Source organism: Limosilactobacillus rudii, from assembly GCF_014145455.1.
Taxonomy (GTDB): domain Bacteria; phylum Bacillota; class Bacilli; order Lactobacillales; family Lactobacillaceae; genus Limosilactobacillus; species Limosilactobacillus rudii.
This window is the reverse complement of record NZ_JACIVB010000057.1, coordinates 57,672-115,342: the sequence shown is the minus strand read 5'-3', so window position 1 is coordinate 115,342 and position 57,671 is coordinate 57,672. Positions and strand designations below refer to the sequence as shown.

57 protein-coding genes and 1 tRNA gene (1 of these 58 only partly in view) are annotated in these 57,671 nt (G+C 37.9%); 10 read left to right on the top strand and 48 right to left on the bottom strand.

Translation table 11 applies throughout. The features are described from left to right. Positions 1 to 616, bottom strand: partial view of a YihY/virulence factor BrkB family protein gene (locus tag H5S39_RS07930; RefSeq protein ID WP_182596491.1) — the 5' portion only. Its footprint begins 266 nt before the window's first position; the window shows 616 of its 882 coding nt (coding positions 1–616); the start codon lies at positions 614 to 616; the stop codon falls past the left edge of the window. 121 nt (positions 617 to 737) lie between these two features. Next, positions 738 to 2,243 carry a glutamate/gamma-aminobutyrate family transporter YjeM gene (gene yjeM / locus H5S39_RS07925; protein WP_182596492.1) on the bottom strand — a complete coding sequence of 502 codons (1,506 nt, stop codon included), beginning with the start codon at positions 2,241 to 2,243 and terminating at the stop codon, positions 738 to 740. A gap of 468 nt (positions 2,244 to 2,711) precedes the next feature. Here yjeM and H5S39_RS07920 point away from each other — a divergent pair, with 468 nt between their 5' ends. Beyond that, entirely contained in the window at positions 2,712 to 4,133 is a 1,422-nt protein-coding gene (locus H5S39_RS07920; RefSeq protein WP_182596493.1) for a basic amino acid/polyamine antiporter, read from the top strand. 11 nt (positions 4,134 to 4,144) lie between these two features. Beyond that, positions 4,145 to 5,266 (top strand): aminotransferase, encoded by a 1,122-nt coding sequence (locus tag H5S39_RS07915; RefSeq protein WP_182596494.1) that lies wholly within the window; start codon positions 4,145 to 4,147, stop codon positions 5,264 to 5,266. Positions 5,267 to 5,383: 117 nt separating this feature from the next. Here the strand turns inward: H5S39_RS07915 and H5S39_RS07910 are convergent, their stop codons facing one another. The 3 genes from H5S39_RS07910 to map form a co-directional block, all read right to left on the bottom strand. After that, positions 5,384 to 5,824 carry an Rrf2 family transcriptional regulator gene (locus H5S39_RS07910; protein ID WP_182596495.1) on the bottom strand — a complete coding sequence of 147 codons (441 nt, stop codon included), beginning with the start codon at positions 5,822 to 5,824 and terminating at the stop codon, positions 5,384 to 5,386. Between the two features lie 71 nt (positions 5,825 to 5,895). Next, positions 5,896 to 6,747, bottom strand: a complete 852-nt coding sequence (locus tag H5S39_RS07905; RefSeq protein ID WP_182596496.1) for an NAD(P)H-binding protein — start codon at positions 6,745 to 6,747, stop codon at positions 5,896 to 5,898. Positions 6,748 to 6,871: 124 nt separating this feature from the next. Further along, positions 6,872 to 7,726 carry a type I methionyl aminopeptidase gene (map, locus tag H5S39_RS07900; protein ID WP_182596497.1) on the bottom strand — a complete coding sequence of 285 codons (855 nt, stop codon included), beginning with the start codon at positions 7,724 to 7,726 and terminating at the stop codon, positions 6,872 to 6,874. 112 nt (positions 7,727 to 7,838) lie between these two features. Between map and H5S39_RS07895 the strand changes: the two genes are divergently transcribed. Together H5S39_RS07895 and H5S39_RS07890 are read left to right on the top strand one after the other, a co-directional pair. Continuing rightward, positions 7,839 to 8,297: a flavodoxin gene (locus H5S39_RS07895; RefSeq protein WP_182596498.1), complete on the top strand. Its 459-nt coding sequence runs from the start codon at positions 7,839 to 7,841 to the stop codon at positions 8,295 to 8,297. After that, positions 8,290 to 8,727, top strand: coding sequence for a GtrA family protein (locus H5S39_RS07890; protein ID WP_182596499.1), 438 nt, complete (start codon positions 8,290 to 8,292; stop codon positions 8,725 to 8,727). Before H5S39_RS07895 ends, H5S39_RS07890 begins: the two co-directional genes overlap by 8 nt. A gap of 33 nt (positions 8,728 to 8,760) precedes the next feature. On the opposite strand, the gene wecB is transcribed toward H5S39_RS07890, so the two are convergent. From wecB to H5S39_RS07870, 4 genes are all read right to left on the bottom strand, one after another. Continuing rightward, on the bottom strand, positions 8,761 to 9,894 hold the full coding sequence (gene wecB, locus H5S39_RS07885) for a non-hydrolyzing UDP-N-acetylglucosamine 2-epimerase (RefSeq protein WP_182596500.1): 1,134 nt from the start codon (positions 9,892 to 9,894) through the stop codon (positions 8,761 to 8,763). 112 nt (positions 9,895 to 10,006) lie between these two features. Next, a tRNA-Arg gene (locus tag H5S39_RS07880) sits at positions 10,007 to 10,079 on the bottom strand. A 60-nt stretch (positions 10,080 to 10,139) separates the two neighbouring features. After that, a complete protein-coding gene (locus tag H5S39_RS07875) occupies positions 10,140 to 11,447 on the bottom strand; it encodes a DEAD/DEAH box helicase (protein ID WP_182596501.1) in 1,308 nt (435 codons plus the stop codon). Between the two features lie 11 nt (positions 11,448 to 11,458). Next, positions 11,459 to 12,478: a Gfo/Idh/MocA family protein gene (locus H5S39_RS07870; RefSeq protein ID WP_182596502.1), complete on the bottom strand. Its 1,020-nt coding sequence runs from the start codon at positions 12,476 to 12,478 to the stop codon at positions 11,459 to 11,461. Between the two features lie 158 nt (positions 12,479 to 12,636). Between H5S39_RS07870 and H5S39_RS07865 the strand changes: the two genes are divergently transcribed. After that, positions 12,637 to 12,999, top strand: a complete 363-nt coding sequence (locus H5S39_RS07865; protein WP_182596503.1) for a DUF4828 domain-containing protein — start codon at positions 12,637 to 12,639, stop codon at positions 12,997 to 12,999. Between the two features lie 36 nt (positions 13,000 to 13,035). Here H5S39_RS07865 and H5S39_RS07860 read toward each other — a convergent pair whose 3' ends face one another. The 6 genes from H5S39_RS07860 to H5S39_RS07835 form a co-directional block, all read right to left on the bottom strand. After that, on the bottom strand, positions 13,036 to 13,608 hold the full coding sequence (locus tag H5S39_RS07860) for an LOG family protein (RefSeq protein WP_182596504.1): 573 nt from the start codon (positions 13,606 to 13,608) through the stop codon (positions 13,036 to 13,038). Then, positions 13,609 to 14,535, bottom strand: a complete 927-nt coding sequence (locus H5S39_RS07855; protein WP_182596505.1) for a lactate/malate family dehydrogenase — start codon at positions 14,533 to 14,535, stop codon at positions 13,609 to 13,611. 139 nt (positions 14,536 to 14,674) lie between these two features. After that, complete coding sequence (locus H5S39_RS07850; protein ID WP_182596506.1) at positions 14,675 to 16,210, bottom strand: glutamate--cysteine ligase; 1,536 nt, start codon at positions 16,208 to 16,210, stop codon at positions 14,675 to 14,677. Positions 16,211 to 16,332: 122 nt separating this feature from the next. Further along, positions 16,333 to 17,523 (bottom strand): amidohydrolase, encoded by a 1,191-nt coding sequence (locus tag H5S39_RS07845; protein ID WP_182596507.1) that lies wholly within the window; start codon positions 17,521 to 17,523, stop codon positions 16,333 to 16,335. Positions 17,524 to 17,548: 25 nt separating this feature from the next. After that, positions 17,549 to 18,577, bottom strand: coding sequence for a DUF3114 domain-containing protein (locus H5S39_RS07840; RefSeq protein WP_259407327.1), 1,029 nt, complete (start codon positions 18,575 to 18,577; stop codon positions 17,549 to 17,551). Positions 18,578 to 18,588: 11 nt separating this feature from the next. Continuing rightward, positions 18,589 to 18,897 carry an MGMT family protein gene (locus H5S39_RS07835; RefSeq protein WP_182596509.1) on the bottom strand — a complete coding sequence of 103 codons (309 nt, stop codon included), beginning with the start codon at positions 18,895 to 18,897 and terminating at the stop codon, positions 18,589 to 18,591. 208 nt (positions 18,898 to 19,105) lie between these two features. On the opposite strand from H5S39_RS07835, the gene H5S39_RS07830 reads away from it, so the two are divergent. Then, entirely contained in the window at positions 19,106 to 19,813 is a 708-nt protein-coding gene (locus tag H5S39_RS07830; protein WP_182596510.1) for a Bax inhibitor-1/YccA family protein, read from the top strand. Positions 19,814 to 19,873: 60 nt separating this feature from the next. Here the strand turns inward: H5S39_RS07830 and H5S39_RS07825 are convergent, their stop codons facing one another. From H5S39_RS07825 to H5S39_RS07775, 11 genes are all read right to left on the bottom strand, one after another. Continuing rightward, positions 19,874 to 20,425, bottom strand: coding sequence for a hydrophobic protein (locus H5S39_RS07825; RefSeq protein WP_182596511.1), 552 nt, complete (start codon positions 20,423 to 20,425; stop codon positions 19,874 to 19,876). An 85-nt stretch (positions 20,426 to 20,510) separates the two neighbouring features. Then, on the bottom strand, positions 20,511 to 21,317 hold the full coding sequence (locus H5S39_RS07820) for an N-acetylmuramoyl-L-alanine amidase (protein WP_231832872.1): 807 nt from the start codon (positions 21,315 to 21,317) through the stop codon (positions 20,511 to 20,513). Between the two features lie 218 nt (positions 21,318 to 21,535). After that, a complete protein-coding gene (locus H5S39_RS07815) occupies positions 21,536 to 22,039 on the bottom strand; it encodes a helix-turn-helix domain-containing protein (RefSeq protein WP_182596513.1) in 504 nt (167 codons plus the stop codon). 127 nt (positions 22,040 to 22,166) lie between these two features. Then, on the bottom strand, positions 22,167 to 22,667 hold the full coding sequence (locus tag H5S39_RS07810; RefSeq protein ID WP_182596514.1) for a GNAT family N-acetyltransferase: 501 nt from the start codon (positions 22,665 to 22,667) through the stop codon (positions 22,167 to 22,169). Positions 22,668 to 22,682: 15 nt separating this feature from the next. Continuing rightward, on the bottom strand, positions 22,683 to 24,080 hold the full coding sequence (locus H5S39_RS07805) for an MFS transporter (RefSeq protein WP_182596515.1): 1,398 nt from the start codon (positions 24,078 to 24,080) through the stop codon (positions 22,683 to 22,685). A 263-nt stretch (positions 24,081 to 24,343) separates the two neighbouring features. Further along, on the bottom strand, positions 24,344 to 24,997 hold the full coding sequence (locus H5S39_RS07800; protein WP_182596516.1) for a nitroreductase: 654 nt from the start codon (positions 24,995 to 24,997) through the stop codon (positions 24,344 to 24,346). Positions 24,998 to 25,086: 89 nt separating this feature from the next. Next, entirely contained in the window at positions 25,087 to 26,412 is a 1,326-nt protein-coding gene (locus H5S39_RS07795) for a dihydrolipoyl dehydrogenase family protein (RefSeq protein ID WP_182596517.1), read from the bottom strand. Positions 26,413 to 26,667: 255 nt separating this feature from the next. Beyond that, on the bottom strand, positions 26,668 to 27,384 hold the full coding sequence (locus H5S39_RS07790) for a glutamine amidotransferase-related protein (RefSeq protein WP_182596518.1): 717 nt from the start codon (positions 27,382 to 27,384) through the stop codon (positions 26,668 to 26,670). 186 nt (positions 27,385 to 27,570) lie between these two features. Further along, positions 27,571 to 28,101 carry a DUF3278 domain-containing protein gene (locus H5S39_RS07785; RefSeq protein ID WP_182596519.1) on the bottom strand — a complete coding sequence of 177 codons (531 nt, stop codon included), beginning with the start codon at positions 28,099 to 28,101 and terminating at the stop codon, positions 27,571 to 27,573. A 32-nt stretch (positions 28,102 to 28,133) separates the two neighbouring features. Then, positions 28,134 to 28,418, bottom strand: coding sequence for a hypothetical protein (locus tag H5S39_RS07780; protein ID WP_182596520.1), 285 nt, complete (start codon positions 28,416 to 28,418; stop codon positions 28,134 to 28,136). 5 nt (positions 28,419 to 28,423) lie between these two features. Beyond that, positions 28,424 to 28,711 (bottom strand): hypothetical protein, encoded by a 288-nt coding sequence (locus H5S39_RS07775; RefSeq protein WP_182596521.1) that lies wholly within the window; start codon positions 28,709 to 28,711, stop codon positions 28,424 to 28,426. Between the two features lie 217 nt (positions 28,712 to 28,928). Here H5S39_RS07775 and H5S39_RS07770 point away from each other — a divergent pair, with 217 nt between their 5' ends. Further along, on the top strand, positions 28,929 to 29,816 hold the full coding sequence (locus tag H5S39_RS07770) for an XRE family transcriptional regulator (RefSeq protein ID WP_182596522.1): 888 nt from the start codon (positions 28,929 to 28,931) through the stop codon (positions 29,814 to 29,816). Position 29,817: 1 nt separating this feature from the next. Continuing rightward, positions 29,818 to 30,549, top strand: coding sequence for an ABC transporter permease (locus tag H5S39_RS07765; RefSeq protein ID WP_182596523.1), 732 nt, complete (start codon positions 29,818 to 29,820; stop codon positions 30,547 to 30,549). 62 nt (positions 30,550 to 30,611) lie between these two features. Here H5S39_RS07765 and H5S39_RS07760 read toward each other — a convergent pair whose 3' ends face one another. From H5S39_RS07760 to H5S39_RS07740, 5 genes are all read right to left on the bottom strand, one after another. Beyond that, complete coding sequence (locus H5S39_RS07760; RefSeq protein ID WP_182596524.1) at positions 30,612 to 30,818, bottom strand: hypothetical protein; 207 nt, start codon at positions 30,816 to 30,818, stop codon at positions 30,612 to 30,614. Positions 30,819 to 31,073: 255 nt separating this feature from the next. Next, a complete protein-coding gene (locus H5S39_RS07755; RefSeq protein ID WP_182596525.1) occupies positions 31,074 to 33,833 on the bottom strand; it encodes a TOTE conflict system archaeo-eukaryotic primase domain-containing protein in 2,760 nt (919 codons plus the stop codon). Positions 33,834 to 33,971: 138 nt separating this feature from the next. After that, a complete protein-coding gene (locus H5S39_RS07750; RefSeq protein ID WP_182596526.1) occupies positions 33,972 to 34,742 on the bottom strand; it encodes a CPBP family intramembrane glutamic endopeptidase in 771 nt (256 codons plus the stop codon). A 116-nt stretch (positions 34,743 to 34,858) separates the two neighbouring features. Beyond that, positions 34,859 to 35,386, bottom strand: coding sequence for a DUF7010 family protein (locus tag H5S39_RS07745; protein ID WP_182596527.1), 528 nt, complete (start codon positions 35,384 to 35,386; stop codon positions 34,859 to 34,861). A gap of 185 nt (positions 35,387 to 35,571) precedes the next feature. Next, positions 35,572 to 36,090 (bottom strand): PadR family transcriptional regulator, encoded by a 519-nt coding sequence (locus tag H5S39_RS07740; protein WP_182596528.1) that lies wholly within the window; start codon positions 36,088 to 36,090, stop codon positions 35,572 to 35,574. A gap of 125 nt (positions 36,091 to 36,215) precedes the next feature. Between H5S39_RS07740 and H5S39_RS07735 the strand changes: the two genes are divergently transcribed. Continuing rightward, positions 36,216 to 37,898 (top strand): MFS transporter, encoded by a 1,683-nt coding sequence (locus tag H5S39_RS07735; RefSeq protein WP_182596529.1) that lies wholly within the window; start codon positions 36,216 to 36,218, stop codon positions 37,896 to 37,898. Between the two features lie 39 nt (positions 37,899 to 37,937). On the opposite strand, the gene H5S39_RS07730 is transcribed toward H5S39_RS07735, so the two are convergent. Then, on the bottom strand, positions 37,938 to 38,474 hold the full coding sequence (locus H5S39_RS07730; RefSeq protein ID WP_182596530.1) for a TetR/AcrR family transcriptional regulator: 537 nt from the start codon (positions 38,472 to 38,474) through the stop codon (positions 37,938 to 37,940). 184 nt (positions 38,475 to 38,658) lie between these two features. On the opposite strand from H5S39_RS07730, the gene H5S39_RS07725 reads away from it, so the two are divergent. Continuing rightward, positions 38,659 to 40,431 (top strand): DHA2 family efflux MFS transporter permease subunit, encoded by a 1,773-nt coding sequence (locus H5S39_RS07725; protein WP_182596531.1) that lies wholly within the window; start codon positions 38,659 to 38,661, stop codon positions 40,429 to 40,431. Between the two features lie 555 nt (positions 40,432 to 40,986). Here the strand turns inward: H5S39_RS07725 and rlmD are convergent. The 16 genes from rlmD to rplM all read right to left on the bottom strand — a co-directional run bounded on the left by rlmD (position 40,987) and on the right by rplM (position 57,618). Further along, entirely contained in the window at positions 40,987 to 42,357 is a 1,371-nt protein-coding gene (rlmD, locus tag H5S39_RS07720; RefSeq protein ID WP_182596532.1) for a 23S rRNA (uracil(1939)-C(5))-methyltransferase RlmD, read from the bottom strand. Between the two features lie 87 nt (positions 42,358 to 42,444). After that, positions 42,445 to 42,840 (bottom strand): type II toxin-antitoxin system death-on-curing family toxin, encoded by a 396-nt coding sequence (locus H5S39_RS07715; RefSeq protein WP_182596533.1) that lies wholly within the window; start codon positions 42,838 to 42,840, stop codon positions 42,445 to 42,447. Continuing rightward, a complete protein-coding gene (locus H5S39_RS07710; protein WP_182596534.1) occupies positions 42,837 to 43,082 on the bottom strand; it encodes an AbrB/MazE/SpoVT family DNA-binding domain-containing protein in 246 nt (81 codons plus the stop codon). The genes H5S39_RS07715 and H5S39_RS07710 overlap by 4 nt, the downstream gene beginning before the upstream one ends. A 102-nt stretch (positions 43,083 to 43,184) precedes the next feature. Further along, positions 43,185 to 44,198: a diacylglycerol kinase gene (locus tag H5S39_RS07705; protein ID WP_182596535.1), complete on the bottom strand. Its 1,014-nt coding sequence runs from the start codon at positions 44,196 to 44,198 to the stop codon at positions 43,185 to 43,187. Positions 44,199 to 44,207: 9 nt separating this feature from the next. After that, positions 44,208 to 45,632: an Asp-tRNA(Asn)/Glu-tRNA(Gln) amidotransferase subunit GatB gene (gatB, locus tag H5S39_RS07700; protein ID WP_182596536.1), complete on the bottom strand. Its 1,425-nt coding sequence runs from the start codon at positions 45,630 to 45,632 to the stop codon at positions 44,208 to 44,210. A gap of 1 nt (position 45,633) precedes the next feature. Further along, complete coding sequence (gene gatA / locus H5S39_RS07695) at positions 45,634 to 47,106, bottom strand: Asp-tRNA(Asn)/Glu-tRNA(Gln) amidotransferase subunit GatA (RefSeq protein ID WP_182596537.1); 1,473 nt, start codon at positions 47,104 to 47,106, stop codon at positions 45,634 to 45,636. Beyond that, on the bottom strand, positions 47,106 to 47,423 hold the full coding sequence (gene gatC, locus H5S39_RS07690) for an Asp-tRNA(Asn)/Glu-tRNA(Gln) amidotransferase subunit GatC (protein ID WP_153930166.1): 318 nt from the start codon (positions 47,421 to 47,423) through the stop codon (positions 47,106 to 47,108). Before gatC ends, gatA begins: the two co-directional genes overlap by 1 nt. Positions 47,424 to 47,576: 153 nt before the next feature. Further along, positions 47,577 to 48,692, bottom strand: a complete 1,116-nt coding sequence (locus tag H5S39_RS07685; RefSeq protein WP_182596538.1) for a CamS family sex pheromone protein — start codon at positions 48,690 to 48,692, stop codon at positions 47,577 to 47,579. A 3-nt stretch (positions 48,693 to 48,695) separates the two neighbouring features. Beyond that, positions 48,696 to 50,738, bottom strand: a complete 2,043-nt coding sequence (gene ligA / locus H5S39_RS07680; RefSeq protein WP_182596539.1) for an NAD-dependent DNA ligase LigA — start codon at positions 50,736 to 50,738, stop codon at positions 48,696 to 48,698. Between the two features lie 20 nt (positions 50,739 to 50,758). Next, positions 50,759 to 53,035, bottom strand: coding sequence for a DNA helicase PcrA (pcrA, locus tag H5S39_RS07675; protein WP_182596540.1), 2,277 nt, complete (start codon positions 53,033 to 53,035; stop codon positions 50,759 to 50,761). 152 nt (positions 53,036 to 53,187) lie between these two features. After that, positions 53,188 to 54,321 (bottom strand): ATP-grasp domain-containing protein, encoded by a 1,134-nt coding sequence (locus H5S39_RS07670; protein WP_182596541.1) that lies wholly within the window; start codon positions 54,319 to 54,321, stop codon positions 53,188 to 53,190. Between the two features lie 18 nt (positions 54,322 to 54,339). Continuing rightward, on the bottom strand, positions 54,340 to 54,915 hold the full coding sequence (locus H5S39_RS07665) for a xanthine phosphoribosyltransferase (RefSeq protein ID WP_182596542.1): 576 nt from the start codon (positions 54,913 to 54,915) through the stop codon (positions 54,340 to 54,342). A 16-nt stretch (positions 54,916 to 54,931) separates the two neighbouring features. Further along, positions 54,932 to 55,552, bottom strand: a complete 621-nt coding sequence (locus tag H5S39_RS07660; protein WP_445666896.1) for a glycoside hydrolase family 73 protein — start codon at positions 55,550 to 55,552, stop codon at positions 54,932 to 54,934. 148 nt (positions 55,553 to 55,700) lie between these two features. Then, complete coding sequence (locus H5S39_RS07655) at positions 55,701 to 56,474, bottom strand: (S)-acetoin forming diacetyl reductase (RefSeq protein ID WP_182596544.1); 774 nt, start codon at positions 56,472 to 56,474, stop codon at positions 55,701 to 55,703. A gap of 291 nt (positions 56,475 to 56,765) precedes the next feature. Further along, complete coding sequence (gene rpsI / locus H5S39_RS07650; protein WP_153709939.1) at positions 56,766 to 57,167, bottom strand: 30S ribosomal protein S9; 402 nt, start codon at positions 57,165 to 57,167, stop codon at positions 56,766 to 56,768. A 7-nt stretch (positions 57,168 to 57,174) separates the two neighbouring features. Further along, positions 57,175 to 57,618, bottom strand: a complete 444-nt coding sequence (gene rplM, locus H5S39_RS07645; RefSeq protein ID WP_163704323.1) for a 50S ribosomal protein L13 — start codon at positions 57,616 to 57,618, stop codon at positions 57,175 to 57,177. Positions 57,619 to 57,671 lie beyond the last annotated feature (53 nt).

Sequence of the window (57,671 nt, the reverse complement as noted above, 5' to 3'; positions counted from 1 at the left end):
GTAAACGAACCTTTGCATTTGGAACAAAGTAATATAACAAGGTCAATGCAATAAAAAGGACGGCAAAAGTCACCGGCCACCTCAAAGAACTAAATAATGAAATATAATCACGCTGAAAATTAAAAATTGGCTGAATACTCTTTAAGACTTGTTCACCAAAACCATACAAGATAATAATCGTGAAAATAATTACCAGCAGGACAATCATCCATACAAATGAAACAATCCGATTCATTACCGGATTTTGATTTTCTGCAATCCCATATGCATGATTGACGCTTCGCTGAAAAGCAGCAATTCCTTGACTAGTGGACCATAGTGCAATCAAGGCCCCGGTCGTTAAAACACCACCGCTCCCTCGTCGTAAGAAATCGTAAATTAGCGGTTGAATAAAATCATAAACAGATTCAGGAATCGCTGTCGATAGGTATGCAAGAATTGTCTTAGCATCAATTCCAATCATTGGTAATAAGTTTCCGACGACCATCACTGCTGGAAAAATTGATAGCAGCGTGTAATAAGCAAGTACGGCAGCAGAATTTGAAATCTGGGCCATCGAAATATGTCGAATTAGTAATGAAATAAAAATCTTACCTTTGCCCGGTTCCTTATCCATAATAGCCTCCGAAATCATTTTATAAGGACAATTATAACAAAATGAACACCAGACAAATATTACAGAATGAATAAAAATACTCTCAACTACCAAATTAATGGCCGATGAGAGTATTTATTAACTAACCTTCAACATGGTGACGTTTTGCAGAAACTTGGTAAAAGATCAATGCAACAACAGCAAAGAAAATCGGTCCAGCTAACGTCCAGAAGGCGGTCTGATAATCCTTGTCCATTAATGGTTGAACAAATGTAAAGACGATTCCGACAATCAAAATCAATTCAACAAAGCATACCAAAACATCTGTCCAAAAACGGTTCTTAAAGACAACAAATGGTCGAGTCAAGTCCTTCTTTGCTTTGAAGAATGGGAAAGCACCAATTAAGAAGATGTATGGGAAACAAGTAGAAACGTTGGCCATGTCAGTCAAAATCAAGTAGAACTGTTGAGCCGCATTGCCCCCAAAGGCAACAAGAAAGACAATCACACATACAATAATTGCTTGAAGCCACATTGCATTAGCTGGCATCCCTGCTTTATTGAGCTTTGTCAACTTCTTTGGCCATAAATCAGGATTTGATCCTAAAATAAAGGCCTTAATTGGGGAGTAAAGAAGGATAAATAGTGCTCCTAAGAACCCTAATGTCTGTGCAAAAGCAACAACCCGGGTCATAATGAGTCCAAATGTTAGTGCTGCACTATGCGACCAGCCAAGCGACTGTCCCATCGTAACCCCTAGTTGATTGAAGACAACATAAGTAACGTTTCCCAGGTTAACACTACTCTTCGTTAAAGTTTGCTGATAGTTAACCGACCATCCTAGCATAAAGATCATCAATACGTATGTACCAATGGTAAAGATACTTGCGATAATTAAGCCACGCGGGAAGGTCCGTTCAGGATTACGCATACTATCAGTCACTGACCCTAGTGATTCCATACCACCATAAGCAAAAATAGCATAAACAACAAATGAAATAATAGCAATCGGTGTCTGGAATTGTGGGTTAGGCGACGTGATAAAAGTCGATGCACCATGGATCGGTTGCTTTAAAATTCCCTTATCAGCAATTAAAACAATGATACTTACGATAACAAAAATGATGTTAACGACAATCGTAAAAATACCACCAAGAGAACCAACTTTAGCAATGGCAGTCATCCCACGGGAACTACACCAAGTAGCACCAAGAATAAGCAGGATTCCCAGAACCCCGATTAGCTGGGTCGATGTCAAACCAAATGCATGCCACTGTTGAGTTGTATCCTTTCCAAAAATTAAAGCAGAGAAAGTAATCCAAATCCGGGAAGCGGTCGAAACCATCCAAACAATCCAGGATGCTAACCACACGAAAGTTCCGACAAAGGCAATCCGTTCGCCGACAGAACCGGCAAGCCAAGAGTAGATCCCACCCTTTGCATCCTTAAACGTTGAGCCGTATTCAGCCATCATCAGGCCACACGGGAAGAAGAAACAAATCCCCGCTAATGCATACCAAATGATACTACCATAACCCATTTGTAAATAAGCGTTCGATACATTACCAAAACCAAAAATGGCGGTAATAATCATCGTCACTAATCCAAAGGTAGTAATCATCTTTTTATTACCACTTTGTTCGTCCAAAATAATGCCTCCAAATTATTAAGATTCTTAAATAAAGCTAAGAAATTATTTAATAATTTAAGTATAACCATCTTTTTAAAAAATGAAAGTCTTTCAGGAAAGTTTATTTACATTTTTATGCATAAATAGCTATATAAAGCGCATAAAAGTTATTACATGTGCATAAATAGTAATTTTAAAGCATAAAAATTATTTTCAATATTTCAACTCATTTTGATTATTATGAAAAAATTAATGAGAAAAAGGCTAAAATACTTAATTTTATTTAGTATTACGCTATGATTACTTAACTTTTTTAAGTTAATCAAATTACCGGTACCGTTAACTATCCTAAAATAAATTATTTTTATATTTTACTTGTCGTTCGCTGATCTCCCTATCATTGAAAGCGATTCCTAGCATTGCTATAATAAGACGTCAAATAATTTATGACATTCTTACTCAGACGACGATCGTGAGGTGAAGAAAATGAGTGAGAAAAAAGGAATTAATACACTAGAACTAACCTTATTAATTGTTGGTTCTACCATTGGCTCAGGAGTTTTTGGAATTACCAGCGACTTAGCTACTGCCGCTGCTCCCGGTCCCGCAATGATTGCCTGGCTAATTGTTGGTATCGGGGTATTAACGTTAGTATTATCGCTTACTAACTTATCACAAAAGCGCCCGGACCTTGATGCCGGAATTTTTAGCTATGCCGCTGCTGCTTTCGGTCCACTTGGCGAATTTATCTCTGGGTGGGCATACTGGCTTTCTGCTTGGTTGGGAAACATTGCCTTTGCCACCATTACGATGAGTGCTTTAGGTACATTTTTCCCTCAATTATTTCAGAATGGGCAAAATCTTTTTTCCATTATTGTCGCCATTATTTTAACTTGGATTTTGACATTCTTAGTAAACCGCGGTATTGAGTCAGCCGCATTTATCAACGCAATTGGCACAATCTGTAAAATTATTCCGCTTGTTATCTTTGTTATCTGCGTTATTCTTGGCTTTCAAGCACGGATCTTTACTGCCGATTTCTGGGGAAACGTCAGTCAAAATCTCAGTTCTAAGGTCGAAACTGGTTCAATCTACAATCAAATTAAGGCTTCCATTATGGTAATGATGTGGCTCTTTGTCGGAGTTGAGGGAGCCTCCGTTTTATCTAGCCGGGCTAAAACACGGTCAGATGCAGAACGGGCCTCTATTTTCGGTTTAATTAGTTTGCTAACTATTTATATCATCGTTTCTATCTTGCCATACGGGGTCATGAGCCGGGCAGAACTAGCAGCTGGTGGTCAACCAGCCCTCGGTGCAATCATGCAACACCTCGTCGGTACATGGGGAGCAGCATTGATCAGTATCGGATTAATCATTTCAGTCCTCGTTTCATGGTTATCATGGACGATGCTACCAGCAGAATCATTAATGTTGATGGCTGATGATCAGACACTGCCACCATCTTGGGGAGCGTTAAATGAAAAGAAGGCCCCAACTCGTGCATTAGTAATCACTGGTATCCTGCAATCAATTTTCTTATTCTCTCTTCTTTTTACTTCGTATGCGTATAATTTTGCTTATACCTTATGTACAGCAGCTATCTTGATTTGTTACCTTCTCGTCGGCATTTATCAAATGATATATAGTTGGCAGCATCAAGAATGGGGACAATTTACAATTGGCTTAATTGCTACCCTCTTTGAACTAATGGCAATGGTCCTAGCTGGGTGGAAAGAAGTAATGATTGTTTCTGTAGGTTTCATCCCTGGCTTTTTCTTTTATGTTCAGGCATGTAAAATCTTTCAGCACCGGATCAACAGCAAAGAAAAATGGACGATGGGAATTATCGCAGTCTTTGCTATTATTTCATTAGTGTTAATAGCTAACGGGACTATCTCAATTAATTAGGAGGTTTTATTATGGTAGAAATTGCACACTTTGGCGTTGAAGCCTGGCTTAATAAATGGGAAAAGAGTGCTACTTATGATATTTCACAAAGTACAATTGCTTCTTTAAGCATGCACGACTTATTAAACCTTGATGGACATAACGGGCAAGAATTTTACGAAATGCTTGACAAGCAAAAGATGAATTATGGCTGGATTGAAGGATCGCCGGCATTTAAGGAAGAGGTTGCTAAACTCTACCAGCATGTTGATCCAGAAAATATTTTACAAACAAATGGAGCAACCGGGGCAAATATTTTAGCATTATATGCACTAATCAACCCTGGCGACCACGTGATTGCTGAATATCCATCATATCAACAACTATACGATATTCCAAAATCATTGGGTGCTGATGTTGACTACTGGCATATTCATGAAGAAGATGATTGGTACCCAGATATTAATGAACTTAAAAAGCTCGTTCGCCCAGATACTAAAATGATCTGCCTCAACAACGCTAATAACCCCACCGGAACCGTCTTAGATAAACAATTTTTAGAAGAAGTCGTTGAAATTGCTAAATCGGTCGATGCCTATGTACTCGTCGATGAGGTATACTTACCACTTGATCATCCGGAACAATTTACCCCAATTATCGACTTATATGATAAAGGTATCTCTACTAACTCCCTTTCCAAAACTTACTCTGTTCCTGGCGTGCGGATTGGCTGGACCGCAACAAATGCTCAAGTTGCTGATATTTTCCGTAAATTTCGCGACTATACAATGATTTGCGGCGGAGTATTTAATGATCAACTAGCAACTTATGTCTTGAAGCACCGTGATGAAGTTCTAGACCGCAATCGTAAATTAGTGTTAGGCAACCTAGCAATCTATAAAGACTGGATTGAACATGAAGAACGAGCAAGTGTGATTATGCCCCAAGCAGTTTCCACTTCTTTCCCAAAGCTTGATGTTCCTGTTGATATCCATACCTTTTGTGAAAACCTCCTTAAAGATGAAGGGGTCTTACTAGTGCCAGGAGACGCGTTTGATACTCCCGGACATGTACGTCTCGGTTATTGCGCTCCTGAAGCCACTTTACGGGAAGGACTAAAGCGCCTTTCTAAATACATGCATCAATATGATTAAAATATCCGGTAAGCTCAAAGGCGACAATCAGTCATCGAGCTTACCGGATTTTTAGTTTAGTAGTCAAATTTGATCCAGCAAAATAATTTTATAGGTTTAGAAATGGGCAAGTTGCTACTAAGGGGTCACTGGATTTCTTTTTTCATCATCTAACACCCCGTCAATTATCTGCTGAAGCGTAATATTACCCATTTCTACCTCTGCAGCACTTTGAACCTGTTGATATGCCTCAGTTAACGTTCCTTGGATGTGAGCACCCACAATGCATTTCGGATTTGTTTGGGGATCAATGTGAATTAACTTTTCATCATTATCGACAGCTTTATATACATCTAACAAAGTAATTTGGGTTGCTGGTCGACTTAACGCTGCTTTGGCTACTCCTGGATGGCTGATTAACAAGCCAGCCCGCTTTAAAGTCGCCATTAAGTTACGAACCACGCTTGCATTCGCCTCAATACTATCGGCGATTGCTTTACTGCTTAAATCACTATTTTTACAAATTTCAATATAAGTCAATATGTGAATTGCATCGCTTAGTTTATGTGAATGACGCATTCTATCCCTCCGTAAATTAAAAGACTTATTTTCTTAATTATAACGAAATTAAAAAAATAAGTCTTTTATTATTATTTGTTTAACACCTCAATAATTGCCTTATTAAGCGAGGTAAGGCCACCTAAGATATCAGCTAAATCATTAGTTTCTTCAGTTAACGAACCATCATCAATCGGTGCCTGAAAACTAGCAACCATGGCAGCAACTTCCGGATTAAGGCCATTACTTTCAAGGTATTTAATGTATTGTGCTTCACTGACCTGCTTGATATTAAAATCTTTACCAGTTGCTTGTTGAACTGTCGCAAAGAACTGTTCATAAGTCCGACTTGGTCCAGCAAATTCATAAACTTCTTTTGGCTGGTCAGTTAATAATACTTTAACGGCTCCTTCAGCGTACTCACGTTCAAGCGCCCAACCAGCACGATTGTTTGCCCAATAATAAACTGGAAGACCTGCCGCACCAGTCTTAATTGCATCAAGGTCATTTTCAATATACCAATTATTACGTAAGAATGAATGGGCAATTCCGCTATCTCGAATAAGTTTTTCAGTAATCTTATGGTCTGAGGCAAGTTCATTCTCCGCTGTATTAGCATGGGGAAAACTTGTATATGCAATGAACTTAACTTTATTTTGAATTGCCGCGGTTACAATATTGCGATGTTGCGTCTCACGACTAACAGGGCCACCCGGTAAAGAAGAGATGAATAGCAATTTATCAATTCCCTTCAAAGCTGCTGATAATGAATTTTCATCACCATAATCAGCTTGACGGATCTCAATTCCGGCTGGAAGTACTTTTCGAGCTTTTTCTGCATTTCTAACGATTACAACCACATTATTTGGAGCAACTACTTTCACTAATTCCTTAACCGCAGTCCGACCAAATTTACCTGTTGCTACTGTAACACCATATTTCATAATATCCATCTCCAGTTGTTGTTTTATTTTCAACAACTATTTTAACACGTGTTGTTTTAAAATCAACATCTTTTTAAAATAAATTAAAAGCCTGCTAGAATCATCTCCTAACAAGCCATTTTACTTATTCAAATTGTTTTGCTACCTTTTCTGCAATCTCACGGTAGTGGTCAAGATACTTAGCATAGTTGTCATCATACATATAATCAGCGTCAGCTACCGGATCTTGAGAGGTCAAAATCTTTGGTCCATCATTAGTGATTACTAATGTATGTTCATACTGGCAACTCCAGCCACCATCGGCAGTTTTAGCAAGCCAGCCACTTGGATCGCTGGTATCAGCTTCCCATGTTCCAGTATTAATCATTGGCTCAACCGTAATTGTCATCCCATTGCGAAGACGAATTCCTTGTCCATGTTCACCATAGTGTGGAACCATTGGATCTTCATGCATCGTTGGTTGAATTCCGTGACCAACAAACTCACGAACATCCCCATAACCATTCTCGTCTTCGGTGTAGTGTTGAATAACTGCACCAATATCACCAATCCGGTTACCAGGAATACATTGATCAATCCCCATAAACAGTGACTTCTTGGTCACATCCATTAACTTTTGAATTTCAGGCTTGACTTCACCGACCGCATAAGACCAGCAGGAATCACTGAAAGCACCATCAACACTGACAACCGTATCGACCTTTACCAAGTCACCCTTTTTTAAAATTAGCTTTTTACGTGGAAAGCCATGGCAAATTTCATCATTAACACTAACACAGGTTGCATATTCATAGCCTTCAAAGCCAATTTGTTCTGCCTTTGCACCAGCAGCCTTAAAGTATTTGCGGGCAAATTCTTCAATCTTCCAACTGGAAATACCCGGCTTAATAATCTTGCGTAATCCAAGGTGCATTGCCGCTAAGGCTGCTCCTGCTTTTTCCATTGCATCGATTTCTCGAGGTGATTTTAAACTAATCATTATGAATCTCCTTCTTTACAATCTAACATGAATAGTATACCACTTGTCTGCTAAGATATTGAAACCATGCTATACTATATAAACGTTATGAATTAAATGGAGGTTAAATAAAATGGCAAAAGCACTTGTAGTATACGCAACTATCACAGGAAATAATGAAGACGTTGCGGATATTATCACCGATGCTCTTGAAGACTTAGGAGTTGAAGTTGATGAAGTTGAAATGACAATGGCTGACCCGGCAGACTTTCAAGACGCTGATATTTGTGTTATCTGTCCTTATACTTACGATGAAGGCGCTCTTCCAGAAGAAGGTCTTGACTTTTATGAAGACTTACAAGAAGAACAATTAACTGGTAAGGTTTACGGTGTTGCTGGTTCAGGTGATACCTTCTACGGCGATGATTTCTGTGTCGCTGTTGATAAATTCGGTGAAGCATTAGCTCAAGCCGGAGCCACACAAGGAGCAACAAACGTAAAAGTCAACCTTGCTCCCGACGAAGAAGATATTAAAAAATTAGATGAGTTTGCTAAAAAGTTAGTAGAAAAGGCGGACAACCTCAATGATTAAGGATTTGTGGATGAAATATAAGTCAATCATTGCCTACCTCTTCTGGGGTGTTGTGACAACGATTGTCAACTTAGCAGTCTTCCAAATTTTAAGTCCAGGGCTTCATTGGAACGTTGCCCTTTCAACAGTAATTGCTTGGTTTGCTTCGGTTTTAGTGGCTTATTTTACTAATAAGGTTTGGGTATTTGGTTCCCATTACACGACCGTTAGCGATTTTGTTGTTGAAATTTTTCGTTTCTTTTTTTACCGTGGGCTGACGCTAGTAATTGATTTGATCATTACCTATGTCGGGATCAAAGTTCTTAAATTTGATACCCCCCTTCAACAATTTATTGTTAAATTCGTTGATAACGTCGTCGTTGTGATTGCTAATTATATTTTTTCAAAGTGGCTTATTTTCAAGGATAACCGTGATATTGCCGATAAATAAAAGGATTGAAAGTTTCTCTCCCATGAGATGCTCTCAATCCTTTTTATTTTCTAGAAATTTTTTAATTATTTGCAAAATTCGTTTGCTGGCATTACCATCCCCAAATGGTGAATCTGCCTGTACCATTTGTCGATATGCCTTCTCATCATTTAACAATTCAAAAACTGCCTGTTGGATTGTCGTAGGATTGGTGCCGACGACTTTCACACACCCTAAATCAACTGCTTCCTGACGTTCTGTCTCATCACGCAAAAGAAGAACCGGCTTATGAAGGGCCGGCGCTTCTTCTTGAAGTCCCCCAGAATCAGTCAATAAGATTGAGCTACGAGCCGCAATATTCAAAAAATCATGATGATTTAACGGGTGCGTAAGGTGAATCCGTTCATGACCATCAAGTATCTCATCAGCCAATGCGACCTCTTCTGGATGGGGATAAACGGGAAAAATCAGCTCAACGTCTTTATTTGTCTCGATAATATCACGAACCGTATGGAACACCCGCTTCATCGGTGAACCAAGGTTATCTTTACGCCGCATTGTCATTAATAAAATCCGATGATCAGCTGCAATCGATTGTAGTAATGGATGTTTAAAATCTGCCTGAAGATTACATTCAACACTATCAATTGATGTATTACCAGTAACGTAAACTCGCTCAGCTGGATGATGTTCTTGTAATAAATTATCACGAGCACCAGTCGTTGGTGCAAAATAAAGAGTTGCTAAATCATCTGTAAGGCGGCGGTGCATCTCATCTGGAAACGGCGAGTATTGATTATAAGTCCGCAAGCCAGCTTCAACATGACCCAACGGAATACGATGGTAAAAACTAATCAGACTAGCAGCAAGACTAGTTGTTGCATCACCTGCAATTAAAACCATATCTGGCTGTCCTGCATTTACGACATTATTCAGGTTATGCAAAAGCTGACTAAGCTGATCAACTTCATTAGTATTGGCAATACCTGATGAATCAACACTGAAATCGACATGAAACCTTAAGTATTCTAAGGTATCATTCAGTAAACGCGAGTCGCTCTGTGCCGTAGCGACAAGAACTGCTTGCCATTTGTCGGGATCACGGTGCATCAATCGAATTATCGGTGCTAACTTTAATACTTCTGCCCGCGTGCCAAATAAAAACATTACCTTATATGGTGGCTGCATTTTTCACTCTCCCTTCATCATCTCACAGTTCAGTTTAAAAAACTTTTTATCTATCTGCAAATTAAAAAAGACGCAATCACTACCTTAGAGCAATCACGTCGAAAAATCATAATGGTCCCATCCGGATTTGAACCGGAATCGACCGCTTAGGAGGCGGATGTACTATCCAATTATACTATAGGACCAAACTAAAGAATATTATCGCATTTACAGTCCGCTACGTAAAGACGATAATATTCTTTTTTTCAATTTTCTCCGTTTTGGCGACGATGCTTTAAGCGGATTCCCTTATTCTTGCGATTCTTTTTCTTGCGTCGCTTCTTAGGTTTAGAAAAGCCACTTAAGGTTTTATCAATTTTCTTTTGTAAGCGCGGTTCACCCGTTAACTGTTCCTTTTGGAGGTGACGACTGGCTTGCTTACTAATTGAGATAACCTGCTTACCCGCTTCTGGCTTTTTGTTTGCTAGTTGATTATCACCAACATATAACTTTTTCAACTCATAATCAGTATCATGAAGCAATTTTTTTAGGTCACGAATATCATGATCATCACCAAGGCTAAGAGCTAGTCCTGGCTCACCTTGTCGTCCTGTTCGCCCAACCCGGTGAATATACGTATTTAAGCTTGTTGGCAAATCAAAGTTAATTACTGCGGGTAACTTAGGAATATCAATTCCTCGCGCAGCAAGGTCCGTTGTTAGTAATAATTTAATTTGCCGTTTGCGAAACATCCGCATTGCTTTTTCACGTTGGGTCTGTTTTTGACGCCCGCCAAGGGTTGCTACTGCGATATGTTCATGACGTAACCGACTAGCCGCGTAGTTAAGCGTACGGGTACTATTAAAAAATACTAACGCCCGAAAATCCTTGATACTTGTTAACCGTCGTAAAGTGGCCGTTTTCTGGGCATTCGTTCGGGCACTCAAATAGCCATGTTCGACTGGTCCGCGCGAATTATCCTGATCGCGTACATCGATAACCTCAATATCACGACCAAACATTACATTTAATTGATCAAGGACTGGGGATTTGGTAGCAGAGAAAAAAGCTAACTGTGCCGATAATGGCGTTGCTCGTTCAATATCTTCTACTACTGCTAATGTATCATCTTGTAGCATATCATCAGCTTCATCAACAACCATCGTCATTAGGTGACCTAATTTTAAGTGGTGGTTATCAAGCATATGGAGTACTCGTCCCGGCGTTCCTACCACAACGTCAGGATGCTGGTGTAGCTTGATAACTTGGCGTCGTAAATTTGCCCCACCAGTTAATGATTGCACACTAACACCGATAAGGGTTGCCCATTCACGAATAACACGGGTTGTCTGGATTGCTAGTTCCTGAGATGGCGCAAGGACTAATAATTGTGTACCTTCACCAGGCATAATTTTAGGTAATAACGGCAAGGTGAATGCCAATGTTTTTCCTGAACCAGTAGGCGCAATCCCCAGGACCGATTGATCAGTTTGGAGTGCCGGGGCTACGGCTGTTTGAATAGCAGTAGGTTGTTTATATTTCTCATCAAAATGTTTTTGGAATTGTTCGATCAAATTAAATCATCCTATTCTTGATCGTTATCTGCTGGGAAAACTAACTGTGCGGATTGCCGTAATGAGTACATTACCGAGTTAACAGTCTTCGATAATGCTAGCCAATGCTTGTACTTCTTCATTTCTGCCTCATCATCGGGATTATTAAAGAGATCTGCAAAGTCATTCATTTCATCGGTCATTGAATTCTTTTCAACAGGTGCTTCAATAGGGTGTGCTTGTTGTTCAGCATCATAATAGGTGACCTTAGTAGTATCAAAAATACTGTCAAAGACCAGCGTATCCTTTAAGCCATATACTTCAGAGGCAAGGTGTGAATTGGCCGTCTTTCCAAAATTCAAAGTTACCGTAAACTTATCGTAATTAAGAATAGCAACGCCCTTTGCATCAACGCCAGTCTTAGCAAGTGTTGGGAAGTAAACAACCGATTCTGGCTCACCATAAATTGTAACCGCGCCATAAACAGCATAAACACCTAAATCCATTAATGCCCCTCCAGCATACTTAAGGGTAAAAATATTCGGATAAGGTTCTTCTCCAGCCAAGACTTTATCGTACCGCGATGAGTACTTCATAACCGTTAAAGTAGCACCCTGAACATGGTGATGCTTCATCTCGTCAACCTTTTCCATTGCGGCTTGGTAAATCTTAGTATGAATATGACGAGCAGCCTCAACTAACCGTGCTTTGGGATGAGCAGCTAGCAACGATTCAATCGCACTATATTCACTAGGGTTAACAAATGCCGGCTTTTCGACAATAATAAACTTATCGTTCTCAATCGCCTGCCGAACTTGCCGATAATGTAGACTGTTAGGAGATGCAATGTAAACAACATCAAAATCACCGTCTTCAAAGAAACGATCCAGACTATCGTAAAATTCCGTGGCTCCATAAGGCTTACCGAATTCTTCTGCCCGCTGCAAGGTCCGGGAATACACAGCAGTTAATTTGTACTTACCAGTTGTCTTCGCTGCATCTAGCATTTGATCAGTAATAATATGTGTTCCAATAACTCCAAGTTTAAGCATAAAAAACTCTTCCTTTTCAAATATTTCTTTAGTTACATCTAATTTTAACAATTATTGCGTGTTTTTAACAGAAATGAAATCTTCTGATAATAGAAATGTGTGTATAATTAGTTATGTTATGAAATGACTTATCACTTAATTGAGGAGACTGATAAAATATGAGAAAAAAGGGAATGTTACTTTTCGGCGCGGGATTAATGGCTGGACTCACTAGTACTTTAGGGTTCAGTCGAGCAAAGAAAAGCAACAATACGGTCGCATTACCTATCTTTTATTCTGGCACTTGGCAATACTATGATAAGGAACGAGATCGCTCCCATAAAATAACTATATCTCCTGAATTAAAACTCGGTATTGACAACCAAATTATTCCGGCAACGGTTCAACAAATCAAGCCTGATAAGTTAGTTTTCCTTGATCGATTTGGCTACCATATTACAATCCGAGCAAATGAACAACGGCCGGTTTCATTGACTGATGAAGCTGACGACCAAGTTTACACCATTCAACCAGTAAAATAATGTTGGCGCTGTAATTCAGCGTTTTTTATTTTTAAATTATTTTCCGTAGTGGCGGTGTGCAGGCGCATGGTAGTTTTGCATAAACGTCAAAATCTGGTCAAAGTTGTCACTAAAAAGGACACTATTTAGATATGGTTCTTCTACAAATCCAGCCTTATTCATCCGGTGGAATAAATCATTAAGCGGATCATAAAAACCAGCGAAATTATAGAAAGCAACCGGCTTATGATTATCACCAACAGTTGTCCACGAGGCCGCTTCACTAATTTCTTCAAGGGTTCCAAATCCACCAGGAAAAGCTAACAGACCGTCAGCAAGGTTCATCATTGTTTGCTTCCGAATATCCATGTTAGGAACAATTTTGACATCTGGCAGTTCCTTATAGATTGCACCACGCTGCGCTAACTCAGTAGTTATTACCCCATGGACCTGTCCACCATTTTTAAGAACAGTTCTTGCTAATGTTCCCATAAGGCCAAACGCACCGGCACCATAAACTAATTCAATATCATGTGCGACTAGCCATTTACCAAAACGTTCAGCTTCATGATCAAAAGCTGGATCATTCCCATCGCGTGCACCACAATAGACTGCAATTCTCTTAATCATTTATGACTCTCCCTTAATATTTTTTAACGATTCGATTTGGTGTTTAATCGTTTCTGCAGCACTCTTAATCTCTTCACGCTCTAGTGGATAGAGATTTAATAGCAGCAAGTTACCAATCCCTTGCCGACCAATCAATGCTGGAAAGCTAATATAAGTTGCATACTGCGGCTGATAGATAGCAACTGGTAATGCTAACTGCTCATCGGCAAAAATTGCTGTCATGATCCGCAAAGTCCATGCAGTAACCGCACTAACATTATAGCCAAGCCCACTAAGCGTATACCAGTTACTAAGGTTCGCTTTTACTTTTAACTGACTCTGGTCCAAATGGTGGCCGTTAATTGCGGCGGTTAGTGGTTGACCATTTACATGAACCGTTGACCATGCAAATACTTGATGACCATCGTGTTGTCCATAAACAAAGCCAGTGACATTTGCCGTGGCAACCTGCGCCCCTTCTGCAATTGCGCGATGAAGGCGTGCCGTCTCGATAACTGTCCCGATTCCAATAACCTGTTTCTGTGGTAACCCCACCGCTTGTTGAAGGACTGCAGTAATTGCTTCATTAGGATTAGTAAGATTAATTAAAATCCCACTAAAGTCACTCTTAAAAATCTGCTGCCCTACTTGCTTTGCTTGTCGGTAACTGGTTTCCAGTTCTGCCATCGGCTGTTGCCTTAATAACTCACTCTTACCAAAGGCGGTTACTAATATATCAGCATCTGCCAAGACCGCATAATCTTGGATAATAATTTTAGTATAAGTATCTAAAACGGTTTGCGCATCGTTTAAATCAGCTTGCACCGCGACAGCTAACTGATCATTTTTATCTATTAGCACTAATTCATCAGCTTTTCCATTCATTACCAATTGGTTAGCTAACATTCGACCAACATGGCCTAAGCCAATAATTCCAATTTTTCGCATGTTTATTCTTCTTTCTATTTCCTAGAAATTAAAGATTCATTTATCTAATGAGGGGGCCGGGAGAAAGACAGATTTTCTCACCAGTCCCGCATTATTTTACGAATATTACTATGACAACTACCAAAAGATTATGTCATACTTAGTCAATTTTTTCTTGAAATTGTTTTGCTTCTGGAAAATCAGCAAGGACAAGATCACGCGCTCCTTTTGAAAAATCAAGTTGCGCCTGAGCATCATAGCTTTCTATGTGATCTCCTACATATAGTATTACTTGCGTTGGCTGAAGCTTAACTTGTATTCCTAATTCAATTGCCGCTCTAACTAAACGCTGAATATCATCTGAATAAACATCGCTAATCGCCTGAAGTGGATGTTGAAAATTAATATTTTTGGTATAGCGGTCATTAGCAATCTTTAAACCAAATGATAGCAAATCGCCATTTTCTAATTGATCCGTTAATTGGCCACTAAGCGTTAGTGAAGGATCATCTACGCGGCGCTGAACAAACTTTAATGCAAGCTGATATTCCCGCGGAGCATTAAATTCAACAATAAAGTTTTGTAATTCAGCAATTAATTCCATTGCGGCATCGTGCATCCACGGCAACTGATCCTTAGGCTTTTGCAAGGCAACTTCATTATTGCGTTGCTTTGCCTCAACTAATCTCGCGGGCAGGTCATCCGGTAATGGGGTGAGAATACTATTCAACAGCACTAATTCAAGAAAATTAATTGTATCATCGCTAATTCCCGTCCGTGATAATGGATCAAGGTCAAAAGTTCGAAATTCAAGGTAATTAATTCCCTGCTGCAAGGCACCGGTAATATCTCGCGTATCATGGTTATGACGACGTAACCGCACCGGGCCAAAGAATTCCTTCATACTATAATAAGTTCCGTTAGCCATAAAATTCTGAAGCTCAGTAAAATGCTGATCAAACGTTGCATATGTAACCTGTTCATTTGTCCAGTTATCATCCCCATAATCACTACACCGTAAGCTCCGTACAGGTAGTTGGAGATCATCAGGAATACTATGGGGCATATCCTTTGAGACCGGACTCGCACCATACAAATATGTAAACAGCCACTGGTAAAGGCAAAACCTCTGCGCAAGTTTAAAGTATAAGTGATTTTGGAAATCAACTCGATTAGCGTAACGATTACTATAAAAGCGCTGATAAAGCTCATTAATTAAGCTGCTATCAAGACTAAAGTTAACGTGAACGTCCCCTAAGATTTCCTGAACAATGCCATATTTCTTCCCAAGATAATCATGAGTTTCCTGATCCCACGACTTCGTAAAAGCAGTTTTCAAGTACTCTAAGTCATGCTGATAAGTTGGTCCGGGAGCCATGCTTAACGGCCATAAACGTTCATCACTGTGTAATTGTGATATGACAATTTGTTCTAACATTTTTAACTGCCGAACTGCATTTTTAGCTCCAACCACTGGTGATGTTTCAAAATCCATCATATCGTCTGTAAATCCAGAATTTAAATAAATATTATATTGCCGCGAACGCAGATTTTCAGGATATGGATAACGGCTAGCCCGTCCATTGGTCAAAATCCGGTGCTTCTTTGCCTCCAAACCAAACTGCGAAGAAAATAGTTTTGCATTCAATGCGGGCTCTTTTAAAGCTGCTTTTAGTTGGTCATAATCAGTTTCCATCCAAAAATCCCTCCAATCATTTTACTCAAAATCAACCATAACACTTTTAGAACATAATAGACAATAATTACATAATCATTTTATCCAGTGTACAAATCAGACACTATTTAATAATTAATGGGTTAAGAGACGAAATAATTTGTTACAACGGTTCCCATCGCTTTGGCACAAATTAAAAGTGAATCTTCATTTAACATAAATTCCGGACTATGGTGGGGATAATTGCCACCATCAGCTGGTTGACAGCCAACATAAAAGAAACAGCTTGGAACAACCTGTGCAAAATAGGAAAAGTCCTCGGATGCATTTACAAAGCCACTATCTTTGATTGCGGTCACTCGTGGCAGGTTGGCTTCCTTTAACCATTTTTCAATTTGAGTAGTTAATGAACGACTATTATCCAAAACCGGATAGTTATCATCGTACTTTAATTCACTACGAACGTCAAAAGAATCATCAATTCCCTTAATAACCTTTTGGATTGACGATTTTATTATTCCTCGTACCTTTTCATCCATAATTCGAACGTCGCCCTTTAATTTTACGCTTTCTTTAATGGCGTTATATGATCCAGCACCATCAAAAGAACCAATTGTCACACTACCAACGTCAAATGGATTAAGGCGCCGTGATACAACTGTCTGAACAGTAGTGACAAAATAGCTCCCTGCTACGATAGCGTCACGACTTAATTGGGGCATTGACGCATGACCACCCTTGCCGATAAAGGTTAAATCAAAATTAGCCCGCCCTGTTTGTGTCGGTCCGGGATGCAATTGGATTGTTCCAGTCGGCATCGTACTCATTACATGAATTCCGACAACATTATCAACGCCATTCAACGCGCCGTCTTGAATCATCGATAAGGCACCACCCGGCGAAACCTCTTCTGCTGGTTGATGGATAATCCGCACGGTTCCGCTAAACATATCTTTTAATTCAATCAAACACTTAGCTAAAACCATCATGTATGCGGTGTGTCCATCATGACCACAAGCATGCATTACTCCTGGATTTTGCGATTTAAATGGCAAATCATTTTCCTCCTGAATTGCCAAGGCGTCAAAATCAGCGCGTAAAGCTAAGCACTTACCAGGATGCGAACCGTGAATATCAACAAGAATCCCATAGCCATCCCCACAATCTTGCAAATCACAAGCTAGGTGACGATAAAATTCTTTAATATATCGTGCCGTGTTCTTTTCATGAAAGGAGGTCTCTGGGTGAGCGTGTAAGTAACGACGAATCTTGATAATCTCGTCTTCATGCTCATCTAGTTTTTTCATTAATGCTTTTTGAAACTCATTATCCATGTCATCGCTCTCCCTTTAGTTACCATTATAACAATCCCTCTTTCCAATGGGCACAGAATTGATGGTACTTTGGCATAACTGAAAAATAAGCATTAATTCCATTATTTTTTATTTGATGACATCTCAAATATTCAACATAATCCATATAGATTGAAAAACGTTGATTAACAGGAACTTTACGCCAGGCAATAACGTCACGGGGGCTTTTTATCAGATCAGCATAGTTCCCATTATGATCGTAATCCTGCGAAAAGCGCCAATAGTCCTTTGCGACACGCCGAATTTTACTATTAGGCGGTTGATTAATGTCTAGTTGCCGATGCATATGACGATACTTACCCACTACTAATCGTCCACCATAAGGAATCCCATAATTAAACGACTCTGTATTAGCAACCTGTTGCAGCTGATTAAGTGAATAGTGATCTGGATTACTATCTATTAAACCTGTAGCAGTATGATGATAAACATTCCATTGGCTAACAAAATCGCCACTATCAATATTAATAATAAATTCAATCATTCTTGCCGGATTTTTTGTATAACGAATAGAATTACGTGTCAACTGAACTTTCATATTATGAGGATAAAGGAATGAATCATGATACCGATTATGGAAACTAGCCCCCGTTTTAAAATCAGCTTTTAGGTGATTATCCTGTAAATAACAAAGCAAGCGTTGAAGATCAGTCGCATTAGGCGGTAAATGCGGGCTGTGATAATTACGGATAAAAGAAATATTCTGCCGATCAAGATAACTACGAAATAGGTGAATCTTTCGTCCCAATAAGTCATCTGCTAAGCCTTTAGAAGAGCTATAGGAATCTACCACCAAGTCACGAAAATAAGGATAAAAATAACTAGTTGGCGTTAATTGCGGCGCTAACTGGTACTTCTTACTCAATAATTGTAAAAAATTATTTTCATCAATTTCAGCATGGAGATGCCGATTCAGGATTAAACCTAATTGGGCATGGGCAGTCAGGCCACTTTCTTTTAGCATCTTCATATAAACTACCGATCCCACTTGGTAATTTTGCGTTTTATTTCCCAGGAAATTAAAAATTATATTCCCCTCCAATGGCACTTCTTAATATCCACATGATTTTCATCTTTAAATGGCACGTTTTCTGCTAACAGCATGGGGCGTTGATCAACCCATCCCGGTACTAGACGTCCTGTAACGGTAACAACCCGGTGACAAGGATGATGTCCACGCCCACCAGCTTTACCAAGTATTTTACCAACCAAGCGGGCATTACGAGGGCGACCAACTATCCTAGCAATTTGTCCATATGTAGCTACACGCCCGACCGGAATTATATCGACAATGTTCAAGACTGCTTGAATAAACTGTTCGTCTACCTTAGTCATGACTATTCACCCCTTCACTTTATCAATGGCTGTTCATAGCTTATAAATAACCATAAATCATTTATTATAATTATAATGAAAAATAACAACTACCGCTATAAGCTTCTTACACGAACACCAGCACTTATTGCAAAACATTTTTTATTATTAAATTTATGGAATACAATGAAGAAAGATAGTTATTTATTAGGTAAAGGAGTGATTAATTATGGATGAATTTCCATCTAACCGTCGAAATGTTGTCGATATTACTGGTCTAAACCACTTTTTAACAAAGATGTATGGACTAATGACACTGGCTGTCCTACTTTCTGCGTTAACTGCATGGCTTGTGATGGACGTTTTTGCTAAACAATTTACCGCCTTTATGATAAATAATCGTTGGGGAATTTGGTTAATTATCCTCTTACCGATTATCTTAACCTTAGGAATTAACTTTAACGCAACTCGGAGTCCTGGTCTTTGTTTTATCTTACTAATTATCACTGCTATCATCTATGGAATTACCTTTGCATTTATTGCCGGAGCTTATGCTGGGACTGATATTGCAACTGCATTTGTCTCATCTGCCGGTGTTTTCTTAACAATGGCAATAATTGGGACATTTTCTCATCGCGATTTCACCAGAATTGGTTCTTATGCCAGTGCTGCTTTGATTGGTTTGATTATTGCGCTGCTTGTTAACTTCTTTGTTCAAAGTCCGATGATTAATTATCTCTTATCAATTGTTGCTGTAATCATCTTCACTGCGCTAACAGCGTGGGATGCCCAACGAATGAAAAACATTTACCTTGAATGCGGCGATCAAGTATCTTCGAATGGGCTTGCTGTTCTCGGTGCACTGCAACTATATCTTGACTTTATTAATCTCTTCATTAGTTTCTTAGACATTTTTGGTTCAGACAATCAACGGTAAAACAAAAACGTTTAGTCACTGGTAAAAAGGCCATTTGCTGACTAAGCGTTTTTTTGCTTACTATTCTTTTTTATATTCTCTCCAAGATAACGCTTCTTTGATACACGGATAATGATGAACCAGAATCATCGTATAAACACTTGTTGTTACAGCAAGCAATAGCCAAATTACCCACCCATTATCAGGTAAGAATTTAAATCGTTCACGTAAAATTTCATTTAAAAGTTCAAATATAATACTTTTGAAAGTAACCTTTAACCCCAACATATAATTAGTAGCAATCTCAACCATAAAGACTAGTGCAAAGCCATATAAATAGGCCCATCCCCGGCAATACTTAAAAATGTGATTTCCATACTTATCTTTTTTGGCGGTCTTAACAACCCGCACGCTAAAAGTTTGAAACCACCCTAACATAATGCCGATTAAAATTAAAACGATTGTAACAGAGAGGTGCCATTCATTACTTTCAGTAAACATCGAAATAATCGTCATTATAACAGCATAAATAGGGATAATGATAAAGCTGGTCTTAGTTACCGGTTCAAGTTGAAAGGTTCCTTTAACAAAATTAAACATAATTAACAAACAAAAAATTAATAAGAGAGTCATATTCTATCCCTCCTAATGTAACTATACGATAGATTGTTATGACTCTCCAAGATTATACTTATTAAATTTTTTATATCTCAATTAACTACATCTGATTATAATATGCTTGCACTAACACAATAAAATCATTGATCGTATATGACGTACCGAAAAGTTTTTGAGCTGAGGCTGACCAATATGAAACCGGGTCTTGGTGATCAGTACCACCCAAATAATTTGAAACCATTGCGTGAGTCCAAACCGTCCCACCACCATCCTTGTTTCCCTTGATAACCGGCAGATTGTTTTGCTTTAAGTTGTAAGCCGTATAATAAGCGGCATTGGCAAGCTGATTAGCAAATGTTGTCGCTGTATATTCATGTGGCATTTCAAATTGAATAAAGGATGGATTAGCTCTGGGACCAGCTCCTTCAGCCATATATTTGGTATCAGCAATATTTAAAATTTGTCGCGCATCAATAAAAGTATGAACGAAAACCCTCGTAGCGGTATAATTTTTCTCCATATATGAAATCTCACTACTAATCGTTGAATTCTCATTTCCAGTATCGTGAATAATTACTCCCCGTGGTTTACCAGATGCCGTCTTGTATTTCTGTTGAGTAAAGCGTGGTGATATTTGCTGCTCAATTTTGGCATGTGGATAACCTGCTTGAGCAATATACTTGTTGATTGCATTCGTCATTGCAATACTAATATCAGTAGATTGAACGAAATAGTTGTGCCCATCATAATTAAATCGTGCATATACTTCATTTCCATCCTTACCTGTTAAGTAATAGCGATTAACTTTATATGTTACTTCAGGATTAAACTTAGTATTAGTTTTCTTCATTGCTGAAAGCGAATCATATACATTAGCGCCACTAGAAAGTTTTACAGTTTCATCCACTATATATGAATTGCTAACGGTTCTTGATTGATGGTTATAATACGTGCCAAGCACAAGACCACCTATTAGTAATAAACTTAGCAGAAGATAAGTCCGTGCTTGACGTTGTTTTTTATTTTTTCTCTTTCGCATACAGCTATTGTAACTGTTAAATTTGAAATTTCTTAGAAAGAAAGCAAAAAGTTAGTACATTGAACCGCATTTTTTGTAACAATCACTTAGTTTTCGTTTTTGTTTATCCGATTAATAGTTAATGGGTACTTGGCATCTAATCTAGGAGTAATCCTTTTTATTTCAATCCATTTCTTCAATGGACCAAATATCATCCACCCACCAATCCATAAGACACCCATAACTGAGGATATTGCCGTATTGTGAACTAATGGAAAAAGGCAACCCCAAAGCATCATCACAATAATATAACATACATTATAGATTCTCTTGAAATTCTTATATTCTTCATGTCGCTGTTGAAGTTGCGACTGCAATAACTCATCAGCAGACTGAATTTTCGCTTTTTGCTTTGCAGAGTCCGCGCGTGGGAATAAGTCGCCTACTTCAACCCCCAGGGCGCCGGCAACCAAATTTAACGTTGAAATGCTAGCATCTTCACCAGCCTCCAAACGCTGAATCGTTCTTACAGAAACCTTTGCTTTTTCAGCAAGCTGTTCTTGAGAAAAGTGCTTATCATTACGAAGCTTCTTTATTTTATTATCTACCATAATAATTCTCCCCTATTAGTTTTAATTCGATAATACACTTTTCGATTCTAATCAACCACGCCATTTAGCCGCCAGGAACCCGTCAATTACCCGTCAGAATTTTATTCCCCGGGAAATTAGCACTTAACTATTTCCTAAATTGCACTAATTTAACTTTTTTACCTAAAATCGTTTTAATTTGGACAATACCACTGTTATACCAACCATTATTATGGTAAAACCTCATGGCATAATGATTATCTTGTAAAACCCACAATAGATAGTGATTATAATTTAGCAATCGCAAACCTGCTTCTGCTTTTTCTAATAACTTTTTCCCCAGTTCTTGTCCTTGGTATTCAGGCAAGATATAAATAGCCATTAATTCACCCCAAGAACTATTTCTTTCCCGTGAACGACCATAACTAGCAACACCCACGACTTTATTATTAGGATCGACAGCAATAAGATTATGCCGGCCTGGTTGAAGAAGGTTTTTTTGCCATATTTGTTCATCTAAATTTTGTAGTTGTGCTTGCGGAAAAATAGTCCTATATGCTTGTTGCCACGTCGTTTTAAAGACACGACTTGCTTGTACCAATTGATCTCTCGTTGTTATTGAATTATAAATTTTAAAACTTTTTTCCATTTTATTGCCTCAAAATCAATTTTGATGAATTGTCTTCGGCCGGGGGACAAATACAATTGCAATAATGAGATTTAAAACAATTAATCCTAACAATACAATAAAGGTCCATCTTGCCCCAATAGCTGTAGTTTGCTGGCGTAAAAGCTGATGATTGTTTTGACTAATAGCAATCAGTGTTCCCGCTAAAGCCGTTCCCAGTGCACCAGAAAATTGTTGCAAGGTATTAAATATTGCGTTTCCTTGAGCATGATCTTTTGCTGGAAGTGAAGTCAACCCACTAGTCATTAAGCTACTAAAGCACATCCCATAACCACCATAATAAAGAGCATAGAGTAAAATAATTGCCAAATTAGATAAATGAATTCCCCACACGGTCATCATCGTCACACCGGCTAGACTAGCGATTATCCCCACCATGATTGGTAATCGGGCACCCTTTTTGTCGAGAATTTTACCTGCTGCTGCCGCCATCAGTGCATCACAGATAGCGCCTGGAAGCATAATCCAACCGGCAAGTGATACTGAACCATGATTAACAGTTTGAACATAGATTGGGAAAATGAAGCCTAATGCCAAAGTTGCAATTTTAGCAAAGCAGTAGCAAATTAACTGCATACTAAAGCGGAGATTTAAGAAAAGCTGCGGACTAATTAACGCATGATGATCATGCCATGCTAGTTTTAACCAAATCCCAAGACTAACTAACCCAATGGCCAAACATCCCGCAACTTGAAATGACCAAAAGTGATTTTTAGCGATACTAGTAAAGCCCAACATTAATAAAACTAAACTCACTGCAATTGCGAGCCATTGTCCATATTTGAACTTAACCTGCTGTAACTTATTTAACTGGGTGATGGAATATGAACCGGTGAACGTACTAATAACTGCTAAAAAGATAGAAATAATAAAAATCCACCGCCAAGTTAATAAGGCTGTTACAATTCCACCAAAGACCGGACCAAGGGCAACTGCCGCCGCTGTAATCATTGTCCCAATTCCCATCATAAAGCCTAATTTATCTTTAGGAACTTTGGCGAGAATAATATTATACATTAATGGTAAGCCAATTCCGGTCCCAATTCCTTGAAAAGCGCGCCCCACCAATAAAAGATCAAAACGCGGCGTGAAAATATCGATAACTAGTCCTAGCATAAAAAAGACAATTCCTGCAATAAAAATTTTCTTAGTAGCAAATCGCAAACTAATTTGCGAGCTAATTGGCACAATAGTCGCGATAACTAAAAGTACAAGGGTATTAACCCATTGAACCTGATCAGTTGTAATCGAAAATTCCTTAATTAATGTTGGAAAAGTAACAGTTGTCGCTGTTTCGTCCAAAATTCCCAAGAATGAAAGCATTCCTGCCGATAAAATTGCCATTACTAATTTTGGCGTCACTTTTTTAGTCATTATATACCTCCCTAATTCTAACCACTATTTTAAGATAAGTATAAACTTATTCATCCAGATTTAGTAATTAAGCGGTTCAACACTTATAAAAAGGATTGAGAGTGAGAAAAAACACCCAAAATCGGCTAACAAGCTGATTTTGAGTGAACCTCCGCAAGGATGGCTACGACGCACAGCTAGCCTATTGGGGGCAGCTACTGCGCCTGTTACATCCTTGCCTTTTAGAAGTCAGGTTATTTTCCAGCCTCAATCCTTTGCAATAATTAGTTAAAATGAAGAATTTCGTTTACTGGACGGCGCTTTGAACGATAAGTATTGATTGTTGTTTCGGTGGGATATCCCAATGAGATACCAACTATAAATCGCTCATTTTCTGGAACTTTTAATATTTGGTGAAGAATTGTTGGAAAACGAACACTATTATATGTTGGAATCGTACTTAAGCCACAATCTGTCGCTGCCAACATGAGGTTTTCCGCAAATAACCCTGCGTCAAAGATTGACCAGTCAGGAGACGCCTTAGGAATTGTAATATAGAGAATTACCGGCGAATGATACAAACTAGCACTAGCATTAGTCATCTCCTCATGAGCTTCATCAAAATTAGCGAAATGGTGAACAATTTCATGTCGCCATTCTTTCATATTAGCTTGTGTCTGCGCAGCCCATTTTTCCCGATTCATCACCGGCAAGTCTGGTTGTCCATGATTACCAACTGTATCTTGTTTATGATAAGCATCTTTAATTTTTTGAAGTGAATTATCCATTGCACAATAAACCTGCCACGGCTGCGAATTTACCCATGATGGGGCCCGTTGTGCTAGTTGAACAATCTTAGTAATGACTTCACGTTTAACCGGTTTGTCTTGAAATTTACGAACTGAATGCCGGTGATTGATTGCTTCTTGTAGTTCCATAATTAGTTACCTCCCATACTAAGAGCTCTTACTAAAGCTTAGCATAATTCAAGAAATAACTTTTATAATATACAACTGCTTTCCAATTATTAAGGCAATAATCCAGCAACCTTATCACCTAACGCTGGGTAAATTGCCATAACCTTTTGACGATACTCATTACTATCAATATGCAGCCCAATAATTGGAATAAAATTATTGATGTCATCAGCCGCATAGTCACCAATTTCACTAGCGCCTACTAATTGCCGTCCCTTAAACACTAATGTCAATGTACTGATTTGATCATTCTGTCCCGCATACAAGCTCCCGTATTTAAGAGGAATTTTCTTAACCTGGTATTGTGGATCATTAGCCACGTCATCAGGATTGACACCTACCTTGGCAACCTCAGGGAAGGTAAAAGCGGCTTGACCAATCGCAGGATAAGTAATCTGCTGGGTAGTTTTACCTATTAAGTAATCAAATAGATATTGGCCCTCAAACTCTGCAACTGGGGTTAACTTTGGCTGCTTTCGGCTAACCACATCCCCAATTGCATATATTCCCTCAACCGAAGTCATCATATGTCCATCAACTTTAATACCATGACGGTCGTACGCAATATTAGTATTATTTAAGGATAATTTTTCAATATTCGGCTGTCGTCCTGTTGCATTCAGAATATAATCAGTCTTAACCTCTCCCTGATCAGTTGTTATCGTCAACTCTTTGCCTTGTTGGCTAACTTTTTGGGGATTGGCATTAAAAATAAACTTGATTCCCCGCTTCTGCATCGCATCTACAAGTGCTTTATCTTCCGCACGCGTAAAGCCACGCAAGATACGGTCGGAGTGAATAATCATTGTTACTTCCGCACCGGCAGCTGCTACAAGCGTTGCTAACTCAAGTCCCACAAAACCCGCTCCAATAACGGCGATTCTTGGAGGCAGGTTCTTTAAGGATAGTAAATCATAATTTGTATGCAAATATTCTTTTCCCGGAATAGTTAAAGTATTCGGTGTCTGTCCCGTCGCAATAATAATATGATTTGCTTGATATTGATGACCATTAACACTCACCGTTTTGTCATCAATAAAGTGAGCATACCCATCCTCTACATCATGACTTTTCTTAATAATTTCACGTGTTTCACTCGGCCATGGATTGAAACGCTGAAGCTTTGTCTGCATCAGCGCATGCCAATCTAACTGTGCTGGTTGGCTAATCCCGTGCTTAAGTAATTGTTGGGATTGAAGAACCGTCCGCACTGCACCCTCAAGAAAAATTTTCGGCTCACAGCCATAATTAGGACAGGTTCCGCCATATTCAAACCCTTCGATCACCAAGACCTTATGATTCGTTTTCGCCAATAAATTAGACATCTTATAAGCTGCTGGACCAGAACCAATAAGAATTTCATCATACTTTTTCATGCTTATCCCTCCAGAATCACGAATCATTATAATGATAGCGCTTAAACTTCCTGCTTTACGTATATATTATCGAAGTTACGAAAACAATCAAGAAGTCCTAAAAAACTGAATAAAAAATTAATCCATGAGGTTAGTCTAAACGACTCATTCTATTATTTATATCTATTCATCCACACTTTATATTAAAAAATCACTATCTTGAATTTTATATAACATTCAAGATAGTGAAGTAAATACGAAATAATTAATATTTTTTTACGATTGGTAACGTTTAACTAGTAGATCTAGAAAGTTTGCTAGGTTCAAATTCATCGGCTGACAATCAATTTGCCGAATGTGTTTAGCTGATTGAACGTAGTGGTATTGCTGATGACAATTAATAATTGTTCCCATCTTTTCAAGTAATATCTCATAATCATGTGGCGTTAATTCCATATGACACTGCAATCCATACACAAGCGAACCATAACGAACAATTTGCCGGGGACATCCCGCACTCGCAGCTAACACAGGAGTGTGAGAATTAGTTCCCATCATATCGTTATGCCATTCGCCAAGCAAGGCCCCGTCTTGAAAATTTTGCAAAAGTGAGTCACGGTGACCCTCGTTCGTTAAGTGAACTGGGATAGCTCCATATTCCTTTTCCGGACTATGTTCATATGGGATTCCAAGTGTTTCCCCAATTAATTGCGCACCAAGACATACACCGACCACCATCCGTTGTTGGGCAATAAAAGCCTTAATAGTTGCTCGTTCTGCAGCCGCATCAAAATACGGGCATTCGCTTAACGTTGTGTGTGGATTTTGCGGCCCACCTAGGACAACTAACATATCAGCATCATTTGCTAGTTGCGGCGATGGTTTTTGTGTATGGCAATCTACTATTTGCAAATCATAGTGATGATCCTTAACCCAAGTGCGAAAATAACCAAGTGAAACATACGGCTCGTGCTGAATAAAACAAATCTTCATGTTTTTTCCTTTCAAACAACGGCAAATATTGTTTTAGGGATCGCCTGCAAATACCTATAATACAGGTAATCATAACGCAAATAGGGTTAACTTTCCAACATTGTATAAAAATTTAACCATCCGATTATTATCGACCAAAAATGGGATAAGTTTTTATTTTCCCCCCATGTGTTTAAACTGATACTATCATTTAACCCTTTTAATCCTTGCGAGGTAAACTATCCCCGTCGTTACCCCAAAAAGAATTCCACACATAATGCCATAAATGATACTGGTCTTATCTAAGAATAAACCAACAAGACTAGCATTCACACTCATGTATTCTTGAAGGCAATCCAATAAGTACATGCCGACCCCAAAATAGATTCCGTTACCAAGCCCTCTCTTCAGGGCAGCAATATATGCGTGACGAACTTCTTTTTCTTCGACCTCATTATCTGTTAGTCGATACCGATGTGCTTCATACATAACATAGCCACCAGCAATATAAACAGTAAAGATTAATATTGCCCCAATTAAAATATGTAATGCTAGTGTTGAATTATTAGTTGCTTCTTCAATTAAAAGAGCGATGAAAATAATCAGTACATTAAATAAAAATAGCATAATACCAAGATTATTTCCGATCCGATTAACCTCACTGCGCTTATACTCGTCAAGCGGACCAGAAATATTATAAAACCGCTTAATGATTTTCGTATTGAGAGTCTTTAGCATAGTATCCTCCAAATAATATTTAGTCATATATACTAGACATCATCATAACAAGTCTCTCCATTGCATGTCAAGTATACATGACACAAAGTACTACTTATAGTTAAACTTATTAGTTTAATAAGCGGACTCGCAATGGTACAAGCCAAGGCAAAACTAATAATCCATCCTAAATAATTCTGTGGCCGATTATAGGCAATGATTGGCATTAACTTCCAAAACTGATGTTTGATTATTGCAACTATAACTAACGCAATTGCTACTAACCATAAAATAATAGCAGCTAATTTAATAATTTTATGTAATTGAGCTAGTGACATTCCAATCATCTCCATTTCTTTCCATTAATCACACACCACAACTTAATACTAAGCCATAAAAGGCCAAGCGAATTGATTATTAATAAAACATAAAGGAATATTTGAACTGCTTGTCCGTGATCTCCATTCACTGAACAAATTAAAATTAATAATACCAACCCTAGACTAGAGATACTTTCTTTAATTTCCGTTGCCTTATCTTTCAAAAAGTAATTGTTCTGCTCGACTTCACTAGTATATAGATCATGTTCGTAATCATGTTTCACTTTATCGTGGAGCTTTCTAAAAAGCACGTATACCAACTCCTGTTTAATTTTTTACTATTATAACAAGAGGGCGATTTTTTTCATTAATTTTATTGGCTGATTTTTTGAGACATTATTTCCCAGGAAATTAGTTGGCAACATCTGGTTGCGACTTATGCAAACATTATTATCTAGGGATTTGGTTGATATAGCGAAAAAAACCAGTAGAATAAATTACATTATTTCCACAAGGGATGGTGTACCCATGAAAAATATTTTTGCTCATCAATTAGGAAGGCTCCGGACAGAACAGCAACTTTCCCAAAGTGATATTGCTAACCAATTATTCGTATCCCGTCAAGCAGTCTCTAAATGGGAAAATGGCGATACAGAACCAAGCTTGGATAATTTAATTGCACTGGCCGAAATTTTTAACGTGAGTCTGGACGGATTAGTAGCAGGAATTAACGATCCAAATACATTGTTATTAACTGCCACGCACCTAAAGAAAAGCTTTAGTAAACCAGTATTAAAAGATATCAACCTTACCGTTAGTAATTATGAACGGATTGCCCTTCTTGGTAGTAACGGTGCTGGTAAATCGACGTTAATTAAAATCCTCATTGGTTTACTTAAACCCGATAATGGTAGAGTTAAGTACCACTTTAACCTTCACCAAGATTTAAACATAATGCCACAAGATGATGTCTTAATTCCTGACCTTACTGTTCTAGAACAAGCAAAATTAGCCGCATTAATTAATCGGGTCTATAATCCTCGACACATTGATAATTTATTAACCAAATTTAACTTAAAGGAGCAAGCTAATCAATTTGTTCAAAAGTTATCAGGTGGACAAAAACGGCGACTTAGTCTATTAATAAGTACCTTGCGTCCAGCTAAGTTATTGATTCTGGATGAACCAACAGTTGGAATGGACCTCACTTCGATTGATTTCTTTTGGAAACTACTGAGCCAACGTAGCGGCAGCACAATTGTAGTTACTCATGATTTCAACCAAATTGATAAATATTTTTCGCGAGTTTGGTTATTAAAAGATGGTATGATCACCCATGATATCAGTGTTAATAAAATTCACAGCCATCACCAAACGATCGCCCAATGGTACCGGCTCAATAATAAGGAGGCTTAGCATGATTACAGGAATTCAGCTTAAACAAGTATTACGCAATCGACGCTTTTTAATTTTTACTATCCTCTTTCCTACAAGCTGGTATTGGATGATGATTAAGTTAACTAACACGCCTAGGGAAGCAGACTATCAATTAATTCTCCTAATTTTAGCCCTATTAATTGGGATTTTAGGTAACTCAATTGTTACCTTTAGCAAACGAATTGCTAGTAACCGAAACTTCTACTTCCTTCAAGCCCGGATCAGTCGATATTCTATTTGGAAGTACCTCATTTCGCAGTTAGTCACCCAGTTAATTCTTAATTTAGTTATAACCATTATCTTAGTCCTGCTTGCCTGTCTTCTTCAAACGATTAAATTTAACCAGACAACCTGGCTAACCCTGGGCTTAGTTAATTTATTCGGTATCTACCTTAGTGTAATCGGTTTTACTTTTGGGATTTCATTTAGCCGTTCTTCAATCGATGCAGGCTCAACTCCATTGATGTTCTTATTGGCAATGTTCATTATTCCGTGGAATGTTTTTATCCCAACCAATTCAATGGTTAAATTAATGACTAATATTCAAAGGCTTTTCCCCAGTTACTATGCCTACCAAATAGTTCAACAAAATGACCAATTATTTAAGGACTTCGGACTATTCTTACTTAGTAGCGTAATCACATTGCTTCCATTTCTAATGATAATTGCGTTTAAACTCAACCATAATGCTGATAATGCTTTGAGTAATTAACAGATAAAAGGAACGTGAAAATAAAGTTATAAATGCTTTATTCTCACGTTTTTTTCATATTATTAACTATTTTTAGTAAACTTAACCGATTGATTCTTCATCAAAATTTTCTCTACTTTAAAGCCATAGTCTAATAGCTCTTTCTTATATCTTAAGAAAGAATGGTCGAGTGGGACACCAGCAATTCTTTTAATTTGTTCAAAGGTCAGTTCAAAAGAGCCACTCTTATTGTTTTTAATATACTGCCATAATTGATTGTATTTACTCATTATTAACTACTCCCGATTATTTTTAGCACGTCCTTATTCTTGTTATTTCAGGTTTTATAAAATTTTGATAAGATTACCGGCTTTTATATAATAATTGTGTAATAAGATTATACAAAGTTTCTATTCCCCTTATTAGCTTACCAACCGTCATTTTCTAGTCGTTTTTCAAGAAAAATTTATTCTTAAACATAGTAAATTTTAATTGCCCTATTAAAAATAATTAAACTACCTTTGCTATTTCTTCCCCTATTATACTTATTTTTCGATATTAATTAACTTACTAGCTAATTTAGAATTGATTAGTCTTATTGCGGATGAATTTCGGTAAGTAATACCAGCAAAATTTAAATTACCGTACCAACAAATTCTTTTATCAAATATACAAATATTATTACCTACTTTTTCTCTAAATCTAACACTAATTTGCTTAGCCAAATACCTACTTTTTTCTTTATTAGCATCATTTCCTGTCAATTTTAGTAAAATTTCACATTGACTAGCTAACATATTAAAAATATTAATCTGTTCCTTGGTTAGTGTCTTTAAGTAAATTAACACTTGTTTAGCACTCTTTAAATCATGCTTCCAGACGGAAAGATAATCATCCTTAGTATAATAAGCTGATGAATATGTATTCCATTTTTTAGTATGAACAAACTCATATCCTTGTTGAGTATAAACACTAACTCGTTTTCGATACATTTTAGCAAATGTCTCGTCTGCTATATCAACATAATCATATACTCGCAATTCATCCTTTTTAGTAAGGTCCCGTTCCAACCTTCCTAAATACTGTTTAGTATTTCCTTTCCATGAAAATGGTAGTGTTAAAAATAATGTGTCTAAACTTGGTAAATCAAATCCTTCACCAACATACTTGCTAGTAGAAAGAATAACAAATGGTTTATTCTTATCTTTTATTTCAAGCTTAGTTTTTTGTTTTCCTGTAGTTAGATAAGCCTGCTGTTTATTCCTTTTTAAGGCTAAATATAACTTATTTAAATGTTTAACTCGCTCGCTTAGTAGTAAAATATGCCTGCCTTCTGATAAAGCTTGTTGTACATCACTCACTATTTGCTTATTTCGATCCTGATTTTCCACCAGGTCATTTAATTTTTTTGTATAATTTTTATTTTCTAATGCATTCTGGATTTCAAAAGCATTGCTATAGCGAGGATAAATATAACGAGGAATCAACTGATCTAAATTACTTGTACTATCTTGATAAACAATATTTCCGCAACGATAGTACATAAACTTTTCTAAATGATCTTTTCGTTCCGGCGTTGCTGTTAAGCCAACAATAAAACGAGTATTGGCTTCTACTAGAACCTTTTCAAATGTTTCAGCAGAAATATGATGACATTCATCAACAACTATCTGCTCATAATCCTTATATAATCTTTTTCGTTCATCAAAAGACATACGAACTAATTTACGAATATTAATAATGTCGACTAATTTTGAAGGATGATTACGCGCCCCGGAAATTATCTCTACTTTCTTTTTCTTAATCATGCGTCCGTTTTTAGTCTTTTCTTTTACCGGCATATTTGAAATATGTAAAAATCTAAGTACCGTTTTTTGCCATTGACTAGCAATATTCATTGTTGAAACAATAATTAAGGTTCTTGCTTTGCGCTTAGCTATCAAAGCACATCCTACTACCGTTTTACCAAATCCCGTATGTGCACAAATCATACCTAATTGACGATCTTTAATTTTTTCAATTGCTTCTTGTTGCTTAGGATACAAAGTACCTGTAAATTTAACTTTTAAAGCTAGTGGAGAAGTATACTGTTCTTTTAAATGACAGTTACATTTAATTTGTAATGTGTCTAAGACACCCCGTGGTAATCGTAAATATTCCCCTTCAATTTCACTTGCAGTTAAAGTCGAAGGTATATCCCATACCGGCATCCGCATCCGTTGTTTTCTGCTAAATTCTGGGTTATCAAAAGTTGCTAAATTCAATAATGATAATTGTTCTTTTCTAGTCAGATTCTGTCGTTTTATAAATATTTCCCCGGAAATAAATCCATATACATCTTTAGGAAAATTCTTAGTAATGTGAATCATATATGCGGTGTTTTGACCTTTTAATAAATTCATATCTTTTCCTATTTGATGAATAAAGTTATTTATTTCCTCTTCACTATACCTTTTCGTATTTGCTAAACGATCAAATAATTGCGTTGGTTCTAAAGCCTTAAGATTATTATCAGCAAAAGTTGATTTATTTTCTTGAACATCACACCACTTTAATGGCAGTGCAATTAGGTTTCCAAACCCCTTTTTAGGTAAGCAATCCTGATTAGGAATCATTCGATCAAAAGCTGATAAATCAACATTTTCACTATTAACCATTGATTCAACTAAAATTAGTTTTCCAAGAAACCTAGCCACACTAGCAAGTATTGGCTGATTGAAAAATATCCACAAATGATAGCTATTACCAGAAGATGATATTTCTGGAAGACAGCTAATATTATACTTTTGACATGTATTAAGAACTGCTTTAGTAGTCTTAAATGGATCATTATTGGATTTATGTTTATCAAAATCAAACACTAGTAACTTAGTTTTATCATCATCCAATAATGGATAGATTCCATAACGATGATATTTGTCTGAGGATGAGATTTGATCATAAATTACCTTTTTAGTATACGGTGCATATTGTTTATCTAATTTTTTCTGAGCTTCTTTATCATTTCTTAATTGATAGAAACTCCACCAATTCTTCAAGGCAGGACTGTAACCCTTGCCATTACTCCATTTTTGAGCATACACATCTAATCTTCCTGAAAAATATGTTTTATATAACGACAGTTTTTCTTCCGTCGTTCGTTCTTTATAGCAAAGATGTAAAAGATTTTGTTCACTAATAATCCAGTCTTCCCCTGAACTTGAAGCTATTTGATAATATTTTTCACCTGTTTTGTAATACCAATATACTTGTATTATTGTAATATAGTCACCATTATTGAGCTTATATTCTCCGCCCAAATGCATTTAATCAATCCTTATAATTTATTTGTAAGTGTACAGTGTGAAAACACTATACCATTATTGAAATCAAATTACAAAAAGTCGTATTTTAGGTCTCTTCTTAAGAAAAAGGCTTGCCTGTAGATTCTCACAAGCAAGTCTCTAACTTTTTATTGATTTTCTATTTCTAAGAAAGTACCAGTAGATTAAGTAAGCAGCAATCCCCATCCCGAGCAAAGTTCCAGTCAAACTACGCCACATCATACTTGTTGAAGTGGAAACTGCGGCCCAAATTCCAATAATATAAATCAACAAATTGTTCACAACATGCGCAGTAAAACTAGCCCAAATACTACGACCCGCAACAGCAATTAACGTAAAGAACATTCCCATTGCGGTATAGGCAACTACAAGAAATAACGCGTTATACCACGCTGCTTTACCGAGCGATGATAAGTGAATCAAGCCAAAAATAAACGCGGTTAACCAAATTGTTATAGAACGACTAAAAATGCTATCTAAAGCACCAAAGACATACCCACGGAAAATGTATTCTTCAACCAATGGGGCACTCACAACAGTCATGGCGAATTGTAACCACCAATTATTCATTGTCGTCACTGATGAATGAAAACCAGTCTGGGCAATCCAGGAAAACAGATAAATCAAGGCATCTGCCAAGACTGCATAACCAATCGGCCACCATTGAAAACGCCACTTGGATACCAAGGGCAAAGATTGATGAAACAGAAAGTGATTTAGTAGCCATCCACCACCAATCACAATAATTGGATAAGTAATTGTCATTATGATAACTGCCGTGTTTTCTGAGAAGTTCAGGTGATCAGCTGCTGCTAATGGTGCGATTTGACCGACAATCATTAACACTAGAATCAGGATAATCATAATTAGCGCTTTGACATATTTACGCATGTGGTTTCGCCTCGGTTGAATAGTATCTAGGGTTATTTTACACCTTAATGAGCTTATACTGTGATACCTTTATTTGACTGAATTAAGTTTATATTGCTGATCATATTCCATAAATTTCAACTTTTATTTTCAATAATTAATGCACCGCAAAAAACGGCTTCTACAATTGTCATTCCAATAGCTAAAATAGTTGGACTAAACGATAAGCCAATAAATAGCGCAAAAAACGGAATGACTATCGAGAACAGTAAGTATACTTTAGACTTATATAACCAGCTAAAGGGCATTAAGTGCGCACCAAAAATCATTGCAATAACCATCAGCATTTTATCTGGAATAGTCGGATAAATCCACATGGCAATCAACAAATACAATAACTGATTCACTGAAAACAAGATACCTAAACTTGATAAAGGATTTTCATTATCACTGAAGTTAATCTTCAGTATTTTTGAAACTACCCATGCCAGCGGTAGTAAGATCCCTGTACAAATAAAAACAAATAAATTCTTAGTTAAGATAGGCATAGCAGATGAATAAATGCATATAATTGCAAGCCAAATTATTACAGAAGCAACGATAAAATGCAGCCCTCTTTTTTGCTTAACAGCTAGATCAAACCTTTTTTGTTCGAGTTGGGTCATCGCCTGTCCCTCCTTTAATTTTGGTTGTTTAATTATACAATAAGAATAACTAATATTTGTAGTTTGATTACACTAAATTAAAAAGCACCATCTTCCAACGCGGAGTTTACGTTTAAAGATGGTGACGTAATTAAAGTTAAGATATATGGTACTCGGCTATTTTGGCTGAGTACTGTTTTTATTCTCTAATCTTCTAGGGCTTTTAACTGGACCTTCAAATAATTAACGACTGCTTTATATTGCGCTAATCCATAGCCTACTGTTATTTTCTGTAAATCGCTTATCCCCTGCAATTGCCATTTTTTTAAACTACTCTCTAAACTTTGAATTTGATTTTCTTTAGTCTCAATTTCTTTATTAATCAATTTAACAACTTGTTTCTTGCTTAAATTATCACCAAAAAATAGCTTCATCAAAAAATCTGACTTAAATACTTCACTTATATCCTCAGAATTCAAGTATTCATTCAATTCTTCTTTTCCTTCATCAGTAATAGAAAAGATATTTTTATTAGGCTTGTCATCTTGAATAATAGTTTCTTTCTTTACCTTCCCTTCCCTTTCTAACTTTTTGAGTGTTGGATAAATCATCCCATAGGTTCCATCGTAAAAATATGAAATCTGATTTTGTAAAATTTCATTAATCTCATAACCAGTTCTAGGCTTGTTTTGAAGAATTCCAAGAATGACATCTCTACCTTTCATTACCTTTAACCTCCTTTTTATTTCATCATATCATTCAAGTTAGCTATTTTCATCATTTATATATTTGACATCTATATTCATATATTTTATATTAACAACATTAATATAAATTAGGACGTGATTTCATGAAAAGTAAAAATACTCTTATCATTTGTGCAATGTCAATCGGTATCTTCTTATGTATGCTCGACACAACCGTGATGAATGTTGCGTTACCAGCTATTCAATCTAGTCTGAATGCTCAGCTAAATAGTTTATCCTGGGCACTAAATATTTATACAATCCTATTTGCTTCATTAACCATCCCACTCGGTAAAATTGCAGAACGTTTTGGAATAAACAGAACTTATATTATCGGCTTAGTAGTATTTATCTGTGGCTCTACTATTTCAGCTTCTGCTCATAATCTAAATATACTAATTATCGGACGAGCGTTGCAAAGTATCGGTGCAGCCCTTGTATTTCCATTATCCATGACAATTGGTATCAGTATTGTAGATATTAGCGCAAGAAAAAAAGTAATTGCTATTTTAGGAATTACTCAGGGATTAGCAGCAGCATTAGGTCCAACAATTGGTGGTTGTTTAACTCAATTTCTTTCTTGGCGCTGGATCTTTATCATCAACATTCCTCTAAGTATTATTTCTGTGATCATCTGTCTACTTACTCTAGAATTACATGAAACTACTCAAAAAGAATCCATTGATTTTCTTGGATCATTCTTGAGTATGGTTACTCTTTTTTGCTTCACACTAAGTTTAGTTCAAGGAAGAGTATGGGGATGGCATAGTTCAATAATCCTTTCTTTACTTACTATTTCAGGGATTAGTTTACTTGTCTTTATCGTTTGTGAACATAGATCAACCCACCCAATGGTTCCCTTAATACTTTTTCATAACCGTGAATTCACCGGTTCTGCTATTGCAATCCTCTTAAGTAATCTTTTTCTTGTCGCTGTAACAGTTGTTTTACCAACCTACTTTGTAAAAATTCAAGGAAAAACAGAACTAACAGCGGCATTATTGATTACTCCAATTACTGGGATGATTTTTATTTTCTCTCCATTAGCAGCCTTTATCATTGATAAACTTGGCGCCCGAATGGTTATTGCTACTGGTTTTATATTGATGACAATTAGCTTTATACTTCTTGCCACAATTAACATGGAAAATTTAATATTAGTTATTATCACTTGTTTAATTCTGGGAACCGGATACGGAATTATTGCTGGTCCAATTACTGTTCTGGCTGCTTCAAATTTTAAGGGTTCACTATTAAATGCATCCCAAAGCGTGGCCGGGGTTCTTCGTCAGATTGGAATTTCATTAGCAATCGCTATCTACGTTACTGGACTATATGGTAATTTGGTTATCGCTAAAAATAATTCGACCCACTACATTAAAGAAGAAGTTGCAACGTTAAATATTCCTCAATCTAAGAAGAACACCGTAATTCAAAAAGCTATTAATTCACTATCTGGTAACTCTACTAGTACTCCTAAAACTCACTTTAGCCAAGCGGAAAGGGAAAGCATTATTCAAGAAAATTATAATAAGGTATTAACGAAACAACCAACTTCAATTTCTGAGGTGGCTAAACAACAAATTTATATTCAAGTTAAATCAAAAGTAAATTTGAAGCTTAAAGCAATAAATAAAAATATTAATGCTACAATCACAAAAATAAAAAGCTTTTCCATTAACGAATATGGTAAAGCCTTTACGAAACTATATAGTTATTCAATTATTTTTGTTCTACTTTCAATTTTTACTTGTTTGCTTTTTCCGCGAAAAGTAAAGAATAATTAAATTGTATTTTTGTACCTTAGAAGGAAAAGATACAGTTAACTAATCCTCAAAATCTTTCTTAACCATTTGGCGTAGTTCATCAAATGTTAATTCGTCTGGAAACTGTAGCCATTGAGCATAAACATTCCAAAGCCCGCCTAAACGAAGCAGGGCACTATATTTTAACTGTCTATTATCAAGCAACTTAGTTTTAAATAAATATTGGTGATTATGATGGAACTCAACAAAGTAATCAGGAAAAATCTGATTAAACTTATTAAGTACTACCGCTGATAAATCTGCATTAACTATAATTGACAGACGCTCATTATAGCGTTGCCAAAACATAAATAACAAATCAACTAGCTCAGCAATACTACTTGGAGCTGCCTGTTGAGCATACGCAATCCAGTCATCCATGATTTTATTTAAATATTGATTTAACAAAGCCGATTTATCAGAAAATGCCCGGTAAAAAGTTTTTCTTGAACATCCAGCCTGCTCTACTATATCAACTACCGTAATTTCTTCATATGATTTTTGCTCTAATAGGTGAAAAAAACTGTCAATAATTTTAAGCCGTGTTTGTTGTGACATTCGATTGCCCATCCGTTACTATCCTTTCGTTTGACACACTTTCAATATAAATGTAGCAATAGTTAAGAATGCGCTGATGCTATTGCCAATTCAATTAAATCAAAGTATATTAAGTTTACGGCTAATGTCACACGTGTGTCAATAATAAAGGCTGTCTAATGACATGTCATTGAAAGGAGAAAAAATGTCACAGACGAGGAAAATTATTGGCTTTATTGGATTAATATTAGCTATGTTTATGGGGGCACTTGATGCAACAATTGTAAACATTGCTTTACCCGATATCATGAAAGATTTAGGTACTAATTTAACAAACACAAGTTGGGTTGCTACCATTTATGTTTTAGCAATGGCTTCTTTCATCATAACAGCTGCTAAGTTAGCGGATATTCTTGGAAGAAAGAAAGTTATGTTACTTGGTATTATTTTATTTGGTGGTTTTTCATTTGCTTGTATGACAGCTAAAACGCTAAATTTACTAATTATTTATCGCTTCTTTCAAGGAATTGGTGGGGCGATCCTAACACCAATCGTTTTACCAATGGGAATAGAGTTATTTGGTAAAGCAAATACTAGTAAAATTACCGCATTTATGGGTGCATTTAGTGCGTTGGCAGCAGCAGGAGGCCCTGCCATTGGTGGCTTTATAATTAATTATTCAAACTATCACTGGATTTTTGGTATTAATGTTCCGATTGCCGTTATTGCATTTATTATGGTCTTGTTGGGAACTGGAGAATCCTATGATACATCGATTGAAAAATCAGTTGATTGGTTTGGTGTAGTGCTGCTAACAGTCTTTTTGGGGTCACTATGCTTCGGACTATTAGAAGGCCATGAATATGGCTGGGCGTCTAAGACAATAGTAATCAGTTTTGTTACTAGTGGTATTACTCTAGTTTTATTATTGTTAACTGAACTTAAGGTAAAGTCACCAATCATTAACTTAGAATTATTTAGAGAAAAGACTTTTACTTCTTCATGTATTATTTATATGGTATTTGGTTTTGCAATTATTGGACCTTCACTTATCTTAAATTACTTTTTGCAGAACGTTAAAAACTATTCAGCACTTCATTCCGCATATTTAATTATTCCAGCTTCCCTAGCCATTTCAGTGGGTATGCCATTAGCTACAAAAATGTATAAAGTAGTCAGTTCTAGATTATTAGTCGGCATTGGTTTAATAGTCACTTCGGGTGGCTTAGCTATGTTAGGGTTATTAAAGACAAGTACTAGTTCATCAATTATTGTTTGTTGTAATATTATTATTGGACTTGGACTTGGTTTTACGGCAATTGCTATGACTTCTTCAGTTAAGTTTTTGCCCGTTGATAAAACTGGAATCGGCTCAGGAGTAGTTAATGCTGCACGATATATTGGTCAAGCATTGGGAATGGCATTATTAGTTACCATTTTAAATAATAGTGTAATTACTGCTAAAAATAATATTCGCACTGTTGCGTATAACCAGATTAACGAGCGTGTTCTTTCTCGTCATGTAAAAAAAGTAGCAAGGGAACAAATAGAAGCTATGTTTGATAATGATAGCAACAATAACACTCATACTAAACAACAGATAATGCAACGTAAAATTAAGCGCGCAGCTAAATTTACAAACGGTCTTCCTATTCCAAGGCAAGGAACATCCTATCGTAAACTTTATCTAGTAAATCAGAAACTCACAACAGGAACACAACAACTTGAGAATATCCCACAATTAAAAAATGCAGTTGCTAAAGTTAATGCTGGCCAATCTAAAATAGGTACAGGAATCAAACTATTAGCTCAACGTGAACAGCTAATCCAGGCTTTGAATAAAATTAAATCTGCTAAAAATTATCAGTTAGCTCATGCGTTCTCAAAGGTCTTTAACATAACTGCATTAATAACCCTCATTGCTTGCCCGCTTGCCAAATTTACAGACAAAGAATTAAGTAGCCCCAAAACCGATTAGTAAAACACAGTGGTCATTAAAGTATCGCATGGTTGTCATTGATAACCATGCTTTTGTTTTGCCTGAACATGGTTGAGTGTACAATTTTTCTTAATAAAGACTACTTAATAGGACAACATCTAGTTTTTGCTTTAGTAACTTAGTTCACTCAACTGCTATGCAAAAATTCAACTATTTTTACACAAGTATTTATCTCCATCGTGTCAGCCTTTATCCCCCTTATTAATCCCACTATACCAACATTTATCACCATTTCTAACATTTTAATTAACTCAACTCCCTAAAATAGACACTTGCATACTCAACCTGAAAATCCAGCATGCTGTCCACTCAACCCTACAGCACCAAATAGAAAAGTGTACCAATTCCAATCATTAACAAAGAAATTAGTACACTTTCAATCTATCGAGAATGCCGTCATACCGGCATTTATCACCTATTTATCTGTCCGTTCAAGCAAAGTAACGCTCTCAGCGGTTCGCTACTCTCCAATCACTCGTCGCTATGCTCCTCATTCTTGGGTGGCTATCGCATGGAGTATCCTCTCTTCGTCGCTTAGCTCCTTGACAGTACTGTGATACTCTCCACATGTGTCGTTTGTGGAAACTGGTCCACTGGTTGAATCGGTTTCGTCACATGGTATCCCTGTTCAGCAAATCGTTGAATATCACGAACTAAGGTAGCGGGATTGCAACTTACATAAATAACCTTCTTTGGTTTCATTTTCCCAGTCGCTTCAATTAAGGATTCGGCAAGACCTTTGCGTGGTGGGTCAACGATTACAACATCCGGCTTCAAGCCATCTTCTTGCCACTTGGCGAATTGCTCTTCCGCCTTACCAACGACAAAGTGAGCATTCTTGATACCATTCCGTTTAGCGTTATGCTTAGCATCATCAATCGCTGCGGGAACTATTTCAACCCCGTAGACCTGCTTAGCATGCTTAGCAGCGGCTAATGAGATCGTCCCAATTCCACAATAGGCATCAATAACTGTCTGGCTACCATCTAAGCCCGCATTATCAATGGCAGTTTGGTAAAGACGTTCAGTCTGTTGCGGATTAACTTGGTAGAACGATAATGGGGAAATAGCAAAATCAATGCCAAGTAATTGATCATGAATTTCATCGGCACCCCAGAGCGTTTTATTCTTGTCACCAAGCAAACGATTAGTCTTCTTATCATTGATATTCTGAACGATGCTCTTTACTTCTGGCACCTCAGCAATAATCCCGTCGACAATTTGCTTTTCCATCGGTAAACGTTTGGTGTTGGTAACCAAAACAACCATTACCTCATGACTGTAATAGCCCCGACGCACCATCACTGTCCGAATAGCACCTTTGCCAGTTCGCTCGTCGTACGGTGTTACATGGTACTTCCGTAATAAATCACGGACAACCACAATCGTCTTATCAATGACCGGATCTTGAATATAGAAGTTTTCAATTGGTACTAAGGTATGACTGCCACGTTTATAAAAACCAGTCTCTAATTGACCACGAACTGTCTTCACGGGAACTTGGGCCTTATTCCGATAATGGTAGGGCTTGTCCATCCCCATCGTTGGCAATACTTCAATTTCATCTAAGTGTGCTTTGGCTAATAATTCCTGAATTTGGTGCTGCTTAAACTTTAATTGAGCATCGTATTTGAGGTGACCAAGTGGCGCAATCCCCGTCTGGATATACTTCTTATCCTTGACATCAACCCGGTCCGGACTCTTCTTTTGCCAGGCCATCACCCGCCCCCAGGCAAAATGACTAGCTACTTTGGTAATCCTTACTGTGATCCCTTCTCCTGGCAATGCATTGGGAACAAAGACGGGAAAATCATCAATCTTCACGACCCCATTCCCCTCATAAGTCAGGTCAACTACTTTAGCAGGGTATTCTTCATTTTTATGTACTGGAATGTTTAATTTCAAAATTATTCCTCCATTATTTTCAACGTGACAAACTTTTACTATTATAGCAAAATAAACGGCTAACTTCTTCCTTAGGACGTTAACCGTTTATTTCTTTATACAACGTTTTTCTAAGAAGTGCGCAATCTTTAGCATTTCTTCTTCAGAGTCATCAACTAAAGTTATTTGAACAACGAACGCCTCACCTTCATCAGCATTCAAATGTAGTGCCCAACCATTCTTTTGTAAAAATAATAATAGACATAAATAGGCTGTTCTCTTATTGCCATCAATAAAAACATGTTTTTTAGTTATTTTTTGGACAATATAAGCTGCTTTTAGCCAAAGCGATGGATACAACTCATGCTTAAATACCGTCATCTGTGGTTGTTCAACTATCACTGATAAGCCCTCAGGATACTGAATTCCCCTAAACGTTTGACCTGTTCGTACTAATACCTGCCGATTCACCATTATAATTTCTGCTTTTGTTAGGTAATTCATTTATCCTTTAACCGTTCCATCAGTTCTTTATTCTCATCAAATAATTGATTGATCATTGCTAGTGTCTCATCATCAACCTGCTCTTTTTTCTTAAAAGTTATCGTTTTTCCATCAGGTGATATTGTTTTCTCATATTCATCTCCTGGGTTAGCATGCATTTTTTCTTTATCACGTTTAGTCAATCGCAAGCCGAAAGAGTTCCCAGTTTTAAAAAATTTTGAATTATTATTTAATTCCTGCATATCATCACCTCGTAATTACATTATATCATATCGTAATTACCTCAATACTTATTACAACAAAATAAACGGCCAACTTCCTCTTCCAGAAGCTGACCGTTCTATTTACTTATTTTCTTGGTCCTTAATGTCATCAATGCCATCCATAAAGTCTTTTTCGACCCGCTTAAAATCAGCAGAAGTTGTAATTGCATCTTCAGGAATTTCATCCAAGTTAGCAATTACTTCTAAGTGCTGCTTTAAGTTATGGAATTTCATTGGCGCATCGCCACCATATTCACCATCAAGGTTAACCATTAAACGGTCTTCCTTGTTTAATGGAATAACCTCAATGTCAGTCGCTTTCGCATAGATAATCCGCGGATCATCAAGGTGCTTTCCTTGAAGCGCCTTTGCCATTAAACTCAGCATATCAATGACATTACTCTTCTTCACAATAATCATGGTAAACTTTCCATCATCAAGTGAAGCGTCCGGGACAATCTGTTCAAACCCACCGACAGAATTAGTCAGGGCAATCATAAACATCGTTGCATTTCCCCGATACTCTTTTCCATCATACTTAATCAGCATTTCAATCGGCTTAATTCGTGGGATTAATTCTGCACCCTTAGCAAAATAAGCAGCATAGCCAAACAGCGACTTCATTTGTGAAGGAACCTCATAGGTCACTTCTGTCATCGTTCCACCAGCAGCGATATTCATAAAGTAATTTTCACCCGCACGGCCGATATCAATCTTAAATTTTTTATTCTTCTTCAAAATCAACTTAGCTGCTGCAATCGGATCATCACGCGGGATCCGCAAGGCACGGGCATAGTCATTAGTTGTCCCAGCAGGAATGATCGCCAAGGCTGGACGCTTTTCTAAGCCGGCAATTCCATTGACAACTTCATTAAGGGTTCCATCCCCACCAGCAGCAATAATTAAATCAAAGCCATCTTTTGCTGCTCGAGTTGCTTCATTCTTAGCTGAATTTGGTGCTGGTGTCGTTGCAAAAGCACTTGTCTCATAACCTGCTTTTTCGTAAATGGCTAAAATATCAACAAGATCACTCCGCAATGTCTCTCGACCAGATGTAGGATTATAAATTATCCGCGCACGTTTTCGCACGGTCATTCCTCCCAACTATTTTGCCTTTAATGACTTCATCAACAATTGAGTAACAACTTGTGGGTTGGCCTTACCACGAGTTTGTTTCATAATTTGGCCCATCAAGTAACCAACAGCCCGATCTTTACCATTCTTAAAGTCTTCAATTGACTGTTCATTGTTTGCAAGCACATCATCCACAATTGGTTGCAATTGAGCAGGATCTGATAATTGAACAAGACCGTGTTCCTTGGCATAAGCATTTGGTTCTTCACCGTTTAAGATACCCTTGAAGACTTTCTTTGCCATCTTTGAAGAAATTGTCCCATCTTCAATTAACTTAACCATTCCGGCAAGGTTTGCTGGGGTCAACTTAGTATCTTGCAAATCAACCTGCTTATCATTCAAGTATGAATTAACATCGTTCATCAAGTAGTTGGCAACCCGCTTCGGTTCACCGCCGTCTTTAACTGCTTCTTCAAAGAAGTCGGACATTTCCTTAGTCTGAGTAAGAACCATTGCGTCATAATCAGACAAGCCAAGATCCTTAACATAGTGTTCACGACGTTCACCAGGCATTTCCGGCATTTCGCTTTCAATCTGGCTAATCCATTCATCACTAACATTTACAGGTGGCAAATCCGGTTCTGGGAAGTAACGGTAGTCGTCGGCTCCTTCCTTTGACCGCATTGAAATTGTGGTTCCAGTAGGTTCATCGTAACGACGAGTTTCCTGGGCAATTGTCCCACCTGACATCAAGACATTTTGATGACGCTTTTCTTCATATGCTAAAGCTTTTCGAACATAGTTAAAGGAGTTAATGTTCTTCATTTCAGTCTTGGTACCAAACTTGTCAGAACCAATTGGTCGGATTGAGATATTGGTGTCCACCCGCATGGAACCTTCTTCCATCTTAACGTCTGAAATACCAGTAAACTGGATTCGTTGACGTAATGCTTCCAAGTAAGCAACCGCTTCTTCAGGAGAAGCAATATCTGGTTTAGAAACAATTTCAATTAATGGGGTGCCTTGCCGGTTCAAGTCAACATAAGAAAATTTGCTAGTATGGGTGTTCTTACCAGCATCTTCTTCAATATGCATTTCCTTGATCCCGATTTTTTTCTTTTTACCGTTTACTTCAATTTCAATCCAGCCATCATGAGCAATTGGTGTCTCAGATTGGGTGATTTGGTAGGCTTTCGGATTATCCGGATAGAAGTAGTTTTTACGGTCAAAATGCATATGATGGGCAATTTGCGCGTGGAGAGCTAGGCCGGCCATAATTCCATCACGAACTACACCCTTATTTAAGCTTGGCAATACACCTGGGTATCCCCAATCAATCACATTGGTGTTAGCGTTAGGCTGGTCACCGTATTCAACGGGGGATGGACTGTAAATCTTAGAATTAGTTTTTAGTTCAACGTGGACTTCTAGTCCGATTGTTGTTTGAAAGTTCATCTTAGTTTTGACCTCCTAACTTTGGTGCCTTTTTGTGGAAATCAGTAGTCTGTTCAAAAACATAGCCAGTATTGTAAATTGTTTGTTCATCAAAGGCTTTTCCAATAATTTGTAAGCCAACTGGCATTCCATTTTTAGCAGAGAATCCTGCGGGAACAGACATTGCTGGTAAACCGGCCATATTAACAGGAACTGTCAAGACATCGTTCATGTACATCTTCTTAGGGTCATCAATTTCTGCACCAATCTTGAAGGCGGTAGTAGCCCCCGTAGCACCGACAATGACATCATGATCCTTGAATACCTCTTCAAAGTCTTGCGCAATTAAGCGCCGAACTTTAGCTGCCTTGTTAAAGTAAGCATCGTAAAAACCAGCAGAAAGAGAGAAGGTTCCTAGCATAATCCGCCGCTTTACTTCTTCACCAAAGCCCTCAGAACGTGAACGAACATAAACATCTTCCAAATTCTTTACATCGTCTGCACGGAACCCATAACGAATACCGTCATAACGTTGTAAGTTTGATGAAGCTTCAGATGATGCCAAAATATAGTAAGCTGGAACCCCATACTTTGTGTGTGGCAAACTAACTTCATCAACGATTGCTCCTAACGATTCAAGGTGCGCTAACGCAGCCTTGATAACATCGTGAACATCTTCTGCTAAACCATCAAAGTATTCTTTAGGAACAGCAATCCGTAAACCTTTAACGGTGGTATTTTCGTTTAATTGAGCAGCCCAATCTGGCACTTCTTTAAGTGAGGAAGTCATATCGTGTTCATCATTGCCACTAATCAAGGCTGTTAATAATGCATTATCCTTAACATTTTGGGTCAACCAACCAACTTGGTCAAAACTAGATCCAAAGGCAATAATTCCCCAACGCGATACACGACCATACGTTGGTTTCATCCCAACCACACCGTTAAATGAGGCTGGCATCCGAATTGAACCACCAGTATCGGTTCCTAGTGCACCAAGAACATCTCCTGCAGCAACCGCAGCCGCAGAACCACCAGAAGATCCACCCGGAACCCGCGTAAGATCCCATGGGTTATGAGTGGTAAAGAATGCTGAATTTTCAGTGGATGAACCCATCGCAAATTCATCAAGGTTGGTCTTACCAACATTGATGTAACCAGCATTATTTAATTTTTCGACAACCGTTGCATCATAAACCGGATTGAAGTTTTCAAGCATTTTAGAAGCAGCAGTCGTTGTCAAACCCTTTGTCAAAATGTTGTCCTTAACTGCAAGCGGTACCCCTGCCATTAATTGATCAGCTGCAATTCCTTGAGCATCAATTTCAGTAGCCCGTTTTAATGCTTCATCCTCATTTAAGGTAATAAATGCCTTTACTTGATCTTCATTTTCCTTAATGTGATCAAAGGTTTCTTTTGCTAATTCTGTTGCACTAATTTTCTTATTTACCAAGTCATCGTGCAATTGACTCAAGCTTGTTTGGTAAAAGTCCATTATTCGCCATCCTCACTTTCGTCAATAATTGCCGGAACCTTAATGTAACCACCATCAGTCTCGGGAGCATTTTTAAGTAAGGCTTCTTGTTCTTCCTTTGAACTCTTAACTGCCTTATCTTCACGCATAACATTTACCCGATCGGTTGCTGATGTCATTGGTTCAACTCCATCAGTATCAACCGCTTCGAGGTCCTCAAACATATCGATAATGTTTCCTAGTTGAGTGGTAAACTTACCTAGCTCATCTTTGGGAAATTCAAGCTTAGCAAGTTCAGCAACGTGTTCTACTTGTTGCTCAGTGATTTTACTGGCCATTCTCTCTACCTCTTTTCCAGTAATTTAAATCTACATATACATTTAACAATTTTAGCACAGAATAGGCTCTTATTTCATCATTGGAAGGAAATAAAAAGGAGCTAACCTCTTCGCTTTTCATAACGAATTGACTCTTGGCTCCCTTTATAAATATTAATATGAATTAAAAATATGCGACTGGAAATTATCAGAACCAGCATTACGGTATACAACTGCCTGAATTTCTGAGTCCGACTGAATCTTGATATCAATTGGAATCCCATTAGGCAAGTATTTCTTAGCCGCCCGTGTAATATACTGCGTGAAACTCGTAATCTCAGTTTGGCTATAGAACTGGGTAGTAACCGTAATATGCATCCCAGATAATGTCCCATTTTCATATTGTGCCTGAGCAGTAACTCCACTTAAGTTAGGGAAGAAACTCTGAATTTGACTCTTGAAATTAGAGAAACTATCATCATCGGTCTGGTCAGTACTATTAGTCGTTGATGCACTAGCCTTTGGAAGGACAACATTCTTATAATCAAGCTTCTTCCAACCACTAATCTTATCACCATTATTCTTACTATAAGCAAAGAAGGTTCCACCAACAAGACTATCATCTGGAGCCTGCTTATACAGGGCAATAACGATTGGAACATTGCCAACTCCCGGCTTCTTTCTAACCCGTTGCAGTACTTTTTGAGCAGCAATCTCACCCTGCTCACGAAGCTCGCTATCGCTAATCTTTTTTGTTAGTGTGGGCCCACCAGTCTTCTTTTGATAATTATATTCTGAATTTAGGCCAATACCAATTGTAATTCCCCGTAATTTCATTGAATTACCGCTCTCTTGCATGTAATCTTGTTCTTCTAGTTGCTGAACATAGATAGGATTAGGATTACTCTTCTTTCCTTGGGCCGGATTAAGCCCTTCAGGATTACTCTTGGTTTTACGGCCAAGCCAATTTTCAACCGTACCACTACTTAAATACTGTCCTTCTTGAAAAATATAGCTTTTGGTTGAAAATACTTTCTTTGAAACCTGCGTTAATCCCGTTTCAAAACTTTTAAGGTTATATTGATTGTCATTTTGAGCAACGTTTACCCCACGCGCTTTACTAGTTCGATAACGACCATTTTTGATGACCCCTTGATAAGAGCCATTTCCTGAACCGGTCGTTGAATAGTTTTTAGAAGATGACTTACCACCGAAACCACATGATGCAAGCAATACAGTACACATCAGAACTGCGGCACTAACGGCTATTTTCTTTACCTTTCGCTTCACGATTTATTGTTCCTCCTTCATTGCAGCACTGAATTGCTGTTCATCCCAGACCTCAATTCCTAAATCTTGAGCTTTTGTGAGTTTGCTACCAGCATCAGTCCCAGCAATGACAATATCTGTTTTCTTTGAGACACTTCCTGTTACTTTAGCGCCATGATCTTCTAGCCACGTCTTTGCCTCACCGTGGGTCATTGCGGTTAATTTACCGGTTAAAACCACCCGTCGATCATTCCACTCACTCTGTGGATTAGCATTTATCCGCGAACCAAGATAAGCAAAGTTTAACCCAGCATCTCGTAACTCGTCAATTAATTCAACTACTTGAGCATTAGAAAAATACGTGATAATACTTTCACCGATTGTTGGTCCGATCCCGTCAATTGCTGAGATTTCCTCCGCAGTAGCTTGCGTTAATGAATCAAGATTGCCAAAATGCTCCATAATTATTCGCGCTGCTTTAGCACCAACATGACGAATTCCAAGACCAAACAATAAGCGCTCGACAGAATTATTACGACTATTATCAATCGATGTCAATAGGTTAGTAGCTGATTTTTCCGCAAATTTATCTAAAGTTAATAATTGGTCATAAGTTAATCGATATAGGCCAGCAACATCATGAATTAATTTTTTATCCCATAATTGTTCAATGATTTTAGGACCAAGGCCATCAATATTCATTGCATTACGCGAAGCAAAGTGAGCCAACCCTTCCTTAATTTGAGCTGGGCACATTGGATTAATACAACGGAGAGCAACTTCTCCATCAAGATGAACTAACTTTGAACCACAAACGGGACAGCTAGTTGGTATCACATATTCAACCGCATTCTTAGGACGTTTTTTTAAGTCCACTTTAGATATTTCTGGAATAATGTCTCCCGCCTTATGCAGGTAAACGGTATCGCCAATCCGAATATCCTTTTCACGTAAATAATCAGGATTATGTAGGGAAGCACGACTAACCGTGGTTCCGGCTAACTGAACTGGATCCATGACCGCGGTCGGTGTTACATTACCTGTCCGCCCAACTGTCCATTCAATGTCACGAACAACCGTTGCCTGCTCTTCAGGTGGAAACTTATAGGCAATTTCCCATCGAGGGACCTTTACCGTATTTCCCAGTGCAACCTCAGTATCCAAATCATTAACTTTTTCTACAATACCATCAATGCCATAGGTAAGGCGGTCTCGTTGTGCAGTAAACTCGTCAATATACTGCTCAATCTCCTCACGACTACTAACAACCCGATTATTAGGGTTAACGTTGAATCCTAATTGGCGCATCCGTTCAAGGGCTTCTGCTTGTGTCGTTACACCTAACTTCTGATATTCAGGAACGTAATACATAAAAGTATCAAGCTCACGTTGCGCAGTTACCTTGGGATCTAGTTGGCGCAAACTACCCGCCGCTGCATTTCGCGGATTAGCAAATACAGGCTGTCCTTCTGCTTCACGCTTTGCATTCAACTTAGCAAATGCTTCTTTAGGCATGTAACATTCACCACGAAATTCAATTGATAATGGTTCAGGTAATTCTGCTGGTACTGACTTAATTGTCTTAACATTAGCCGTAACATCTTCACCAATTGTCCCATTACCACGGGTCGACCCCTGAACTAACTTACCATTTTCATAGACCAATGATAATGATAATCCATCAATTTTCAATTCAAGGTTATATTCTGGCTTAACCTTAACATCCCGATTTTCTTGCTGGCGTTGGTTAAACTCCATTAATTCTTCAATCGAAAAAACATCCCCCATTGACAACATCGGAATTTCATGACGAACTTTGGTCAATTGACTCTCCACAGCTCCTCCGACACGTTGCGTTGGTGAATCGGCTGTCTTTAACTCTGGAAATTGATCTTCTAATTCAACTAATCGTTGGTAAGCACGATCATATACATAATCTTCAACCGTTGGATTATCTTGTTCATAATATTCTTTTCCCCACTTAATTAGCTTTTCACGCAAAGGTTTAATTTCGCTTTTTGCTTGGGAAAGAGATAGTTCTTTTACTGGCGCTTGCTTTTCACTCATCTCTATTACGCCTCATTTCATTATTTTTGTACTTTTGTAATTGGAGCAAAACTAGCGAGTAACCGCTTGATGCCTTGACTTGGAAAGGCAATATCTAACTCCATGTCATTGCCTGCACCATTAACCTTCACAACAGTTCCCTGACCCCACTTTTTATGCTCAACTTTATCGCCTGTTTTCCAGCTAACCTTATCTGCACCGGTACCGGTATTAGTAATTGGCTTTACACGCTTTCCAGCATTACGATAGGTCCGTTTTGCTCGTTGATCACGGTAAGTTGAGGCGGTAGCTGCTGCCTTTCCAAACGGTAAATCTTTATCACTAATTGACTTTCCGGAAGGAGTGTTCTCAAATTCTAATAAATCAGGATTGATTTCTTCGACAAATCTTGAAGGCTGATTTCTTTGCACCCGGCCATAAAGTAGACGAGAAAATGCATTAGTCATGTATAACTTCTTCTTTGCCCGGGTAATCCCAACATAAGCAAGCCGGCGTTCTTCTTCAAGCTCATCATCTTCCATCAGAGCACGAGAAAGCGGAAAAATTCCTTCTTCCATCCCCACTAAAAAGACAACTGGGAATTCGAGTCCCTTAGCAGCATGAAGAGTCATCAGGGTAACTGCCGGTGCTTGCTCATCAACATCATCTTGATCAGATACAAGTGCAAGGTCTGCTAAGAAATTAGTGATTTTTTGAATATTCGAATCATCATCGTCTTTATGCTGTTCATCATATTCCTGCGTTACCGATTTAAATTCATCTAAGTTCTCACGGCGGGCCTGTGCTTCAAGACTTCGATCATCATTTAGCATCTTGTTATAACCGCTTAACTCAAGGATTTGTTCAGTTAAATCAGTTAAATTAAGGTATTCCGCTTGCTTAGTTAAATTGGCCATTAGTTGACCAAACGCGTCGATCTTTCCGCGTGTCCGGGCCGTAATCTCATTAGCCGTATCAACGTTTTGGGAGGCCTTAAGGAGTGTCCAGCCATTATCACTTGCAAAGCTTCTCAAGTGTTCCACGCTCGTCATTCCAATTCCACGCTTAGGAGTATTCACGACTCGCTCAAAGCTCATGGAATCAGCTGGATTAACAATCAATGTTAAGTACGCAAGGATATCACGAATTTCCCGCCGGTCATAGAACTTATGACCACCAACCATCGTATATGGAACACTACTTTTGAGGAAAGTTTCTTCGATCATCCGTGATTGCGCGTTTGTCCGGTAAAGAACGGCAAAATCATTGAAATGATAGCCGTTTTTCTCTTGCTCCTCTTTAATCTTGGAAACAATAAACTGCGCTTCATCATGCTCATTTTGTGCTCGGTAATACGAAATTTTATCTCCCTGACCATTTTCTGTCCAAAGATTCTTTTTCTTCCGGTAGAGGTTGTTTGCAATGACTTCGTTAGCCGCATTTAAAATAGTTTGGGTAGAACGGTAATTTTGTTCAAGCATTACTGTTTTTGCTTGGGGATAATCATGTTCAAAATTAAGGATATTATTCATATTGGCACCGCGCCAGCCATAGATACTCTGGTCCGCATCCCCAACCACACAAAGATTCTGATACTTTTGTGCTAATAAGTTAACAAGACGGTACTGAGCATCATTAGTGTCCTGGTACTCATCAACGTGAATATAATGAAATTTATCTTGATAAAACTCAAGTGTTTCTTGGTCGCTTTCTAACAATTCAATCGTTTTCATAATTAAATCATCGAAATCTAAGGCCTGATTAGCTTCTAGTTCTTGTTGATAAAGCTTATATGCCCGAGCAACCATATTTTCAAACATACTATTAGCTTCTTTACTATAGTCATCAGGCGTCATAAGAGCATTTTTAGCATTAGAAATTGCACTCAGAATGCTCCGTGGGTCAAATTTTTTAGTATCAATATTTAATTCTGCACAAATTCGCTTCATTAGCGTCCGCTGTTCACTAGTATCAGCAATCGTAAACGCTCGGTTATAGCCAATTTTTTCAATATCTCGCCGTAAAATTCGAACACATAAGGCATGGAAAGTCGATACCCAAATCTCATTAGCGCTCTCCCCTAATAACTTACCAACTCGTTCCTTCATTTCACGGGCTGCCTTGTTAGTAAAGGTAATTGCCAAAATATTCCACGGTAACACACCGTTTTCTTCGATTAAATAGGCGACCCGATGCGTTAATACCCGTGTTTTTCCAGAACCAGCTCCCGCCATTACTAAAAGCGGTCCCTCAGTAGTTAAAACTGCTTCAGATTGCTTGTCGTTCATTCCTTCTAATAATACTTGACCGTTGTTCACGCTATTCCATCCTCTCTAAATTTTCATCGGCTAATATTATACCAAATTAGGCCTTTATTCGGGGATAAAATCGAACATATGTTAGGAAAAATTAAAGAGACTGTGACACCTGTCCTCAGTCCCTCTTATTAGATATTCATTACCTAACAAACTCATGCTTGATCTTTCCACACTTCTGTATCATCTACCTGATTCTTTAATGCAGCTAGGTTATCATTACCAGTAACCCAAACAAATCCTAAAATCGCTTGATCATCGTCTCCAATATCATTAAAGAATCTAAACTGCCAATTATTCTTAAGCAACCATTGGCGTTGGATTGCCCGTGATTGATAATTCCGAATGACCATCAACAACCCAGTTTGAAGAGGCGTAACCACATGAAGAGGCATTCCAACAGCACTTCTTAATTGCTCTTCATACTGGTTAATATTAGCAGTTGCATCATAAACATTAGCAATTGAGGTTAACCCCGGCTCAATATTTTTTACGTATAGGGTCCCTGTTGAGGTGACATAGAAATTAATTGAGAAAACACCCTTATACTCAAGAGAAGCTGCAACGCTTTTTATAATACGTTGCATTTCTTTTAGCATATCATCATGAACACTTGCTGGTGTTGCAACCGAAATTAATTGTCGTTCTTTATTGTACTGCAGCTGGGCTAAAGGATAGATCTCTGTCTCTTTGCCGTCAGTTGCTGCTGTCATTGTATATTCATTTGTGTGGTCGATCCATGACTCTAAAAGGTACGTCCCAGTATCAATAAAATCAGCCGCACGAGTAATATCAGATTGCCGTTCAATCAGCATCGAATTCTCACCAATTCCGCGTTGAATTGGCTTTAATAAAGCAGGATAACCAATCGAATCAATTGATTGATATACATCGTCCAAGCTAACGACTGTTACATATGGAGCGATATTAATATTTACTTGGTCTAAGAATGCTCGTTCCATTAAACGATCTTGAACAATTTCTAAGGCATTGATTCCCTGTGGAATTACAGCATATTTACTTAAATAATGCAGAACCCGTGAATCAACGTTCGGCGTCTGATAAATAATTGCATCACAAGCTTCACCAAACTGTGTCAATTTTACTCGATCATTAAAGACACCTACCATTGTAAAATCAGCCATCTTAGTTACTGACGGTTGTGAGCGGTCGACATATACGCCAACATTGAAGCCAGCTCTTTTAGCAGCAGCAATTAACGCGGCCCCGTTTCGATTAATCCCGATAATTCCTAAAGTACTACCCGGGTAAATAGCATTTCTGCTCATTAGATCACACTCCCCTTATTAGTCTTTTACGAATTTAACTTTATTATCGCTCAATGATTGGATTCGTGCCAATGATTCAATACGAATCCCTCGTTCTTTTAGCTTACTAGCACCTGGTTGAAAGCTCTTTTCAATAACAATTCCTGCCCCAGCTACATCGACACCAGCTTGATCAGCAATCTCAAGCAGCCCTTCAACAGCTTGTCCATTAGCTAAAAAGTCATCAATCATTAAAATCTTATCATCTGACTCTACATATTTTTTAGAAATTGAAATTCGATTAGTTGTCTTTTTAGTATAAGAATATACATCTGCAGTATACATATCTTGGTTTAATGTAAGACTCTTATGTTTTCGAGCAAATATAACAGGAAGCTGCATTTCTAAGCCTGTCATAACAGCAGGAGCAATCCCCGATGACTCTACTGTCCAAATTTTAGTTATTCCCTCGTTTGCAAACAACTTAGCAAATTGCTGCCCAATATGAAGCATCAACTGTGTGTCAACTTGATGGTTTAGAAAGGCATCAACTTTTAAGACGTTTCCTGGTAAAACAGTCCCATACTTTTCAATCTTTTCTTCTAATTCTTTCATCGTTGAACACTCCCTATTACTTATCATAGTTATATAACTTATAGGTTTTAATTACCGAGATAAGTTTTTGTGCATAATCGGGGTCAGTTGCATAACCTGAATCTTGTAAACCTTGTGCCGCTTCTTGATAACTCGTTGCATGGACAACTTTATCGTAATTTTGTTGATTGGTATCCGTTCCATTTAACATCAAGCGGGTATGATCTTTAATTGAGTCGCTCCAACTATCATAAACTCGGAAACGACCTTTGATCACAATCCATTTACCATTAACATATTCCTTTGTCGTCATCAATTGCGAATTAGGTCCAGTTCCCTTAATACCAAATAAGTTATGATATTGCGATGCTAATTTACTTGTTCCCCATTGAGATTCTAAAATTGCCTGAGCAATCGTAATTGAAGCATAAACATGATACGTATTCTGCATAGCCTGTGCTTCAGGAGCAACCTGTTGAATAAATAATTGTTTAGCACGGCGATCCTTTTCTCGTGCCTCCTGTTCAATTCGTTGTTGATTCCAAATTCGATAAAAATGGTGACCAACATAAACTCCTAGAAAAATAACAATAATAGCTAGTATTCCAACAACCCATTTTCGTCCTGAATGTCGCTTTTTGCTTCTCCGTTTTGCCACAAGCTGTGCCTCCTCTTTTCTACTAGTTATTAATTGTAGCAAAATCCATTCAATTTGGGTTAATTTATCGCAATATTTTTAGAAGAAGTTAAAAAAGGACCGTGACAGATTGTTGTCATGATCCTTTTTCACCTAACAGGTCGTAATTTTAATGAAATTGCATTCCACCATCAACAATAATCGTTTGTCCAGTAACATAGTTTGAATCAGGACCAGCCAAAAAGCCAACAACATTAGCAACATCTTCCGGTTCAGAAAGACGCTTCAAAGCAATATTCTTAGCAAATGTCTGCATTCCCCATTCATCACTCTTACCAGCATTCTTACCCACTTGATGAGCAATATCAAACATCATTGGTGTCTTAACAATTCCTGGAGCATAAGCATTAACAGTAATCCCTTCATCAGCTAGATCACGGGCAGCCACTTGAGTAATTCCCCGAATAGCAAACTTAGTGCCGGAATAAAGAGCAAGGTTTGGATTACCAACCACCCCTGCTTGTGAAGTAGCATTAATGATTTTTCCACCATGACCTAATTTTTTAAATGCTTGATGGGCTGCTTGAATTCCCCAAAGAACACCGCCAACATTTACACCATAAACCTTGTTAAATTGTTCTGGCGTAATTGTGTCAATTGGCGTAGTTGGACCAAGGCCTGCATTATTAACAATCACATTAAAATCACCAAAATGATCAACTGTCTTTTCAACTGCAGTAAATATAGCATCACGATCAGAAACATCCGCAACGAGTGGTAGCACTTCGCCACCCTTTTCTTCAAGTTCGTTAGCAGTTGCTTGTAATTTATCCTTTTCTAAGGCTACTAAAGCAACAGCAAAGCCATCATTAACTAATCGTTCTGCAATTGCTTTCCCAATTCCTTGACTACCACCAGTAACTAGCGCAACTTTTTTAGCCATAATTTAACCTCCTCAATATGTACAAATACTTATAACGATTACATTATAAATCTTTTAAGCTACATAAAAAAGAAATAAACATTATAATACGTAACGTCAAAAACAAATTTGTAATTATACCTTACGCTAACTATATTTTAAAAACAAGAGAGGCTTTTATTATTGCTCACATAATTGATGTTTGTTTCGTATGCTTCCCTCACGTACGTATTCAATCAGGTTTTAAGCACTAAATAAAAAAAAGAAGTCAGATAAAAATCCAACTTCTTTTGGAAGCGATAATCGAAAATATTAACGCTTACTGAATTGAGCAGCCTTACGAGCTTTCTTAAGACCTGGCTTACGACGTTCCTTCATACGAGGGTCACGAGTTAAGAGGCCAGCCTTCTTTAAAGCGTCACGGAAGTCTGGATCAACAGCGAGAAGTGCACGGGCGATACCGTGACGAACTGCACCTGCTTGACCAGAGAATCCACCACCATTAACGTTAGCTAAAACATCGTATTGACCTTCTGTCTTAGTAACACCAAATGGTTGGTTAACGATAGCACGTAAGTTGGCAAATGGAATGTAGTCTTCAATTGCCTTGCCGTTCATCGTAATCTTACCTGAACCTGGTACTAAGCGAACACGTGCGGTTGCATCTTTACGCCGACCAGTACCACTGTATTGTACTTGTTGAGCCAATTCCATTCCCTCCTTAGATTAAGTTAGTAATATCTAAAACTTCTGGGTTTTGTGCAGCATGCTTGTGGTCTTCACCAGCATAAACATGTAACTTCAAACCTTGCTTGTGACCAAGAGAGTTATGTGGAAGCATACCCTTAATAGCAGTTTCCAATAACTTTTCTGGTTCCTTTGCACGGAAGTCACCAGCAGTCCGTTGCTTCAAACCACCAGGGTAGTTTGAGTGACGGTAGTACATCTTTTGAGATGCCTTCTTACCAGTTAACTTAACTTGCGCAGCGTTGATAACGATAACGTAATCACCAGTATCAACGTGTGGAGTAAATGTTGGTTTGTTCTTACCACGCAAAATTGATGCGACTGCTGATGCTAAACGACCCATTGGGACATCCTTAGCATCGACAACGTACCACTTGCGATCAACTTCACCAGGTTTTGCGATGTATGTCGTTCTCACGATTAAGTCCTCCAATTTTGTTTTTCTTTTACATATAATAGTGTACCGAGTTA

Bases quoted from the DNA above. Each gene is read 5' to 3' on its own strand.
- H5S39_RS07920 (WP_182596493.1), top strand. From the start codon at position 2,712: ATGAGTGAGAAAAAAGGAATTAATACACTAGAACTAACCTTATTAATT.
- H5S39_RS07915 (WP_182596494.1), top strand. From the start codon at position 4,145: ATGGTAGAAATTGCACACTTTGGCGTTGAAGCCTGGCTTAATAAATGG.
- H5S39_RS07910 (WP_182596495.1), bottom strand. From the start codon at position 5,824: ATGCGTCATTCACATAAACTAAGCGATGCAATTCACATATTGACTTAT.
- H5S39_RS07905 (WP_182596496.1), bottom strand. From the start codon at position 6,747: ATGAAATATGGTGTTACAGTAGCAACAGGTAAATTTGGTCGGACTGCG.
- map (WP_182596497.1), bottom strand. From the start codon at position 7,726: ATGATTAGTTTAAAATCACCTCGAGAAATCGATGCAATGGAAAAAGCA.
- H5S39_RS07895 (WP_182596498.1), top strand. From the start codon at position 7,839: ATGGCAAAAGCACTTGTAGTATACGCAACTATCACAGGAAATAATGAA.
- H5S39_RS07890 (WP_182596499.1), top strand. From the start codon at position 8,290: ATGATTAAGGATTTGTGGATGAAATATAAGTCAATCATTGCCTACCTC.
- wecB (WP_182596500.1), bottom strand. From the start codon at position 9,894: ATGCAGCCACCATATAAGGTAATGTTTTTATTTGGCACGCGGGCAGAA.
- H5S39_RS07870 (WP_182596502.1), bottom strand. From the start codon at position 12,478: ATGCTTAAACTTGGAGTTATTGGAACACATATTATTACTGATCAAATG.
- H5S39_RS07865 (WP_182596503.1), top strand. From the start codon at position 12,637: ATGAGAAAAAAGGGAATGTTACTTTTCGGCGCGGGATTAATGGCTGGA.
- H5S39_RS07860 (WP_182596504.1), bottom strand. From the start codon at position 13,608: ATGATTAAGAGAATTGCAGTCTATTGTGGTGCACGCGATGGGAATGAT.
- H5S39_RS07855 (WP_182596505.1), bottom strand. From the start codon at position 14,535: ATGCGAAAAATTGGAATTATTGGCTTAGGCCATGTTGGTCGAATGTTA.
- H5S39_RS07850 (WP_182596506.1), bottom strand. From the start codon at position 16,210: ATGGAAACTGATTATGACCAACTAAAAGCAGCTTTAAAAGAGCCCGCA.
- H5S39_RS07845 (WP_182596507.1), bottom strand. From the start codon at position 17,523: ATGGATAATGAGTTTCAAAAAGCATTAATGAAAAAACTAGATGAGCAT.
- H5S39_RS07835 (WP_182596509.1), bottom strand. From the start codon at position 18,897: ATGACTAAGGTAGACGAACAGTTTATTCAAGCAGTCTTGAACATTGTC.
- H5S39_RS07830 (WP_182596510.1), top strand. From the start codon at position 19,106: ATGGATGAATTTCCATCTAACCGTCGAAATGTTGTCGATATTACTGGT.
- H5S39_RS07825 (WP_182596511.1), bottom strand. From the start codon at position 20,425: ATGACTCTCTTATTAATTTTTTGTTTGTTAATTATGTTTAATTTTGTT.
- H5S39_RS07815 (WP_182596513.1), bottom strand. From the start codon at position 22,039: ATGGTAGATAATAAAATAAAGAAGCTTCGTAATGATAAGCACTTTTCT.
- H5S39_RS07810 (WP_182596514.1), bottom strand. From the start codon at position 22,667: ATGGAAAAAAGTTTTAAAATTTATAATTCAATAACAACGAGAGATCAA.
- H5S39_RS07805 (WP_182596515.1), bottom strand. From the start codon at position 24,080: ATGACTAAAAAAGTGACGCCAAAATTAGTAATGGCAATTTTATCGGCA.
- H5S39_RS07800 (WP_182596516.1), bottom strand. From the start codon at position 24,997: ATGGAACTACAAGAAGCAATCAATCACCGGCATTCAGTTCGTAAATTT.
- H5S39_RS07795 (WP_182596517.1), bottom strand. From the start codon at position 26,412: ATGAAAAAGTATGATGAAATTCTTATTGGTTCTGGTCCAGCAGCTTAT.
- H5S39_RS07790 (WP_182596518.1), bottom strand. From the start codon at position 27,384: ATGAAGATTTGTTTTATTCAGCACGAGCCGTATGTTTCACTTGGTTAT.
- H5S39_RS07785 (WP_182596519.1), bottom strand. From the start codon at position 28,101: ATGCTAAAGACTCTCAATACGAAAATCATTAAGCGGTTTTATAATATT.
- H5S39_RS07780 (WP_182596520.1), bottom strand. From the start codon at position 28,418: ATGTCACTAGCTCAATTACATAAAATTATTAAATTAGCTGCTATTATT.
- H5S39_RS07770 (WP_182596522.1), top strand. From the start codon at position 28,929: ATGAAAAATATTTTTGCTCATCAATTAGGAAGGCTCCGGACAGAACAG.
- H5S39_RS07765 (WP_182596523.1), top strand. From the start codon at position 29,818: ATGATTACAGGAATTCAGCTTAAACAAGTATTACGCAATCGACGCTTT.
- H5S39_RS07760 (WP_182596524.1), bottom strand. From the start codon at position 30,818: ATGAGTAAATACAATCAATTATGGCAGTATATTAAAAACAATAAGAGT.
- H5S39_RS07755 (WP_182596525.1), bottom strand. From the start codon at position 33,833: ATGCATTTGGGCGGAGAATATAAGCTCAATAATGGTGACTATATTACA.
- H5S39_RS07750 (WP_182596526.1), bottom strand. From the start codon at position 34,742: ATGCGTAAATATGTCAAAGCGCTAATTATGATTATCCTGATTCTAGTG.
- H5S39_RS07745 (WP_182596527.1), bottom strand. From the start codon at position 35,386: ATGACCCAACTCGAACAAAAAAGGTTTGATCTAGCTGTTAAGCAAAAA.
- H5S39_RS07740 (WP_182596528.1), bottom strand. From the start codon at position 36,090: ATGAAAGGTAGAGATGTCATTCTTGGAATTCTTCAAAACAAGCCTAGA.
- H5S39_RS07735 (WP_182596529.1), top strand. From the start codon at position 36,216: ATGAAAAGTAAAAATACTCTTATCATTTGTGCAATGTCAATCGGTATC.
- H5S39_RS07730 (WP_182596530.1), bottom strand. From the start codon at position 38,474: ATGTCACAACAAACACGGCTTAAAATTATTGACAGTTTTTTTCACCTA.
- H5S39_RS07725 (WP_182596531.1), top strand. From the start codon at position 38,659: ATGTCACAGACGAGGAAAATTATTGGCTTTATTGGATTAATATTAGCT.
- H5S39_RS07715 (WP_182596533.1), bottom strand. From the start codon at position 42,840: ATGAATTACCTAACAAAAGCAGAAATTATAATGGTGAATCGGCAGGTA.
- H5S39_RS07710 (WP_182596534.1), bottom strand. From the start codon at position 43,082: ATGCAGGAATTAAATAATAATTCAAAATTTTTTAAAACTGGGAACTCT.
- H5S39_RS07705 (WP_182596535.1), bottom strand. From the start codon at position 44,198: ATGACCGTGCGAAAACGTGCGCGGATAATTTATAATCCTACATCTGGT.
- gatB (WP_182596536.1), bottom strand. From the start codon at position 45,632: ATGAACTTTCAAACAACAATCGGACTAGAAGTCCACGTTGAACTAAAA.
- gatA (WP_182596537.1), bottom strand. From the start codon at position 47,106: ATGGACTTTTACCAAACAAGCTTGAGTCAATTGCACGATGACTTGGTA.
- gatC (WP_153930166.1), bottom strand. From the start codon at position 47,423: ATGGCCAGTAAAATCACTGAGCAACAAGTAGAACACGTTGCTGAACTT.
- ligA (WP_182596539.1), bottom strand. From the start codon at position 50,738: ATGAGTGAAAAGCAAGCGCCAGTAAAAGAACTATCTCTTTCCCAAGCA.
- H5S39_RS07670 (WP_182596541.1), bottom strand. From the start codon at position 54,321: ATGAGCAGAAATGCTATTTACCCGGGTAGTACTTTAGGAATTATCGGG.
- H5S39_RS07665 (WP_182596542.1), bottom strand. From the start codon at position 54,915: ATGAAAGAATTAGAAGAAAAGATTGAAAAGTATGGGACTGTTTTACCA.
- H5S39_RS07655 (WP_182596544.1), bottom strand. From the start codon at position 56,474: ATGGCTAAAAAAGTTGCGCTAGTTACTGGTGGTAGTCAAGGAATTGGG.
- rpsI (WP_153709939.1), bottom strand. From the start codon at position 57,167: ATGGAATTGGCTCAACAAGTACAATACAGTGGTACTGGTCGGCGTAAA.